This is a genomic window from Thalassotalea fusca, from assembly GCF_053485835.1.
In genome coordinates this window covers 1-50,455 of the sequence record NZ_JBQRUN010000022.1, presented here as the reverse complement: position 1 = coordinate 50,455, position 50,455 = coordinate 1, and the positions used below count along the sequence as shown (strand labels likewise).

General features: G+C 41.7%; 48 protein-coding genes and 4 tRNA genes. 16 read left to right on the top strand and 36 right to left on the bottom strand.

Features of this window, described 5'->3' with window-relative positions:
* Positions 1-547, top strand: a 547-nt coding sequence (locus tag ACSLUK_RS18185) for a tyrosine-type recombinase/integrase (RefSeq protein ID WP_448550215.1), incomplete at its 5' end; no start/stop codon positions are given.
* An 11-nt stretch (positions 548-558) separates the two neighbouring features.
* Here ACSLUK_RS18185 and ACSLUK_RS18180 read toward each other — a convergent pair.
* From ACSLUK_RS18180 to ACSLUK_RS18100, 17 genes are all read right to left on the bottom strand, one after another.
* Positions 559-646 (bottom strand) — tRNA-Ser (locus ACSLUK_RS18180).
* Between the two features lie 453 nt (positions 647-1,099).
* A complete protein-coding gene (nadA, locus tag ACSLUK_RS18175) occupies positions 1,100-2,140 on the bottom strand; it encodes a quinolinate synthase NadA (RefSeq protein WP_448550214.1) in 1,041 nt (346 codons plus the stop codon).
* Between the two features lie 659 nt (positions 2,141-2,799).
* A tRNA-Lys gene (locus ACSLUK_RS18170) sits at positions 2,800-2,875 on the bottom strand.
* Positions 2,876-2,901: 26 nt separating this feature from the next.
* Positions 2,902-2,977: transfer RNA gene (locus ACSLUK_RS18165), tRNA-Lys, on the bottom strand.
* 28 nt (positions 2,978-3,005) lie between these two features.
* A tRNA-Lys gene (locus tag ACSLUK_RS18160) sits at positions 3,006-3,081 on the bottom strand.
* 149 nt (positions 3,082-3,230) lie between these two features.
* On the bottom strand, positions 3,231-4,016 hold the full coding sequence (gene ybgF, locus ACSLUK_RS18155) for a tol-pal system protein YbgF (RefSeq protein WP_448550213.1): 786 nt from the start codon (positions 4,014-4,016) through the stop codon (positions 3,231-3,233).
* 12 nt (positions 4,017-4,028) lie between these two features.
* The gene (gene pal / locus ACSLUK_RS18150) at positions 4,029-4,571 is read right to left on the bottom strand and encodes a peptidoglycan-associated lipoprotein Pal (protein WP_448550212.1); all 543 of its coding nucleotides are present in this window, start codon (positions 4,569-4,571) and stop codon (positions 4,029-4,031) included.
* 40 nt (positions 4,572-4,611) lie between these two features.
* On the bottom strand, positions 4,612-5,958 hold the full coding sequence (gene tolB / locus ACSLUK_RS18145) for a Tol-Pal system beta propeller repeat protein TolB (protein WP_448550211.1): 1,347 nt from the start codon (positions 5,956-5,958) through the stop codon (positions 4,612-4,614).
* Positions 5,959-6,001: 43 nt separating this feature from the next.
* Complete coding sequence (gene tolA / locus ACSLUK_RS18140) at positions 6,002-6,901, bottom strand: cell envelope integrity protein TolA (RefSeq protein ID WP_448550210.1); 900 nt, start codon at positions 6,899-6,901, stop codon at positions 6,002-6,004.
* A 3-nt stretch (positions 6,902-6,904) separates the two neighbouring features.
* Positions 6,905-7,330: a protein TolR gene (gene tolR / locus ACSLUK_RS18135; protein WP_448550209.1), complete on the bottom strand. Its 426-nt coding sequence runs from the start codon at positions 7,328-7,330 to the stop codon at positions 6,905-6,907.
* A gap of 12 nt (positions 7,331-7,342) precedes the next feature.
* Positions 7,343-8,026: a protein TolQ gene (gene tolQ / locus ACSLUK_RS18130; protein WP_448550208.1), complete on the bottom strand. Its 684-nt coding sequence runs from the start codon at positions 8,024-8,026 to the stop codon at positions 7,343-7,345.
* Positions 8,016-8,426 carry a tol-pal system-associated acyl-CoA thioesterase gene (gene ybgC / locus ACSLUK_RS18125; RefSeq protein WP_448550207.1) on the bottom strand — a complete coding sequence of 137 codons (411 nt, stop codon included), beginning with the start codon at positions 8,424-8,426 and terminating at the stop codon, positions 8,016-8,018. Before ybgC ends, tolQ begins: the two co-directional genes overlap by 11 nt.
* A gap of 656 nt (positions 8,427-9,082) precedes the next feature.
* Complete coding sequence (ruvB, locus tag ACSLUK_RS18120; protein ID WP_448550206.1) at positions 9,083-10,090, bottom strand: Holliday junction branch migration DNA helicase RuvB; 1,008 nt, start codon at positions 10,088-10,090, stop codon at positions 9,083-9,085.
* Positions 10,091-10,141: 51 nt separating this feature from the next.
* Entirely contained in the window at positions 10,142-10,759 is a 618-nt protein-coding gene (gene ruvA / locus ACSLUK_RS18115) for a Holliday junction branch migration protein RuvA (RefSeq protein WP_448550205.1), read from the bottom strand.
* 108 nt (positions 10,760-10,867) lie between these two features.
* On the bottom strand, positions 10,868-11,398 hold the full coding sequence (gene ruvC, locus ACSLUK_RS18110) for a crossover junction endodeoxyribonuclease RuvC (protein WP_448550204.1): 531 nt from the start codon (positions 11,396-11,398) through the stop codon (positions 10,868-10,870).
* Positions 11,399-11,475: 77 nt separating this feature from the next.
* Positions 11,476-13,269 (bottom strand): aspartate--tRNA ligase, encoded by a 1,794-nt coding sequence (aspS, locus tag ACSLUK_RS18105; RefSeq protein ID WP_448550203.1) that lies wholly within the window; start codon positions 13,267-13,269, stop codon positions 11,476-11,478.
* Positions 13,270-13,392: 123 nt separating this feature from the next.
* On the bottom strand, positions 13,393-16,236 hold the full coding sequence (locus ACSLUK_RS18100; RefSeq protein WP_448550202.1) for a transporter substrate-binding domain-containing protein: 2,844 nt from the start codon (positions 16,234-16,236) through the stop codon (positions 13,393-13,395).
* A 100-nt stretch (positions 16,237-16,336) separates the two neighbouring features.
* On the opposite strand from ACSLUK_RS18100, the gene cmoA reads away from it, so the two are divergent.
* Positions 16,337-17,071: a carboxy-S-adenosyl-L-methionine synthase CmoA gene (gene cmoA, locus ACSLUK_RS18095; RefSeq protein WP_448550201.1), complete on the top strand. Its 735-nt coding sequence runs from the start codon at positions 16,337-16,339 to the stop codon at positions 17,069-17,071.
* Positions 17,068-18,033: a tRNA 5-methoxyuridine(34)/uridine 5-oxyacetic acid(34) synthase CmoB gene (cmoB, locus tag ACSLUK_RS18090; RefSeq protein WP_448550200.1), complete on the top strand. Its 966-nt coding sequence runs from the start codon at positions 17,068-17,070 to the stop codon at positions 18,031-18,033. Before cmoA ends, cmoB begins: the two co-directional genes overlap by 4 nt.
* Positions 18,034-18,138: 105 nt before the next feature.
* On the opposite strand, the gene ACSLUK_RS18085 is transcribed toward cmoB, so the two are convergent.
* Positions 18,139-18,894, bottom strand: coding sequence for a substrate-binding periplasmic protein (locus tag ACSLUK_RS18085; protein ID WP_448550199.1), 756 nt, complete (start codon positions 18,892-18,894; stop codon positions 18,139-18,141).
* 148 nt (positions 18,895-19,042) lie between these two features.
* On the opposite strand from ACSLUK_RS18085, the gene ACSLUK_RS18080 reads away from it, so the two are divergent.
* Positions 19,043-20,386: an anti-phage deoxyguanosine triphosphatase gene (locus tag ACSLUK_RS18080; RefSeq protein WP_448550198.1), complete on the top strand. Its 1,344-nt coding sequence runs from the start codon at positions 19,043-19,045 to the stop codon at positions 20,384-20,386.
* A gap of 32 nt (positions 20,387-20,418) precedes the next feature.
* Positions 20,419-21,474 carry a patatin-like phospholipase family protein gene (locus ACSLUK_RS18075; protein WP_448550197.1) on the top strand — a complete coding sequence of 352 codons (1,056 nt, stop codon included), beginning with the start codon at positions 20,419-20,421 and terminating at the stop codon, positions 21,472-21,474.
* An 11-nt stretch (positions 21,475-21,485) separates the two neighbouring features.
* Here the strand turns inward: ACSLUK_RS18075 and ACSLUK_RS18070 are convergent, their stop codons facing one another.
* The 5 genes from ACSLUK_RS18070 to ACSLUK_RS18050 all read right to left on the bottom strand — a co-directional run bounded on the left by ACSLUK_RS18070 (position 21,486) and on the right by ACSLUK_RS18050 (position 28,807).
* Positions 21,486-22,829: a sensor histidine kinase gene (locus ACSLUK_RS18070; RefSeq protein WP_448550196.1), complete on the bottom strand. Its 1,344-nt coding sequence runs from the start codon at positions 22,827-22,829 to the stop codon at positions 21,486-21,488.
* Positions 22,829-24,208 (bottom strand): sigma-54-dependent transcriptional regulator, encoded by a 1,380-nt coding sequence (locus ACSLUK_RS18065; RefSeq protein WP_448550195.1) that lies wholly within the window; start codon positions 24,206-24,208, stop codon positions 22,829-22,831. The genes ACSLUK_RS18070 and ACSLUK_RS18065 overlap by 1 nt, the downstream gene beginning before the upstream one ends.
* Positions 24,209-24,287: 79 nt before the next feature.
* Positions 24,288-26,774, bottom strand: a complete 2,487-nt coding sequence (locus ACSLUK_RS18060) for an ABC transporter permease (protein WP_448550194.1) — start codon at positions 26,772-26,774, stop codon at positions 24,288-24,290.
* Positions 26,775-26,806: 32 nt separating this feature from the next.
* A complete protein-coding gene (locus ACSLUK_RS18055) occupies positions 26,807-27,538 on the bottom strand; it encodes an ABC transporter ATP-binding protein (RefSeq protein WP_448550193.1) in 732 nt (243 codons plus the stop codon).
* Between the two features lie 9 nt (positions 27,539-27,547).
* Positions 27,548-28,807 carry an HlyD family secretion protein gene (locus ACSLUK_RS18050; protein ID WP_448550192.1) on the bottom strand — a complete coding sequence of 420 codons (1,260 nt, stop codon included), beginning with the start codon at positions 28,805-28,807 and terminating at the stop codon, positions 27,548-27,550.
* A 256-nt stretch (positions 28,808-29,063) separates the two neighbouring features.
* Here ACSLUK_RS18050 and ACSLUK_RS18045 point away from each other — a divergent pair, with 256 nt between their 5' ends.
* Positions 29,064-29,969, top strand: a complete 906-nt coding sequence (locus tag ACSLUK_RS18045; RefSeq protein WP_448550191.1) for a diguanylate cyclase — start codon at positions 29,064-29,066, stop codon at positions 29,967-29,969.
* On the opposite strand, the gene ACSLUK_RS18040 is transcribed toward ACSLUK_RS18045, so the two are convergent.
* The 5 genes from ACSLUK_RS18040 to ACSLUK_RS18020 all read right to left on the bottom strand — a co-directional run bounded on the left by ACSLUK_RS18040 (position 29,970) and on the right by ACSLUK_RS18020 (position 37,444).
* Complete coding sequence (locus tag ACSLUK_RS18040) at positions 29,970-30,533, bottom strand: flavodoxin family protein (protein WP_448550190.1); 564 nt, start codon at positions 30,531-30,533, stop codon at positions 29,970-29,972. It lies immediately after the preceding gene.
* Positions 30,534-30,584: 51 nt separating this feature from the next.
* Complete coding sequence (locus ACSLUK_RS18035) at positions 30,585-30,977, bottom strand: VOC family protein (RefSeq protein ID WP_448550189.1); 393 nt, start codon at positions 30,975-30,977, stop codon at positions 30,585-30,587.
* Positions 30,977-32,755: a serine/threonine-protein kinase gene (locus ACSLUK_RS18030; protein ID WP_448550216.1), complete on the bottom strand. Its 1,779-nt coding sequence runs from the start codon at positions 32,753-32,755 to the stop codon at positions 30,977-30,979. The genes ACSLUK_RS18035 and ACSLUK_RS18030 overlap by 1 nt, the downstream gene beginning before the upstream one ends.
* Before the next feature lie 368 nt (positions 32,756-33,123).
* Positions 33,124-36,249 carry an efflux RND transporter permease subunit gene (locus ACSLUK_RS18025; RefSeq protein ID WP_448550188.1) on the bottom strand — a complete coding sequence of 1,042 codons (3,126 nt, stop codon included), beginning with the start codon at positions 36,247-36,249 and terminating at the stop codon, positions 33,124-33,126.
* 13 nt (positions 36,250-36,262) lie between these two features.
* Complete coding sequence (locus ACSLUK_RS18020) at positions 36,263-37,444, bottom strand: efflux RND transporter periplasmic adaptor subunit (protein WP_448550187.1); 1,182 nt, start codon at positions 37,442-37,444, stop codon at positions 36,263-36,265.
* Between the two features lie 285 nt (positions 37,445-37,729).
* Between ACSLUK_RS18020 and rsmE the strand changes: the two genes are divergently transcribed.
* From rsmE to ACSLUK_RS17995, 5 genes are read left to right on the top strand one after another with little or no spacing between them, the layout of a single operon-like run.
* Positions 37,730-38,476, top strand: a complete 747-nt coding sequence (gene rsmE / locus ACSLUK_RS18015) for a 16S rRNA (uracil(1498)-N(3))-methyltransferase (protein ID WP_448550186.1) — start codon at positions 37,730-37,732, stop codon at positions 38,474-38,476.
* Positions 38,477-38,506: 30 nt separating this feature from the next.
* Positions 38,507-39,466, top strand: a complete 960-nt coding sequence (gene gshB, locus ACSLUK_RS18010) for a glutathione synthase (protein WP_448550185.1) — start codon at positions 38,507-38,509, stop codon at positions 39,464-39,466.
* Between the two features lie 8 nt (positions 39,467-39,474).
* The gene (locus ACSLUK_RS18005) at positions 39,475-40,029 is read left to right on the top strand and encodes a YqgE/AlgH family protein (RefSeq protein ID WP_448550184.1); all 555 of its coding nucleotides are present in this window, start codon (positions 39,475-39,477) and stop codon (positions 40,027-40,029) included.
* Positions 40,029-40,469 carry a Holliday junction resolvase RuvX gene (gene ruvX / locus ACSLUK_RS18000; protein ID WP_448550183.1) on the top strand — a complete coding sequence of 147 codons (441 nt, stop codon included), beginning with the start codon at positions 40,029-40,031 and terminating at the stop codon, positions 40,467-40,469. Before ACSLUK_RS18005 ends, ruvX begins: the two co-directional genes overlap by 1 nt.
* A gap of 15 nt (positions 40,470-40,484) precedes the next feature.
* Positions 40,485-41,420, top strand: coding sequence for an AEC family transporter (locus ACSLUK_RS17995; protein WP_448550182.1), 936 nt, complete (start codon positions 40,485-40,487; stop codon positions 41,418-41,420).
* Between the two features lie 70 nt (positions 41,421-41,490).
* On the opposite strand, the gene ACSLUK_RS17990 is transcribed toward ACSLUK_RS17995, so the two are convergent.
* Both ACSLUK_RS17990 and ACSLUK_RS17985 read right to left on the bottom strand, forming a co-directional pair.
* Complete coding sequence (locus ACSLUK_RS17990; RefSeq protein ID WP_448550181.1) at positions 41,491-42,618, bottom strand: PilT/PilU family type 4a pilus ATPase; 1,128 nt, start codon at positions 42,616-42,618, stop codon at positions 41,491-41,493.
* Between the two features lie 16 nt (positions 42,619-42,634).
* On the bottom strand, positions 42,635-43,678 hold the full coding sequence (locus ACSLUK_RS17985) for a type IV pilus twitching motility protein PilT (protein ID WP_448550180.1): 1,044 nt from the start codon (positions 43,676-43,678) through the stop codon (positions 42,635-42,637).
* A gap of 73 nt (positions 43,679-43,751) precedes the next feature.
* Between ACSLUK_RS17985 and ACSLUK_RS17980 the strand changes: the two genes are divergently transcribed.
* The 4 genes from ACSLUK_RS17980 (at position 43,752) to ACSLUK_RS17965 (ending at position 46,358) form a co-directional block, all read left to right on the top strand.
* Positions 43,752-44,426: a YggS family pyridoxal phosphate-dependent enzyme gene (locus ACSLUK_RS17980; protein WP_448550179.1), complete on the top strand. Its 675-nt coding sequence runs from the start codon at positions 43,752-43,754 to the stop codon at positions 44,424-44,426.
* A gap of 16 nt (positions 44,427-44,442) precedes the next feature.
* Positions 44,443-45,264, top strand: coding sequence for a pyrroline-5-carboxylate reductase (gene proC, locus ACSLUK_RS17975; protein ID WP_448550178.1), 822 nt, complete (start codon positions 44,443-44,445; stop codon positions 45,262-45,264).
* A 33-nt stretch (positions 45,265-45,297) separates the two neighbouring features.
* Positions 45,298-45,846, top strand: a complete 549-nt coding sequence (locus ACSLUK_RS17970; RefSeq protein ID WP_448550177.1) for a YggT family protein — start codon at positions 45,298-45,300, stop codon at positions 45,844-45,846.
* 65 nt (positions 45,847-45,911) lie between these two features.
* Complete coding sequence (locus tag ACSLUK_RS17965; protein ID WP_448550176.1) at positions 45,912-46,358, top strand: DUF4426 domain-containing protein; 447 nt, start codon at positions 45,912-45,914, stop codon at positions 46,356-46,358.
* Between the two features lie 95 nt (positions 46,359-46,453).
* Here ACSLUK_RS17965 and ACSLUK_RS17960 read toward each other — a convergent pair whose 3' ends face one another.
* On the bottom strand, positions 46,454-47,362 hold the full coding sequence (locus ACSLUK_RS17960) for an EamA family transporter (protein WP_448550175.1): 909 nt from the start codon (positions 47,360-47,362) through the stop codon (positions 46,454-46,456).
* Positions 47,363-47,475: 113 nt separating this feature from the next.
* Between ACSLUK_RS17960 and ACSLUK_RS17955 the strand changes: the two genes are divergently transcribed.
* A complete protein-coding gene (locus ACSLUK_RS17955; protein ID WP_448550174.1) occupies positions 47,476-48,066 on the top strand; it encodes an XTP/dITP diphosphatase in 591 nt (196 codons plus the stop codon).
* A gap of 68 nt (positions 48,067-48,134) precedes the next feature.
* On the opposite strand, the gene ACSLUK_RS17950 is transcribed toward ACSLUK_RS17955, so the two are convergent.
* From ACSLUK_RS17950 to ACSLUK_RS17930, 5 genes are read right to left on the bottom strand one after another with little or no spacing between them, the layout of a single operon-like run.
* The gene (locus ACSLUK_RS17950) at positions 48,135-48,491 is read right to left on the bottom strand and encodes a hypothetical protein (RefSeq protein WP_448550173.1); all 357 of its coding nucleotides are present in this window, start codon (positions 48,489-48,491) and stop codon (positions 48,135-48,137) included.
* Positions 48,492-48,549: 58 nt separating this feature from the next.
* A complete protein-coding gene (locus ACSLUK_RS17945; RefSeq protein WP_448550172.1) occupies positions 48,550-48,846 on the bottom strand; it encodes a putative quinol monooxygenase in 297 nt (98 codons plus the stop codon).
* Positions 48,847-48,900: 54 nt separating this feature from the next.
* A complete protein-coding gene (locus tag ACSLUK_RS17940; RefSeq protein ID WP_448550171.1) occupies positions 48,901-49,266 on the bottom strand; it encodes a MerR family transcriptional regulator in 366 nt (121 codons plus the stop codon).
* Between the two features lie 36 nt (positions 49,267-49,302).
* On the bottom strand, positions 49,303-49,566 hold the full coding sequence (locus tag ACSLUK_RS17935) for a hypothetical protein (RefSeq protein ID WP_448550170.1): 264 nt from the start codon (positions 49,564-49,566) through the stop codon (positions 49,303-49,305).
* Positions 49,567-49,594: 28 nt separating this feature from the next.
* Entirely contained in the window at positions 49,595-49,981 is a 387-nt protein-coding gene (locus ACSLUK_RS17930) for a DUF6559 family protein (protein ID WP_448550169.1), read from the bottom strand.
* Positions 49,982-50,455 lie beyond the last annotated feature (474 nt).

Below are 50,455 nucleotides of genomic sequence, written 5' to 3'. Positions count from 1 at the left end.
GGATATGAGGATATTGTCAACGCATGTAGTCACGCTTGGAATAGCTTTAGAAAAGACACAAAACGTGTCATCAAAATGTGTTCAAGGAAGTGGGCAGTGGTGGGCAATCTTTAATGCGGATTGGTATAAGAACTTGCCTAATCAAAAGGTAAAAGTGCTTGCAGAGGACAACAAAACAGTTGAAACAGATAACGTTAGGCTTGTATTTCTCAATAGCCTAACCAATGAACCACACTCCGATGTGAGTAACTACCGTTCTCGATTCTTTATGAGTCATTTGGCAAAAGCAGGAATAAGAGTACGTCCACCAAAACAAGCAAGACACACATTTGCGAGTCAATTACTTACTAAAGGTGTCAACATCAAATGGATCGCTAATCAGATGGGTCATAAAAGCATAAAAATGATTGAAGAGCATTACGGAAAGTACATGCCAAATGAAATGCCAGATATGGCTATGCAGGTTTCAAATATGCTGGGTTATGATTCAAAAAGATCCAATGCTGATCCAAGATTTGAAGAGATAGAACTAAACCCGCTAGATTAAAGGGCGGGAGATGGCGGTGACGGAGAGATTCGAACTCTCGATACGTTGCCGTATACACACTTTCCAGGCGTGCTCCTTCAGCCACTCGGACACGTCACCATTTTAAGAAACAAATTTTACTGATAAGTTTTTTCAGTGATTATCGGCACTGAGGTGAATTGGCTGAGCACGCCACGGCGTGGTATTTCCACTTGGCAGCCACTCGGACACGTCACCTTATTTAGATTTTGCTGAAGATTTTATTTTCTAGTGTTCTTCTCACTAGTGGTTAATTGGCTGAGCACGCCACGGCGTGGTATTTCCACTTGGCAGCCACTCGGACACGTCACCATTTTAAGAAACAAATTTTACTGATAAGTTTTTTCAGTGATTATCGGCACTGAGGTGATTTGGCTGAGCACGCCACGGCGTGGTATTTCCACTTGGCAGCCACTCGGACACGTCACCTAATTAATAGCTTTTTCACTTAAAAAAGCTGCGCTATGGTAGAAAAAAAGCCTTGCTATAGCAAGGCTTTCTTCAGATTAATTAGCAGTTTGCTCAAAAAGTAGCTTATCGCTTCATCGCTGCAGTAAAATCAAGCATTCTGTTTGTCGATTTAAGCGCGCCAATGCGCACTTCGTCGCTCACAAACACTTCTTTGCCTGTAGGATCAATCAACGCTTCTTCTATTGCTTTTAAGCCGTTCATCGCCATCCACGGGCAATGAGCGCAGCTTCTGCATGTTGCGCCTTCACCTGCTGTTGGAGCTTCAAAGAACTCTTTGTCAGGGCAAAGCTGTTGCATTTTATAGAAAATACCGCGATCTGTTGCAACAACGAATTTCTTATTTGGAAGTTCTTGTGCTGCTTTTATTAATTGGCTTGTTGAACCTACCGCATCAGCCAGCTCTACAATTTCAGCTGGTGACTCGGGATGCACGAGTATCGCCGCATCTGGATGTAGCGCTTTCATGTCTTTAAGTGCTTTCGTTTTAAATTCATCGTGAACAATACAAGCGCCCTGCCACATGATCATATCGGCACCGGTTTGCTTTTGAATGTAGTTGCCTAAATGACGATCTGGGCCCCATAGAATCTTTTCGCCCTGCTCGTCTAAATGCTCAACGATTTCAAGTGCACAAGATGAGGTTACTATCCAATCTGCACGCGCTTTAACCGCTGGAGACGTATTTGCATACACAACTACCGTTCTGTCAGGGTGTTGGTCACAAAACGCATTGAACTGATCAATTGGGCAGCCTAAATCCAATGAGCATGTTGCTTCAAGGGTTGGCATAACAACCGTCTTTTGTGGCGTTAATACTTTAGCCGTTTCGCCCATAAACTTAACACCAGCAATGATTAGGGTGTCTGCCTGATGTTGATTACCAAAGCGTGCCATTTCGAGAGAATCTGCTACACAACCGCCCGTTTCCTCAGCCAATGCTTGAATTTCAGGATCAGTGTAATAGTGCGCGATTAATACCGCATTTTTCTCAATCAGCAATTGTTTTATTCGTTCTTTGTATTCTTGCTTTTCATGCGCACTTAACTGTGCGGGTTTGGCAGGAAAATTAAACTCGAAATCTACAGCTAAATTACCTTGAGACATGTGACTCTCTCTACTACGACGGTGATTGTGGTCGCGATTATACGTGAAATTTAGTAGAAAGTGTAATATTGAAAATATGGGAGGCTAAGCTGTTAGTTTTTAACTAAATAAAGGCTTGTTTGCCCGTTTGCTGGATTAAGGCTTCGGTCATATTCGCATATTATTAGCTTGATTAAAAAGGCACTCACACTTCGACAGTTCGTTCCTCACGCTCAGTGCGAACGTTTTTGTTTGTGCTCGGAGCAATGGATGAAACCGACTTGTTAGCTTTAGAGCATTCCGTTCATTCTGAATGTGAGGTACGCACTTGCAGATTGATTGACCTTAACACTTCGACAGTTCGTTTCTCACGCTCAGTGCGAACGTTTTTTTTGTGCTGGATATAAAGATAAATACTATCGATTTCGCCAAAAGTGAAACTGGCGAGTGATGACACGTAATTTAGGTATAAACGTTAAAAGCCTTGGCTTAGATTTTTAAATAAGACACTTGAGAGCTTTAAAATTTGATAACTCGGGAATTTGAAGAAAGTGGTGGGTCGTGAAGGATTTGAACCTTTGACACGTAATTTAGGTATAAACGTTAAAAGCCTTGGCTTAGATTTTTAAATAAGAACCTTGAGAGCTTGAGAGCTTGATAACTCGGGAATTTGAAGAAAGTGGTGGGTCGTGAAGGATTTGAACCTTCGACAAATTGGTTAAAAGCCAACTGCTCTACCAACTGAGCTAACGACCCTTTATGCGATTTGTGTTTAAAGAAAGTGGTGGGTCGTGAAGGATTTGAACCTTCGACAAATTGGTTAAAAGCCAACTGCTCTACCAACTGAGCTAACGACCCTTATTCTTTAAACTATCAAATTGTAAAGTGGTGGGTCGTGAAGGATTTGAACCTTCGACAAATTGGTTAAAAGCCAACTGCTCTACCAACTGAGCTAACGACCCACTTTTGCTAATTGAGGTTAGTGCCTCAACGCGCCGCATATGATACTTATAATTTTTTCAGTTGCAACCACAAATTACAGTTTTTTTGCAATTCGCGTTTGTTTGCACAAAAACACAGCATTTAGTGCAAGTTATCGCCATAAAAACGACTAATTCAAGCTACTTAATCTAGGTCCCGCTAATTTAGCTGCGCTAGAATCTGGATATTCAGATATCACCTGCTGATAAAGCTGCTTAGCTCTAGCATTATTATTTTGCTCTTGCGCCACCATACCAAGCTTAAGCATAGCATCACTGCGTTTAGTTGACTCTTTAAAACGCGTAACGACCATTTCAAACTCTTTACCGGCCTGAGCATGTTCACCTTTATTAAATAAAAGTTGTCCTAGCCAGTAGTGCGCATTAGCGGCATAACCTGAGTTAGGATATTTGCCCAAAAAGTCTTTAAATGCAGGAATCGCTTGATCATACTGCTTGTCTTTAAGCACCATATTAACTGCACGATCATACGCATCGTTTTCAGTTAAATCCGAGCTGTAATTAACAGTAGGTGTCTGTCCAACCGTATTAGAGGCTATAGAAGAAGGTGGTGTTGCTTGTTGCGTTGCTTGCGAAACACGACGTTCTATTTCTTGATAAAGCTCGCGTTGTCGGTCAAGGATTTGCGTAAGCTGATGAGTATGTAGCTCAGTAACGCCACGTAACTCATTTACTTCGTCTTGAAGTTCGGTAAGTTGATTCTGTAGGTTTAACTGCGCCCTCTTCTGAGCTTCCAGCTGACGCTTCGTTTGTTCAAGTTGCTCACTTGCACTTAGTACAGAACCACCAGAATATGATTTCTGTGTAGAAATATCTATCACAGGTGCAGGCTCTGCTGCAGAGGCTTGAACAGCCACTGCAGCTAGCATGCTTAATAAAACTTTATTCAGTTTCATTACACCGCCTGATTAGTAAACTAATACTGCACGACGGTTTTTAGCGAACGCACTTTCTGTACGATCATTAACCATAGGCTTTTCTTCACCGTAGCTAACAACGCTTAACTGAGAAGAAGCAACACCTAATGTTTCCAAGTAAGTTGCAACAGCTTTCGCACGACGCTCGCCCAATGCAATGTTGTACTCTGGTGTACCACGTAAGTCAGTGTGACCTTCGATTAAAACTGTAACGTTTGGATTTTCGTTCAAGAATTTTGCATGAGCATCAAGAATAGCAGTGAATTCGCTATCTACAGATGACTTATCAAAACCAAAGTAAACGATGTGCTCAGAACGTAGACGTTCTAATTCTTGTTTACGCTTTTGCTCTTCTATTTCTTTTGCACGCTGAGCCGCATTAACTTGTACTGTATCTTCAGTAGTTGATGCCGTATTTTGTGCATTAGTATCTACTTGACTCTCAGCATCAGAATCAGAATTTGAACTACAAGCAGCCAATGCCATAATTGGCAATGCAACAGCAAGAGCTTTCACAGTTTTATTCAAGCGCATTTTATTTTCCTTATTGTTACAATTTCTTATTAAATCATGTTTATAAAAATGGTGACCATGCCGGTGATTTCACTTGACCATTCAAAGCAGGTAAACGTGCTTTAAATCGACCATCCACAGACACTAAACTTAGTACTTGTCGATTATTATGCAAAGTACTGTAAATAATCATCCCGCCATTTGGCGCAATACTCGGTGATTCGTCAAGCCTTGTTGAAGTTAAAACCTGGAACATGCCACCGCTTAACTCTTGTTTCGCCAAATGGTATTTGCCTCTTGTTCTGTTAACCATCACAAGTTGGCGACCATCAGGTGTTAACGAACCACCTAAATTCATTTCACCGTCGAAAGTAAGGCGTCTTACTTTACCATCGACTAAATTTACGCGATAAAGCTGCGCTTTACCACCCCGTTCTGAACTAAAAATCAAGGAATTACCGTCTGGAGACCAACTTGGTTCAGTGTCAATTGCTCTATGGCGCGTTACACGTCTTAATTTTCGCGTATTAATGTCCATGAGATAAATATCTGGATTACCGTCCTTTGACAGTACCATTGCCATCTGTCGTCCATCAGGAGACCACTTAGGCGCACTATTTATTCCCTTAAATGAACTAATAATTTCGCGTTTGCCTGTGTAAATGTCGATCACAAATATTTGTGCTTGGTGATTTTCAAACGTTACATAAGCTAGTTTATCGCCATTAGGATGCCAGTTTGGTGACATTAATGGCTCTTTTGAACTCAATAACACATGCTCGTTATAGCCATCGTAATCTGAAATAACAAGCTGGTATGGGTAGTCCCCTGAATCACGCACAATCACATAAGCAATTTTGGTTAAGAACGCGCCTCGTGTGCCAGTCAGCTTTTCATATACTACATCGCTGATTCGGTGCGCATAACGTCTAAATTGGTCCGCGCCAATCACTACAGTACTTTCATCTAAGATGTGATCTGAAGATTTAACCAATTGGCCACTACTCAACATCTGAGTTTGACCACCCGTAATTTGGCCACGCAATACATCAATGAGTTGATATTTAACTTCATAGCGACCAATAGAAACTTCTTTGATTTCACCGACAACGATGTCTTCTACACCTTCAGCTGCCCACGCTGCGTAATCAACGGTTGAATCATGAGACACAACTTGCGGAAAACGTAATTCATTAATAGGGCTAAATTTACCGCTACGTAATAAATCTTCGGCAATGATTTGAGAAATTCTGTCAGGAACGGGGCCAGTGCCAGTCCATTTAAACGGTAGCACCGCAATTGGACGTGCGCTATCAATACCTTCAGTGATAACAATTTCTAATGTCGCATGGGCCTTGCTAATTATGAGGCTGGCTGCGAGTGTTAATCCAAGTATAAAATTCTTCATATTAATAAGGTTGTTGCTCTCAATTAATTTCAATTCTTTTGATCTAAAATTCCGGTTCTACCGTTAAGCTGATATTACTCATTTCCTTAAAGACCTCTGGATCTTTTGAAACTGGTAATGTCCCCGCTTTGTATACAGCAGCTTCAGCCGCGTCGCAAACGGTGCGGTCTCCCTGCCCTTTGACAACATTGGTCACAAAACCAGAAGGTGCCAAACTAATTCGTAATTTACACGATTTACCTTCCATTGTGCTGCGATCGGTTATTAAGTTACGTTGAATCGTCTGAGTAATCAATGCTGTATATCGTTGAATTTCAGTCATCACTTGCTGGCGACGCGCTTGCTGTCTGCTTGCCATTTCTTCAGCCATTTGCTGCTCAAGTAACTTTTGTTGCTCCGCTCGCTCTCGTGCTTCTTGTTCTTTGCGTTTGCGCTCTGCTTCTTGCTTTTTACGAAGCTCTTCCGCTTTTTTAGCTGCTTGCTCTTCTTTTATACGCTTTGCTTTGGCATCAGCCGCGGCTTTATCGGCTGCTAGCTTTTCTTGCTCTTTGCGCTTGCGCTCTTTCTCAGCAGCATCCGCTTTCGCTTTGGCTTTTTTTGCAGCTGCGTCAGCGGCTTTCTTTTCGCTTTCTTTCTTCTTACGTTGCTTTTCTAGATCTTGAATTCGCTTCTCTTCCGCCGCTCTTTTCTCACGAGCACGTTTAGCGCGGTCTTCAAGTTCTTGCAAGCGTTTAGCTTCATCCGCTTTTTGCTTTTTAATGCGATTAACCTGCTCTGTAACCTTGCTTTTATCAATCGCTACCGCCTTAATAGGTTCTACCGTAGCAGGGACCGGCGTTGGCTTGGGAGGCGTTGCCGCAAAATCACCAAACAACAGCACTATAGCTAATACTGCATGTAAGGCAACACTGAGAGAAATGGCGACGGTATATTTGTGACTCACGTATTACTTCTCCAGCGAATCTGTCATTAAACCAACAGACGGCACACCTGCTTGTTTTTGCAATAGCACCATTAACTGGATTACCGCATCGTATGAAACTGCGCCATCGCCGTTAACCACTACAGGCGTATCGGGATTAACCTGCAAATGTGCAGCCACGAGCGTAGCAACTTCCTCAGCAGACATTGGCTCATTCTTGCCAGCTCCCACGGCTAAGTAGTAATTACCATTCGCGTCAACTGACGCAACTAGCGGCGGCTTACTGTCTTTACTTAAAGGCTCAGCATCCGCTTTAGGCAAATCAACTTTCACGCCTTGGGTAATTAGTGGTGCCGTTACCATGAAAATAATCAACAACACCAACATTACATCGATATACGGCACAACGTTTATTTCGGCGACTTTTTTTCTTCTAACACGATTGTACATAATCGTTCTCCGCTACGCTTGGCCTTCACTTGCAGTTTGTCGTTGCAAAATACTCGAAAACTCTTCCATAAAGTTGCCGTAGCTGTTTTCTAACTTTTCTACACTATGGCTAAAACGGTTAAATGCCATAACCGCAGGAATAGCAGCGAATAGTCCCATCGCGGTTGCCACCAATGCTTCTGCAATACCTGGTGCCACCATGGCCAAGGTAGCTTGCTCAACAGCGCCTAACGCGATGAAGGAATTCATAATCCCCCAAACCGTACCAAATAAGCCAATATATGGGCTGATTGACCCTACAGTTGCCATGAAAGGTAAATGTGTTTCCAGAGAATCGACTTCGCGAGATAATGCAACGCGCATTGCTCGGTGCGTGCCATCGACTACGGCTTGAGGTGAGCTAATATTGCTTTTTCTTAAACGTGCAAACTCTTTAAACCCTGCAACAAACAAACTTTCTATACCAGAAATTTGGTTACGCGCAGACACTTCATTGTAAAGGCGGCTTAAGTCAGCACCGCCCCAAAATTTGTCTTCAAACGTCTTTAATTGAGCACGCGCCTGTTGCAATACTTTTCGACGTTGGAAAATCATGGCCCAGCAAGCCACGGAAAATCCTAACAAAATAATCATTACCGACTTAACCAACAAGCTTGCTTGTAAAAACAATTCAAAAAAAGAAATTTCAGCTGACACGTTTTAATGCTCCAAGTAATTCATCAGGTATGGCACAAGGCTTTGCTCGCTCAAGATTAACAAAAACAACCAGAACGTCAGCTTGACAAAGTAGTTGCTCATTTTCGTTATATAAATACTGCTTAAATACAACACTTGCTCTTTTTAAGTCACTTATTTCTGTCACTACATTTAGCAAGTCATCTAGCTTTGCAGAGGCCAAGTACTCCATTTCAACCTTTCTGACCACAAAGCCGAGGTTTTGTTCTAAATAATAAGATTGATTTATGCCTAATTCGCGCAACCACTCAGTTCGTGCACGTTCGAAAAATTTTTGATAATTAGCAAAATACACGATCCCGCCTGCATCGGTATCTTCATAATATACGCGGAGAGGAAATGAATTTACTTTTTCAAACATTCAAAAATGACAACTTATTATTTAGTTCTTATAGCGCGCACTATAGTAATAGATTTACTCACCCTCAAACAAGCCCTTAGCCTATTTGTTTGTAATAAATTACAAATAATAGTTAATGACAAATAGTTAAAAGAAGAACAACAGCAAACACGACCCTCTCCAACCAACTTTCGCATTAGTTTTTCTAATGATAAAAATAAATTTTTTTCGTTTGTTAAAGGTATATCGTCTCGCTAAAATACACTTGTTTTCTGAGCTAGCGCACCGAACAACGCTCTTAACCCTTAAGCTTGTTCTTAGCCAGAATTCGTTAGTATTGATAGTTTTGCTGCTATCCATACTCTCTGACATGTTTCCTGGAATTGAATTTCCTTCTATCAACTTGAGATTTAAGTTGGCCCGCATCCCTTTATGCGGGCTTTTTTTTTGCCATTTTTCAAATTCGCCCGTAAAAAACAAAGATTAGCCGATAGAAAACTAACGCTAAATATCAACACTAGCCACTACATAAAATCGAAATGTCGATTAGTTTTATTAGTGAATAACCTAAACGCATAGGCCAATTAAATTCACGTATAGATTAATTAGAAAATTTTATTGCATAACTAGTCGGATTAGCACCAACTAGCCTGCATAATTATTTGTAAGAACGGATGTTAAGAGGTAGGTTTGACGATATTGAAGTGTTGATATGCCTTGTCGGTAACAATGCGACCCCGAGGAGTACGCTGTAAGAACCCCTGTTGAATCAAGAATGGCTCTAATACATCCTCAATCGTTTCACGCTCTTCACCGATAGCTGCGGCAACATTATCTAAACCGACAGGCCCGCCCATGAACTTTTCAATAATGGCTAGTAACAGTTTCCTATCCATAATATCAAAGCCTTCATTATCCACTTCTAACATTGCAAGTGCACTTGCAGCCGAATCTTGGCATACAACCCCAGCCGTTTTTACGTCGGCATAGTCTCGTACGCGACGTAACAACCGATTTGCGATTCGCGGAGTACCGCGAGAGCGACGTGCTACTTCGAAGGCACCTTCATTATCAATAGTAAGGTTAAGAAAGTGAGCGGAGCGATTGACAATATCCGTTAAGTCTTTGCTATTGTAAAACTCTAATCGCTGAACGATACCAAACCTATCTCTTAGCGGAGACGTTAGCGCCCCAGCTCGTGTAGTGGCACCGATAAGTGTAAACGGTGGTAAGTCTAATTTAATCGAACGAGCGGCAGGCCCTTCACCAATCATGATATCTAATTGATAGTCTTCCATGGCTGGATACAGTACTTCTTCGACCACAGGACTTAGTCGATGAATTTCATCGATAAACAATACGTCATTTTCTTCTAAGTTTGTCAGTAAAGCAGCTAAGTCCCCCGCTTTCTCTAATACGGGGCCTGAAGTAGTTCGTATATTAACGCCCATTTCATTGGCAACAATATTGGCAAGCGTGGTTTTTCCGAGTCCCGGTGGGCCAAAAATAAGTAGATGATCGAGTGGCTCGCTTCTCCGCTTAGCCGCTTCAATGAATATTTCCATTTGCGCTTTAACGTGATCTTGCCCCGTATAATCCTGCAAAAGCTTAGGACGAATGGCGCGATCTACATTATCATCTTCAAATGTAGCGGTAGGTTGAATGAGTCGATCTGCTTCTATCATTTTTACTTACTTCATATTAGTGCTATTTCAGCATATTTTCTGGAAAAGTGGTTATAACATGGCCTTTAATGCGTCACGAATCAAATCTTCGCTCGACATACCATCACTGTAAATTTGCTTAATAGCTTTATCAGCCTGACCTTGCGTATAACCCAGCGATATTAACGCATTTATCGCATCACCGCGACTATCAGTTACAATCGCTGACGCCACCAAACCATCAACGGGCATTTTATCCGTGAATGGGGTAAGCAATTCACTATTCCAGTCTTTAAGCTTATCGCGCATTTCTATCAATAAACGCTCAGCGGTTTTCTTACCAACACCTGGAATTTTAACAATGGTTGTCAAATCATCATGTGCTACACAACTCACAAACTGCTCTGCTGACATTCCCGACAATATTGCCAAGCCGAGTTTAGGGCCAACACCATTAACTTTAATGAGCAAGCGAAACAATTTTCGCTCTGTTTTGGTAGCAAAGCCATATAAAAGCTGAGCATCTTCACGTACAACGAAGTGCGTATAAATAGTAGCTTCTTCTTGTTCGTTAGGGAGTGCATAGATACTTGTCATTGGCATTGAGACTTCATAACCTACGCCCTGACATTCAATAACTATTTCCGGGGGAAGTTTTTCGATTAATGTACCTCGAAGACGACCAATCACTGTCTATTCACCTTTGAATTATAGAATATCCAGCAACCTTAACACTATATATTTATACAGTAAAGTTTTTGTGTTATTAGCAGGCTACAGAGAAGAAGAAAAAATGAATTACGAGCGTAAACGACCGCGCACGGTTTTGCTAACCTGCCCAGACATTTTGGTTAGAGAGTCATAACTGTGTGCATGACACAAGGCAACTGCTAGCGCATCGGCTGCATCAGCTTGTGGTGTTGCTGGTAATTTAAGAATTGAACGCACCATGTGTTGTACTTGCGCTTTGTCAGCTGCGCCAGTGCCAACCACAGATTGTTTGATTTGCCGTGCAGAATACTCCGCAATGCTAAGCCCTTTGTTTGTTGCCGCAACAATTGCAGCACCGCGAGCTTGACCTAATTTAAGCGCTGAATCAGGGTTTTTAGCCATAAAAACTTGCTCAATGGCAAACATATCCGGTTTAAATTGAATGATAATTTCAGATACACCTGCAAAGATAGTTTGAAGGCGTGTCGCTAAATCATCTCCTTGCGCAATTGCTTTGATGCAACCACTACCGAGATAATTAAAATGACGTCCTTGCTGTTCAATGACGCCATACCCTGTTAATCGTGAGCCGGGATCTATCCCCAGAATTATTGCCAAATTATGCTCTTTCTTTTTATTAAAAAAGGCGACAGTCACGAACCTAGCATGTTCGTGTTCTGTCGCCCTATCTAAGATTAGTCTTCTTGACTATCTTGTTGCTTTTCTTCTTGCTTAATGGTTTCAATACCTAATTCAACGAGTTGTGCTGGGTTAGCCTTACTAGGTGCATTAGTTAATGGACAAGCCGCCGTTGTTGTTTTAGGGAATGCCATTACATCACGGATCGAACTTGCACCCGTCATTAACATGACAAGTCTGTCCAAACCAAATGCTAAACCTGCATGCGGTGGCGCACCATATTGTAAGGCTTCAAGTAAGAAGCCAAATTTCTCTTGTGCTTCTTCATCACCAATACCTAAGATACGGAATACGGCTGACTGCATCGCCTGATCAAAGATACGAACTGAACCACCGCCTAATTCACAACCATTCAATACCATGTCGTATGCATTTGATAATGCGCCTACTGGGTTAGCCTCAAGCTCTTCTGGCGTTAAATTGGTTGGTGCTGTAAATGGATGATGCAATGCATGCATTCTGCCATCAATTTCTTCAAACATTGGAAAATCAACAACCCAAAGTGGCTTCCATTCGTCAGCAACAATACCTAAATCTTCACCTAGTTTTAAACGCAACGCGCCTAATGCTTCTGTTACAACCGTTTGATTATCTGAACCAAAGAATATGATATCGCCAGTTTCAGCGTTAACACGATCTAACAACGCTTTAACAGCATCTTCAGGCAAGAATTTCAAGATTGGCGATTGTAGCCCTTCCATACCTGCTGACAAGTCATTTACTTTCATCCAAGCTAAGCCTTTCGCACCGTAAATACCAACGAACTTAGTATATTCGTCGATATTCTTACGAGAGAACTTCGTTGCGCCCTCAGGCACACGGATCACAGCCACACGACCTTTTTCATCGTTTGCTGGCCCAGAGAATACTTTAAATTCTACATCTTTTAAGATATCTGCAACGTCTACAATCTCTAATGGATTTCGTAAATCAGGCTTATCTGAACCAAAACGAGTCATGGCTTCAGCGTATGGCATGCGAGGGAATTCACCCAAATCAACGTTGAGCAACTTGAGAAAAAGATCACGGATCATTTTCTCTGTTACTGCCATCACTTCGTCAGCGCTCATGAATGAAGTTTCAATATCGATTTGCGTGAATTCAGGTTGGCGATCAGCACGTAAATCTTCATCACGGAAACACTTAACGATTTGGTAATAACGCTCCATACCTGACATCATTAGCAATTGTTTAAACAACTGTGGAGATTGCGGCAAAGCGAAGAAATTACCTTTGTGTGTACGACTCGGCACTAAATAATCACGAGCACCTTCAGGTGTCGCCGCCGTTAAAATTGGCGTTTCGATATCAAGGAAACCTTGTTCTTCTAACGATTGACGAACTGCAGAAGTTACCTTAGCGCGAAAACGAATGCGTTCAGTCATTTCAGGGCGACGAAGGTCTAAATAACGATACTTTAAACGTTGCTCTTCTGAGTTATTTTGATGGTCATCTAATGTTAATGGTAATGGCGCCGCTTTGTTGATAATGGTTAGCTCTAAACCTAACACTTCGATGCCGCCTGTCGCCATATCTTTATTTACTTGGCCTTCAGGTCGAGCGCGTACTTTACCTTTCACCTGTACACAAAACTCATTTCTAAGCGTATTAGCTTTCTCAAGCACTTCTGGTAAATCAGGATCGTAAACAACTTGTACCAACCCTTCACGATCACGTAAATCGAGAAATATTACCGCCCCTAAATCACGACGGCGATTTACCCATCCACAAAGTGTTACTTCCTGACCAATGTGAGATTCGTTTACCTCACCACAATATAGAGTTCGCATAAAAAGTTGCCTTGAATGTTCGAATTTACTGCCGCGATTGTTCGCCAGCATTTATATAGGTGTAAAAATGCTGCACATTATAAAGCAATAGTGCTGAATGTCACCTGTATCAAAGCGATACTTTTATGAATAAAAGGTGTAATGGTTTTTTCCTTCCGCTTTTACCTGATACATGAGTGTATCAGCCACTTTAAGAAGGTCACTGTCTGTCTCACCGTCTTCCGGATAAATTGCAATACCAATACTACAACCAATGTTGGCAAACCCTGTCGACAATTCAAATGGCTGTTGCACTAAATTAAGAATTTTGTTGGCCACATAGGCCGCTTCATTCTTGTTGTGTAAACCCGTGAGCAAAATAACAAACTCGTCACCACCAAATCGCACAATGGTATCAGACACCCTAACACAGCTATCAAGGCGTGTGGCGACCAATTTTAACAATTCATCCCCCACGTCATGGCCAAATGTGTCATTGACCTGCTTGAACCCATCTAAATCAATAAACATCACCGCAATGAGCAACTCTTGTCGTTTATGAAAATTAATCGCAGTAGTTAGTCGGTCTTTTAGCAAGATACGATTAGCCAAGCCGGTCAACTCATCATGCGTTGCCATGTGTTTCATTTGTTCTTCAAGCGCTTTACGCGTTCTAATTTCAACCTGAAGGCGTCTGTTCCACACAATAATCACAGCGATAATGATTAACGTGATGGCAACCCCTTGCACCGCTACGCGTAGAACGACATTTTTGTCGAGACCAGTTTCTACATTAATCTCAAACCATTCTTCGTAAATTTGTTGTTTTTCAGTGGCAGAAATTGTGGCTAGCGCCTTGTTGATAATGCCTACCAACATTGTTCGGTCTTTTTTGGTGGCGAAACGATTTTGGTCGACGTTAAACTCATCAACTACCGACATACCAAGCGTTATTAAGCTCTCTTGCCTAACAATTTCTGATGCCGTCGCAATATTTTCAACCACGCCATCCACTAACCCTTGTTGCAACGCCTGCACTCCTTCCTGATAGTCATCTACCAGCATCAGCGCAATATTAGGGTGTTCTTTTTGAATTTGCCCTACCAGATAATAACCCTTAATGATGGCGAGCGACTTGCCATAAAAATCCGACAGTTTAAGCTGAGAGCCCAGTTGTCGTTGGTGAATAACCACCCATGGCATATCCCAATAAGAGTCAGAAAAAAGTAAGTATTTATCACGTTCTTCGGTTTGTGTCGCACTTGCCAAAATGTCTATTTCACCATTTACCAGTGCACTAAATTGCGCTTGCCAACTCCTAAAAGGCACATGCTCAAATGTTAACGGCACTCGTTGTTCAATGAGTTTAATCACGCTTGGGTTGATGCCGAGCACTTCACCATTGCTGTCAAAGTACTCCAAGGGTTTCCAATTAACGTTGGTGCCGATTTTTACATTAGAATGCATTTTCGCCCATGCCAGCTCTTCTTGAGTTAATGACACTAATGTACTTTGCTCTTGAAAGTATCCTTCCGACTTAAAGCTTAACCACTTTTCTTCCAATGCGAGTAATTTCTCTTTCGATATTTTGCTAAAGCCATAGCTGATAAGTTCGCCCAACTTCTCGTTACTGCTCGTTATTAGGCTTTGAACCGGTAGATTGAACACAGGTTTTGGTAGGACGTGGAAAGACGTACGCAGTCCCGACTGCATAAGACGATGATTCATGGATTCCATTTCAGCCACAATCGCTTTGACTTCAAGATTTTCAGCAGCATGAATTAATTCATCAAAATCACGAAACATTCGGATATTAATTTCTGGGTATTGTGTTTTTAGCGCATCAATATAAGGAGAGAAATAATAAACACCTATCGTTTCATTACGTAAATCATCTAGCGACGAAATATCCAACATACGATTTGAAACATAGGCTCTTGCTTTTACCCGATAGTTAATTTCACTGTAAGACACTTGCGGAATTACATTATCAATTTTTGGGTAAGCAACATAAACATCGGCAACTCCTTGTGCCAACGTTTGCTGTGCATCGACAATATTCGCCGTCACGAATTTGACTTTGATGCCCGATGCATCTGACCATAGGTGCCAAATATCAACAAACAATCCATAAGGCACCCCCGTAGCCGAGATCCCCATAAATGGCGCAAGGTCTGGATCGATGGCAGCTATGATAGTGTCCTTTCCTTTTTTCAACCCTAGCCACTTACGCTCAATTGTTACTCGTTCGTCAGACGATATTTTTGCAAAACCCTGCTCAACAAATTCCAATAATTGGGTATTGTTCTTTGCTAGGGCTGCTGCATATTCGCCCTCACGATAAAGAATCTTTTTATGTGCAGGAAATAAAGAAGACAACGCGTCATATTCACTAAAATTTTGCGACAACCTGTCGAGCGCAGTAAACGCCAATATCTCTCCTGCAAGCGCTGCGTGATATAAATCATGGCGGCTCGGATAAGTACGTATCCTAATATTAGGCAAGCGCTGTTGTAGTTGTGCCACATGGTTCGACCCTTTCACTACCCCTACAGTGTATGGTGCGAGTTGTTCTAGTGTGTTAATCCCAGTAAGATTTCGATGAATGAACAAGTAGCTGTTCTGAGGGAAAAATGTAGAAGTAAAATCAAACGTTTGTGCGCGCAAATCGGATTTCGCTAATCCCGCGTGTAGGTCAATATTACCTTCGCCAACCCGGCGCAGGGTTTCCTCCCATGGTAACGGAATAAAAGAGACCTGCACCTGCTGTTTTTCGGCCCATAAGCGCCACATATCAACCATTAGGCCAGCTGGTTCGTCTGCATTATTGATAAAATGATAAGGATAAGAAGTTTCGTTAATCGCAATGCTATACGATTGTTTTTCTGTGGCGTGGCTGTTGATCGCAAAAAGACAACCAGCAAAAAACAATGCGTAAAACACAGTGTTTTTTATTAACAGACGAGTAACCTCGTTAATTACATTCATAAATATAATTATTATAAACCGACGCCAAAAATTTCAATCACGAATCATTTACGCTAAAATACCGTCAACTTAACACACAATGTCACATGAATACCCATTAATGCAACCTTCTGATACTGATATTATATATTCCAGTAAACATAGTCAGGTCAAAGACTTCACCTTCGATGCACAAGTCGTTGAAGTTTTTCCCGACATGATTTCTCGATCTGTACCGGGCTATAACACAATTATAGATACCATCGGCCGCTTAAGTAGACACCATGTCAAAAACAATACAAATGTTTATGATTTAGGCTGTTCACTCGGCGCTGCAACATTAGCTATGCGACAAGCGATTACCGCAGACAAGTGCAAGATCATTGGTGTTGATAATTCTTCAGCCATGGTAGAACGCTGTAAAATGCACGTAACTGCGTTTAAGGGCAATACACCGGTAGAAATCATCGAAGGCAATATTCAAGACATTACGATTGAAAACGCTTCAATGGTTGTGCTCAACTTTACCTTACAGTTCATTCAACCGGATCAGCGCCAAGTATTATTACAAAAGATTGCTAACGGTCTAAACCCTGGCGGCATTTTAGTATTGTCTGAGAAAATCATACACCAAGATGCGCCGTTGAATGAGTTACTCATCGATTTACACCATGATTTTAAACGCGCCAATGGCTATAGTGATTTAGAAATAGCACAAAAAAGAACAGCGCTTGAGAATGTAATGCTTACTGATGAGCTACCCACACATTTAACGCGATTAAAAGATGTTGGTTTTTCACATGCAACACCTTGGTTTCAGTGTTTTAACTTTCTTTCTATTGTGGCAATTAAATGATTTCGTTTAACGAGTTTTACCAACAAATCGCACAAAACAGACTAGCACACTGGTTAGAAGTATTACCTAAGCAGCTTGCTGAATGGCAAAAAAATGAACTACATGGTGAGTTTAAGCACTGGGTGAAAACAATCGAGGCACTGCCTAAAACAACGCCTGGTCACATCGATTTGGCTGAGTCGGTAACTGCTGGCTCAAGCGCAGATATTAACCAAGGCGAAGCGAAACGAATCGAAAGCTTACTCAAAAAACTAAAACCATGGCGTAAAGGTCCATACCATATACACGATATTCATATCGACACTGAATGGCGTTCAGACTTCAAATGGGATCGACTTGTTCCTCACATTTCAGATCTTAAAGATCGATATGTATTAGATATCGGTTGTGGTAGTGGCTATCACTTATGGCGCATGCGTGGCCAAGGTGCAAAATTTGTTGTGGGGGTGGATCCAACACAATTGTTTTTGATGCAGTTTAGAGCCATTCAGCATTTTATTAGCGACACGGCTGTAAACATTCTTCCGCTTGGCGTGGAAGACTTACCAGAACTAGCTGCGTTTGACACTGTCTTTGCAATGGGTGTCCTGTACCATCGCAGATCACCTATCGATTTTCTGTATCAATTAAAGTCTCAACTAGCCAATGGCGGCGAGCTTGTTCTTGAAACACTCATCGTAGATGGTGATGAAAACACCGTACTTGTTCCTGGTGAGCGATATGCCAAAATGCGCAATGTATGGTTCTTACCGAGTGCCGACGCAATGTGTGCGTGGATGAGACGGTGTGGCTTCAAAAATGTTCGTCATGTGAATACCGACGTAACCGCACTAGACGAACAACGAAAAACTGAATGGATTGATACAGAATCACTGAAAGACTTCTTAGATCCAAATGATCCCGAAAAAACAATTGAAGGCTATCCTGCCCCAAAACGTGCGATTTTTGTTGCTAATAAATAGTTAGCATAGTTAGTGTGAAAATTGGTGTGAAATAGCACTTGGCATAATCAATACGCTCCTAGCAAATATTGATTGTGCCGTAATGCCAATTGGCGTAAACATCCGCTAGTGCAGGTACTTATCAATAATTTGCTGATAAGTGCCTTGCTCTTTCATTTTAGCAATGCCATCGTTAAACATATTAACCAATTTTGCATCACGAAAACCCGCGACATAATTACGCTCGTTAAAGATATAGTGAATTTTGAACGGCTTCTTGAGCCGAATATCATTGCTTTGACTGATTAAATATTTGAATATGCTTTCATCAAGCACGATAACTTCAGTCCGCCTCATAAATAACATTTCGACTTGCTTCGCCTGATCGGGCATTTCACGGTAGTCTATTGTATGGGAGATAACATCATTAAATTCCTCCCCCAAATATCGACTTGCGTTTTGAAAAGCAACCATACTTAAACGAGATAGATCTTTGACTGTTTTGATCACTGCTTCATTTTCAGCCAGTGTTACCGCGACATTTTGGTAAGTAACATAAGGTGACGAGGTTTTCATTGCTGGATGCTGATAATTAGCAGGCAATGTCATAACACCATCAACATTGAGCCGTTGGTATCCAGTAATCGCTCTACCAAGCGGCAGATGAACAAACTTAACCTTCTTGCCATGTAAACGAAACGCTTCACGAACTAAGTCGATTTGAATGCCTGATTTATTTTTTTCGATAATAAAAGGTGGTTTAGGTAAGCCAGCGACGAGTTCTATCGTGGTTTTGTCATCAGCTGAACTTGAAAAAGAAACACAGGTAAGCAGGAATAAGCCAATGATAAAATTAAGAAAACAAAAAAATCGTAATTTCAAACTCTTCACCAAGTTCAATGAGCCACAAACACATTGCACTCAATGACATAAATTAGTTATTGTGTTAGATAGCACTTTGCAGGATGCGAAGTATTCTAACATGTCTTTTTAGTGTAGATCATTATCAAAGTTTAGGGCGCCAGCAATTATGAATGAACAATGGTTAGCAAGACGTTATAAAAAAGTTGCTCAAAGGCTACAGGACCATAGAAGCCCATTTCAGCGTGACCGAGCACGAATTTTACACTCAGCAGCCTTTCGTCGGCTTCAATCGAAAACTCAAGTGATGGGCAGTGGACAAAGCGACTTTTATCGTACACGACTTACCCACTCACTCGAAGCGGCTCAAATTGGCTCAGGCATTTGTGCACAGCTAAGGCAAAAATACCGCGACATTCCAAGCCACTTGATCTTAGACGATGACACACTAATTGAGTCTATTTGTTTGGCGCACGACATCGGCCACCCACCGTTTGGTCACGGAGGCGAAATCGCCTTAAACTTTATGATGCGCAACTATGGTGGCTTTGAAGGAAATGGCCAAACCTTTAGAATTGTTTCAAAATTAGAGCCATTTAGCGAAGGTTACGGCATGAACCTATCGCGAAGAACCTTGTTAGGCTTAGTCAAATACCCACAAACATTAGATAACCTGCAAAATAGTGACAAGCCAGCAGTTCCTTCTTCGTTTCGTCAACTAAAAGCCTGTGAATGGCACCCTCCTAAAGGGATTTATAGTGACGACCTTGATGTATTACATTGGGTACTATCCCCATTGTGTGAAAGCGATCGGGTATCGTTTCAGTCGTTTACCGAAGATGCAAATAAGCATGCTAAAACAAAATTTAAGTCGTTTGATTGCTCAATAATGGAATTGGCTGACGATATCGCCTATGGCATTCACGATTTAGAAGACGCCATCGTTACCGGCGTTGTCAATCAAGCAGACTTTGACCAGAACGTGATTGTTGCACTACAGGCTTTAGACGATGATTGGATTGTTGAGTTGTCTCATTCGCTTTCCGATAAGTTGTTTAGCCAACAGCATCACCAACAAAAAGAAGCGATTGGTGCATTGGTTAACTACCTGATCACTGCAATTGAATTAGTTGATTTGAATGAAACTGCTAAGCTTTCGTTCGAAGAACCATTACTACGTTTTCAGGCAGTACATCCGCCAGTTGCAGCGGCGGTACTAAAAATATTTAAAAATTTCGTTTTACGTTTTGTAATTAAGCAAACGGCTATTCAGCAGTTGGAATATCGTGGGCAACAAATTGTGATGGAATTATTTGAAGCATTGGCCTCCGATCCATTAAGATTACTTCCTGCATCAACATCACAACGTTGGCAAGATGCGCAGTCACAAGGAAATAATGAATTTCGTGTGATAGCTGACTATGTGTCTGGCATGACGGACGACTACGCCACAAATTTATATCAAACATTATTTGTACCAAGTAGTCAGTTTAACTATCGAATGCACACATAGTTGCCATTAGACAAAGGTATACACAAGAACGAATGTTAGAAATTTATGCAGGTTCACAAGCGCTACGTACGATAAAAGAGCAAGGCTTACGCGCCGACTTGTTTGACGTTATGCTTGGCGCCAGTGGCGGCCCAAAATGGTTTACATTATTTGGCTTAGATAAATATTTATTTGGCGAATTTTTTAAAGACCGAACATCAGAATTAAATTTAATCGGTTCATCAGCTGGCGCTTTTCGCTTTGCTGCGCTCGCACAGCAGCAACCTGTTGAAGCAATTAGTAAATTGGCTAAGCACTATAGTGAAACGGTTTATTCTAAGAATGCTAATGCCAAAGAAGTAACCGAAAAAGCTGAAGAATTGCTGCAGCATGTTTATGGAAACGAAGGTATTACGCAACTACTAAATAACGACGTAATAAAGCCTCATTTCATCGTGGCAAAGTGTCATGGCTTAACGGCATCCGAAAACAAGCTCGGACAACTGTTAGGTTTAGCATCAAGTATGGCACTAAATAAATGCTCTCGACGTTTGCTGAACTGGCAGTACCAGCGATTTGTTTTTCACCACCCTAAGAGCCAACTTCAAATTAACCATACGGATGAATTTACCAGTCATTATGTGTCTTTAAGTCAAAGTAACCTTCATGATGCGTTATTAGCATCAGGTTCAATTCCTTTGGTAATGAAAGGCGTGAAAAACATCGCTGGCGCGCCAAATGGCATGTATCGAGACGGCGGCATTATCGACTACCATTTTGATTTTTCGTTTAACGGGCAACAAAAACTCACGCTGTATCCGCATTTTAATCATTTACCTAAACCCGGTTGGTTTGACAAGAACAGCCAACGCGTTGGTTCTGAGGTAAATTATGATAATGTCGTGATGTTGGTTCCTTCGGCTGAATTCATTGACTTACTCCCATTTAAGAAAATTCCGGATCGTACTGACTTTACCGAAATGACGCCCGAGCAAAGAATCCCCTATTGGCAAACTGTGTTACAAGAGACACACCGTTTGGCAGATGCATTTGCAGAAATAGTCGAAAAACAAGAAGTAAATAAGGTTAAACCCCTTCCTTTTTTATAGCCAACAGTGGGTTAAGAAATCGGTAGCGTCATTCGCGCTACCGCTCCCTGTTGACCGTCGTTGCGATTGCTCAAGGTTAACTCACCACCATGATTGGCGATAATTTGCCTGCTCAACGCCAGCCCAATACCACTCCCTTGCGATTTGGTGGTGTAGTAAGGCACGAATAAATTATCGCTATTGAAGATGCCTGTACCACAATCAATGATTTCAATAATTACCTGCTTTTTACTGTTAGTGCACACAATATCGACAGTATGACAACTTTCGCCGTCCATTGCTTCAAATGCATTTTTAATTAAGTTCACTAACACTTGTTGAATTTGAGACTTGTCGATGAAAACTTCAATTGGTGCAAAATGGTGGATGTTGATTTGTGCACTCTCATACAGTGACGCGACAGAATCCAACAGTGTGCTTAGGTTGACGAGCGATTTTTCAGGCGCTGGTAAGTGAGATAATTGCTGATAGCGCTCAATGAAGCCCTCTAGTGATTGTGAGCGTTCAACAATTACGTTTAAGCCGTCAACGAGATCTTCTCTCATTGTTACGGGCGCACTTTCTGTCGTCAACAAATGGGAGAGTGATTCCCCAATGGAAGATATTGGCGCTAGGGAGTTGTTGATTTCATGGCTCAACACACGAATTAGCTTTTGCCATGCTTGTCGTTCTTCTTCAAGTAGCAAGCGCTGAATATCGGTGATGAAGATGAGTTTGTTTCGCTGACCGTTATCAAAGTATTCATCGGTATATAAATAGACCTTCTTCTTCGATGTCGCCACTTCGAACTCAACCACGCGTTTTATATCTTTAGTGACTACCTCCTGCAGACCCAATTGATTAATTGGCATACCTTCAATTAAGCTAAACCTTTTGTTAAACAATTGCTCAGCAGCAGGGTTCATTAGCGTTAAATGATGATGTTTATCGACAGCAAGTATCGCCACATCAATTTGCGCGATCACTTTGTGAAGTAAGATTTGTTTTTCTTTTGAAATCAGGCGTTGTTGGTTAAGCGTTTCCGACAATGAATTAAGGAGCCCATTAAATTCCCCTAACGCGCCGTTTAACACCTGCGAATTCGCGCGCATCGAGTAATCCCCGTTAGCCATTGCTTCCATGAGATTAGTTGACGTTCTTAGCTGTGAAACGACTTTATGACGAATAAGAAACGCACCATATAAGATGGTAATTAGGGCGACCATCACGATAACAATCGTTGCATGTACAGAAACTGACGAATAGGCAAGCAAAAAGCACATGATAATAAACGGAATAGTACCGATTAATAACGCTATTTGTACCAGCCTATCTTCAAAAGTTACACGGCTACGATTGAGAAAGTGACGCATCATTACAATTTGTATTTTTCTAAACGACGGTAATAAGCGCTGCGACTTAAGCCAAGTGATTCAGCAATCTCAAGGCATTGCTTACCTAACCGCGTTAAACGATTTGAAATCACATGCTTTTCAATTTGTTCTAGCGTAGCAGTTTCAAAGTCAACGCCAAATTCTGGTTTGGTATGTTCTACACTGTTTAAGCCCAAATCTTGCGCTGTGATTACATTTCCTTGCGACAAAAATAATGCGCGTTCAATTAAGTGGCTGAGTTCTCGAATATTGCCAGGCCACGCATAGCGCTTCATGGCGTTTACCGCTTGCTCATCGAAGCTTTTTGGTGGAAGACGATATTTCTCAGCGTACTTTTTCACGAAGTAATCAGCCAATGGTACAATGTCTTCTTGTCGCTCACGTAGTGGTGGGATAGAGATTTCAATCGTATTTAGTCGATACAAGAGGTCCTGACGAAAACTGCCTTCTTGGATCATTTGCTCCAATGATGCATTAGTGGCAGAAACTAATCTCACATTTACACGTTGCGTTTTGCTCGAGCCAACTTTTTCAAAACTGCGCTCTTCTAGCACTCTAAGTAGCTTTGCCTGCTGCGATAGTGGGATGTTAGCAATTTCATCCAAAAACAGCGTGCCACCTTCCGCCAATTCGAAACGTCCAATGCGTTGTTCTTTGGCGTCGGTAAATGCACCTTTAACGTGACCAAACATTTCACTTTCAAATAAAGATTCAGTAATTGCGCCCATGTTCACACTAACCATTGATTCACTAGCGCGAAGTGAGCGGTCATGCAGGTAGTTGGCAAACATGCTCTTCCCGGTACCATTCTCCCCTGTTAAAAGCACATTCATGTCACTTTGCGCGATACGTGTCAGTGTATCTATAACCTGTTTCATTGCCGGTGATTTTGCGATTACACTTAACTCATCTACCGCTTTTTCACTTTTTAAGAGCGCATTTTCTTGTGACAATTTTTCGCCTTTGCGCTTAAGGCTTGATATCTCAATTTGTTTATCAATGACATTGAGTAGCCGTTCATTCCGCCAAGGTTTTTGAATAAAATCGACTGCACCTAGTTGCATGCTTTTTACTGCAATATCGACGCTACTGTAACCTGTCATCACAATAATAGGCAGTTGTTCATCTACAACTTTGAGCTGCTCTATCAATTCCAGACCTTCTTGCCCGGATGTAGTATCTTTTTGATAGTTCAAATCGACTAAAGCAGCTGAAAACTGTCGCCTCTCTACTATTTGCAGAGCTTCCATAGGAGAATGAACAGCTACTACCTCATAGCCAGCCGATTTAAGCAGTAATTTGAGTGCAGTGACAATACTAAGATCATCATCGACAAGTAAAAGTGAATGTTGTTGTTCCATATGTATTTTTAGTTATTATTTCAGTGCTGTTCCATCGATTGACTAGGCACGAAGTTCGTCAAACCTCGTGCCGCTACAACTAATTGTAATGAAGGGCGTAACTAGGCTCCATTACCACCATTTTCCGCGTTGGAATGTAAGTTGCTAATAAGACTATACTAATTATAAGAATAGGTACACCTAACATTCCCATCAAGTAGCTTGTCTGATCAATAATCATGGTATCGGCAATAAAATTGGCCAACCACGCTGACATAGCAACCCCGAGTGCTAAACCAATCGCGAGCTGTAAAATGGCTTGTTTAAAGAATAACTGCATCACCTCGGCGTCAGACGAACCTAATGCACGACGAACGCCGATTTCCTGAGCCCGCTGCAAAATATTATTTGATGCAACAGCAAATATGCCACTAGCCGCTAAAAACACCGCAACAACGCCACAAAAAACAAAGACCTTACTTACCGCCAGAATTAACATCATCGGCTGCTTAATTAAGCTATCGTAACTTTGTATTTGGTAAACCCCAACATCAGCATCGATATCAGCAGCAGCTTGTTGTAAGTTTCTCGATACATCCTCAAAGTTTCCTGAAAAATGAATTGCGACATACATCCATGAAAACCCTCTAGGATCCATTAAATGATAAGAATTATATGAAGCACTCGAAGCACTCATAGTTGAACCATGGTAGGTATCTGACACTACGCCAATAATTGTTTCCCATTCGGCTTGATCAGTGCGCCAAACACGTCGAATGCGTTGGCCAACGGCATCTCCATTAGGGAAAAATTCTCGTGCGATTGACTCATTAATAATGATGCTTCGTGCATCTTCTTGTGCGTCACGCTGGTCAAAATCACGCCCATGAAGGATTTTCATACCGATAGTATCCCATGCTCCCATAGAAACCACTTCGTTATTACTATAAGGATTTTCTGAATATACTTGCGCTGCGCGCCCTTCAATTTCAAAATGACTCGTCCCCTCACCAGTGCCGGGAAAACTACTCATGAAAGATACACCATGTACATTTGGAGACTGCTCCAACTGCTCTTTCAATTGGTAATAGTATTTTGAGCGATTCATTCGGTCTTGATACTCAAATTCTGTATCGCGTCTAAGCGGATATTTTTCCGTTGGCAGCTGAATCTGTGCTGTTAAACGATTTTGTGTTTGCACCCCGTAGTCTGCTTGCCCCGCACGATAACTGGTAGAAAGCAAAATTGTCGCCAATACCAATACTACACACGATAATGATATTTCTGAAATAACCAATAGTTTGCCAATATTGGCTGCATTTTTGCCTACAGCACCGCGGGTTCCGTCTCTTATAACGCTATTAAAGTCACCCGATAAAGCTCTCCAAGCCGGAAATAGGCCGGTACATGTAATCATCAGTAGCACAGCAATAATTAATAGACTGATGCCGTCAATGCCTAGCGAAACTTGCCACCAGAATGGACGCAGTCCATTAACAGCAAAACTTGTTTCAATTGCCTGATTTGATAATGAGACACCCCAACTCGCAAACAATACCGCTAGCAAGGCACCTACCGTACAAATAAAGAAGCTTTCTAGTAACATTTGAAATACCAATCGATTACGTGGTACCCCCAATGCAACACGGATAGCCACCTCTTTGAAGCGTTCGTTAACTCGTGCTAATAACAAATTACCTACGTTGATGCAGGCCAATGCCAGTATCAAAAACACGACGACTAACATAGCAATGAACAACGAGTAATATTGCGTAATAACTGCTTCTTTGTACGGCACAGCACGCAAATATTCCCCCTGTCCGTTTATTCGATAACCATAATTTTCAGGCAATGACGCGACGATTTCTTTGTTAAAACCAGCAATATATTGTTGCAATTGCGCTATCGAAGCACCATTTTTAAGCCGCGCAAACGCACGGTAGCCAGTATAGGTAGGCTCAATCGGCGCCACATGTAATTGCAGCGCAGGTCGCCATAATTGTGCTCTTGCAGGAAAAGCAAATCCCTCAGGCATAACGCCAATTACTTTTGTTGCCGTGGCGTCGAGCTTAACCATTGTACCCACGACATCTTGCGCACCTGCTAATACATTTTGCCATACGTCATAACTAATAACGGCTGTGGATTCTGCGCCTTCTAAATGATCATCAGGACTAAATCCGCGCCCTAAAATTGGCTGAACGCCTGCAAATTCAAATATGTTCCAACTGACAAAAGCTGCGTTGAGTTTTTTGGCACTGTTTAGGTTATCCGCACTTAAAAAAGTGATGTCCTCTGAATAGATACCAATCTCATCAATTAATCCTGAATTTTCATGAAGTTGATATAGGTGTAAAGGGTCAGCATTGCGCCGTTGCAAATGGTTGTAATCAAAAAAACCTTCAATAGCAACGATAGGCTGTGCGTTTTTTAGTTGTAGTGGACTAAACACTAAACTGCTTAACAAAGAATAGGTATACAGCGTCAAACCTAATCCTATGGCGACAATAAGAATGGTCACCGCGGTAAACATCGGCTTCTTCAGTAAGAGTCTTGCGGTATACTTTAAATCAAGAGCAATAGACATAATGATATCCTTAATAGCAATGGCTGATTCAATTACACAGCAATAGCTGATGGATTTTCGACTTGTTGATCTGACACGATTTTGCCATCGAACACTTCAATTATGCGCTCAGCTCTACTCGCAGAGCGCGGATCGTGCGTTACCATGCAAATAGTTGCCCCATTTGCATGCAACTTTTCTAATAGCGCCATCACACTTTGCGCATTCTTTGAGTCAAGATTTCCCGTTGGTTCGTCAGCTAAAATAATTGAGGGGCTGCCTGAAATAGCACGTGCTACCGCAACACGTTGTTGCTGGCCACCCGACAGTTGTGATGGAAAATGGTTAGCACGGTGCTCCATATCAACTTGTTGTAATGCTTCTTTTACCATTTGCTCACGTTGTGATTTGCTCAAATCACGTCGATAAGATAAAGGTAATTCAACATTCTCTGCGACAGTTAAGTCACTAATCAGGTTAAACGCTTGAAAGATAAAGCCTATTTCACTATTACGAATACGCGCTCGCTCGTCACGATCTAATGAAGAAACTTCATGTCCCGCAAGGTGATACTGTCCTTCTGTTGCATTATCAAGTAACCCCAAAAGCGATAGTAACGTCGATTTGCCGCAACCCGAGGGACCTGAAATAGAGATATACTCCCCTTTGTTGATGGAAAGGTTAATATTATCCAGCGCATGCGTTTCAACATCATCCGTATAAAAAACTTTCTTAATGGCGTTGAGTTTTACTAATTCCTGTTGTTTTTCCAATTGCGTATTCATGACTCTCTCCTAGTTCACTTGTATTTGTTCTTGGGATTCCCACGCAGCAACGTCAGATATGATAATCGATTGTCCTGCCGTTAATCCTTGTTTTATTTCGATAAAGTGGGTTGATTGTTGACCAAAGGCCACGAGTTGCTTATTCGCACTGTCCATGGTCTGATTCATTAGAAATACTTCGCCTGACGTATGTTTTTTGGCAAACATTGGCCGTTTTACATATAAGGTGTTAGTTAACTGAGCGATTTCGATAGTGCCATCAACGGTCAAATCGGGTCGGGATTCTTTGGGGGCGGGTTCGGTCAGCGCTACATCAACTTGTACAGACCCATTGACTACGGTTGGTTCTATTCGCTGCACAACGCCTTTAACTTTACTCATCTTCGTATCAACTGTGACTATTTGCCCAATTGCGACTTCACTTACCTGTTTCTCAGGAATACGTAGCTCCGCTATGAATTCTCCGCTACGCGCTAATCTAGCCAAGTTACTGCCTAAATTGACCTGTTGACCCAGTTCTAAAGGCATTTCTTGCACGATGCTATCCATGCTGGCTTTGACATGAAGGTTCTCAACCTGATCTTGTACGCGTTGTAAAATGCGTCTCATGCGATTCAATCTCGCTTGCGATGCCTGCTGTTGTGCTTGTATGCTTTCTTTGTTTTTGGCGAGGCGCTTAATTTCTAGTTGCCAACGCTCATTAAATTGTTCAACGTCAATTTTGATTTCTTCGTGCCTTATTTGGGAAACTGCGACTACGCCTTGTTCTAGCAGTTTCTGTTGAGCATTCAGCGTTAATAGTGCGCGCTCATAATTGAGTCGTTCATTTGTCACTCGAGTTTCTTGGTCAAGCAACTGAGATTCCAAAGTGACTTTTTCAGCATTGATTTGTGCTTCTAATTCTTCGAGTTGCCAACGCGTTTCTTCAAGCTCTTGTTCTAATAGCGGATTATTGAGCACCATAAGTAAGTCACCTTTACGTACTTGTGCACCAGCTTTAGCGTGAATTTGTTCAACGCGACCATTTACATTCGCCGCTACCCATCGTTCATCTTTGGGCGCTAATACACCCACGCCACGCACAGAAATGAGTAAGTCGCCTTGTTTCACCTCATCAACTAGTAAGCTCTCTCGGGAAACGCTCACCTTGCCAATGCCTGTTGTTGACTGCCAAATCACAATGCCTAACAGAAGGGTGCCTGTTAACACACTTGCCACTTTAATCCAGTGACGATTCTTATTTTTGGGTGTTTTGCGAACGATATCCATAATCTAAGTTCTTTTTGTTAAGATGACAGTGAAGAAGCAACCCTCGTGCCACACAAAATAAAACCTTAAATTACAATAAGTAATGGAGTATCTGGCGAAATTTCATCGAATCAAATCCCAAAAATGGGATCAATTAATACATGTGAAATTTCGATAATGGGATGGTAAAGCACGAGAAATGCCCACTCAAAGATTACTAATTCACATAAATGTCTGCTTAACTTTAAATGACCTAGTTTAAATAGCAGGAAGCCAGATGACCGATGACCGAGTTACAGGTAAAAGTAAGCCAACTGCAACGTTGACTGCTGAAGAAATATTCAGTGTCTTTCCTGATCTTATTTTTGTTTTGGATTCCAACTACATTATTTTGGAGTATCGCGCCGGAAACGTAAGCGATTTATATATACCACCACAAGAGTTTCTGGGTAAATCCATGTGTGAGTTATTGCCTGACGCACCGTCAAACGCAATTAAATCGTCCATTTTAAAGGTTAAGCAGAACCAAGAAATGGACATCACTGAATATCAACTCGATATAAACGGAGAGGAAAAATGGTTTGAAGCGAGAATAAGCCAATCAACAAAAGATAGGTTTATCATGCTGGTTCGCGATGAGACCCAATCGAAAGAAAGGCAAGCTCATGTACAATATCAAGCCACTCATGACAACTTAACCGGCCTATATAACAGAGCATTTGCACTTGATTATTTAGCACAACAACTTAAGGAGGCGTCAAGACAACCAAAAACACTCACGGTGTTCTTTATCGATCTTGATAACTTTAAAGAAGTTAATGATCTGTTTGGTCATGAATTTGGTGATGATGTGTTAATTTCTATCGCGAATACATTACAGGCGTCAGTAAGGGAGCAAGATTTGGTTAGCAGAATTGGCGGGGACGAGTTTATTATTGGCTTTTCAGGAAGCTCAACAAAAGAACAGTTGCTAGAAATAGCCGATAAACTCGATATAGCGCTAAATAGACTAACGACACAATTAAAATTATCGTTTCATCTATCTATTAGTATTGGTATTGCAAGTTGTGACCAAGGCGAATTAACCGCGTCAGAGCTAATTCGTCGCGCAGATTTAGCCATGTACCACAAAAAACGTCACGGCAAGCACGGCGCGACTTTTTATGACGACTCTATGCATTAGTTATGCATTAAACTTCACTGCCATTTGTGCGACACGTAGCCCTAGGTATTGTGCGGTTTTCAAATCTAATTCATCCAATTGCCCATCAATTGAATGCGCAATTAATCCAGATTGAGCACCCAATCGATTTAGGTTATCAGGATCACAATTCCCCGGAATATCTAGACTAATCCATAACATTCCATGTTGACTGGCAAAAACTTGCATGTACTGAATAGTGTTTAGCTGATCACCACTTAAATTCGATCCAATGGTAAAACCTGCTGCTAATTTATCTGCCCATGCCCTGTCGGCCCAAAGGTCTCCCGTAGCATCCGCTAGCGCTTTAAATTGCGCAGACACACTTCCCATAAATGTCGGGGAGCCAAAGATCAATGCATCTGCTCTGCCTAGCTCCGCAAGCACTTCAACATTAATGTACCTACCATCAACAATATCCTTGCCTTTAATTTCGATTAATTGGGCATCGACTCCATTTTGCGCCACAGCACCATCAGTAACAGCTTGCGCTAATTGTTTTGTTGTGCCAGTTACCGAATGAAAAACTACAACAACTCTTATCACAAGGTTCCCCAGATTAATTTAATGACATTATCTTTCTATAAAACGACCATTTTAGGCCGAAGATATACTATTACCTTTTTGATAGATGGCACAAACCGCACCAGCGGGATCTTTTATCACCACGTATTTGTCATTGCCCATCGATTTGAGCTTAGTAACTAACGCCCCACCACTTGCGGTAACTTGCTCAATCGCTTGTTCAATATCTTCCACCAAAAAATACGGTAACCAAGCTGGTGGTAAATCTTGATTCGGTCCTTTCGCATGACAGACGCCAGCTACAGGTTCTCCGCTAGCGGCGCATACCATAGCGTAATCAGCATAGTCGCCCATTGAGACTTCCTGCACCTGCCAGCCTATTACGTTTTGATAAAACTCGCTTACTTCTTTGGCATTCGCTATGGACAGATCAAGCCAAGCCATTTCACCTAGTTGGTTATTCATTATTTTTCTCCTGAAAGGCGTTTTGGATTTTTAGGGTAAAACTTGTCAGGTAATCGGTTGATGTGCTCAAAAAATCGCGTGTCTTTATAAGGCAATTTCATAAATCCCGATATACCCTGCCCTTTGATTGTAGGCAATAATCTCAGTAATTCCCCGAGTAATGTTTTAAATTCATGTTCTTTATCATGATTAAGTAGCATCAGGTAGCTGTGAATTTTTAAGTGCTTCGGAAGTACCTCAAATATGATACAGCCTGTATGATGAATTAAATTCAGCCTCGCTAAAACAGCCATAATACGGTCGGGCAAATGCAAATACTCGTCAGGATCTTTTCCATCTTCAAAATAAGAATGCAAACGAGTAATATCATCTACCTCCGGAACGTCACTCACTTCAAAAGGAATAAATTGATCCGGCCGTGCTACAAAGGGAACTTTAGTACTATCGCGCTCAACGTGAAGCGTTTTACGCGCATTGAACAGACAACTCTTGAACACACCTACGCGAAATATCCCCTGCGCCAATCGAACCATATTATTCACCGCACTTTGAAATGACGCCTTGAGCGACGCGTCAAACATGGTGAGGTTAGAATCAATATATACACCGTCTTTTTCCCAGCGAATGGCCAAACCACCAACCACCGGAAAATTTCCCAAACGGCTCACCGCAGCAACAAATGCTTTTTCAGTATCACCCATGCCCATCAAAAAGTTCTTGTAGTATTTTTCCAACTGCGCATCATCGACGTCATTTAAGTCATCGTCATCGCTTTCTTCCCTGAGAAACGACTTTCGCGAACCATAAACAACGGTATCAATTTCACCTTCTGTTCCACGTGACCATACAGGAATGAGCGGTTCAATCTTGTAATGCGTTGGCTCCTTAGCTAGCACCGTATTTTTAAGCAAAGATAGGTGTTTGAAAAAATAATCCCCTGCCTGATCTCGCTGTCGTTTGTCGTCACTGAGCATACCATCTAAGATATTGGCTAATAACTTAGGTAACCCTAGCGATGATGGAGGGATGATATTCTTACCGTAGCGGCATGACTGGCCAGACGCTAACGCATATAACGTCGCTGCCATGCCTTGCTCATCAAATCTTGGCGAAGACATTTCTCCATTGAGCTGTTCTGGCCCAATAAAATAGACATCGCCCAACCTCGCATTACTGTTTTGTAAGTCGCTGCTCATCAAATCCATAATGTTATTGGCTGTTGTGTGCCCGCGAATGTCTAACTGCGCGTTTACTGCGGATCCCCAATCAATAAGATAGATACGTCCCGTAATTTCATTAAACATGATATTTGACGGTTTAATATCGCCGTGAACGTAGGGCTTTCCTTTTTTGTGATTCGCAGGTTTTCGCAAATACAACAATAATTCAGCTAACTGGATGGCGATTTTGACAATGGTTTCCGGTGGGAGAGGCCCATTTTGCAGGGAATATTTTTCTAAGTCTACTCCCGGTGCACGTTGCATGTGCACGATAGATTGTCGCTTGATTTTATAATATTCAAATACCTTGGGAATGCGAGGATGCGATAATTCCCCTTGAATTTCGGCTTCTTCGGCTAATCTATCTTGAACATGCTGAGGCAAGTTAATACGGGAGAATTTAAATACAAGATGCTGACCATTTTCGTCTCGCGCGCCAAATACGAAGCCATAAGCGCCTTTACCAATCAACGCAATATCAACGTAACCAAGCAGCGACAATTGCTGTTTACACAACTCAACCCATTCTTTTAATTTCGTCGCATCTTTGTGACTCATTAGATAAATAGATTGCTCTTCGGCAATGTAAAAATGTTTTAATCTTTTTTCAGCCACTTAACTGCCCTACATAACATCATTGTGAGACGTTACACAATTTAAAAATCTGCGCCAAGAGAAAATTTGACTTTTTGTTTGGTGGTTGTCATTAAACTGTCACATAAAGCATTTACTCTAGCCTTACTTAATCAGGCAGTGCTCGTTGCTCGGTTAAGATACTCTCTAGATGATATAAGTTAGTTCCCTCAGCCTTGACGTATGTCAGGGCTTTTTTTTGTCTAAATGATCTTTAAAACAAAAAAAGAGGGTTAACGACATATCGTTAACCCTCCTACACCAAAACTACCGGAACAATTTACCTTCAGGCATTAACCATCAGTCACCTGTTCAGGATTATCCCCTTTAACTTTTTCACGCATGCGTTGAATAAGCATATAAAAATAAGGTACAAGCAAGGTGCCAAATATAGTTGCCGCCAGCATGCCTGATAGCACGGTAATACCCAACGAAACTCGACTACCAGCCCCAGCGCCACTAGCAAAAACTAATGGTAGAACACCAAGCACAAACGACAGAGCAGTCATTAGTACCGCCCTAAAGCGTAGCCGTGCGGCATTCAATGCGGCTTCTACAATTGGTACACCGTTTGCGCGTTCTTCCATAGCAAACTCAACAATGAGTATTGCTGTTTTGGTTGATAAACCAATTAGAAGGATCAAGCCAACTTGTGCATAAATATTGTTTTCCATACCAACCATATACAAGGTTAGCATGGCACCAAATAAGGCCAGCGGCACCGCTGCAATTACGGAAAACGGAATGGTCCAGCTTTCGTATTGGGCCACAAGAAATAAATACACAAAGACTATGGCTAGCGCGAACAAAATAGGCGCTAAATCACCCGCTTCAATTTCTTGTTTAGACTGCCCTGCCCATTCAAATACATAACCTTGTGGCAGATTAGCCGCTAACTCTTCCATAATGGCAATTGCATCACCCGAGGAGTAACCTGCGGCAGCCTGTCCCGTAATGCTCGCACTTCGATATAAATTAAAATGTGCAATACTTGTTGGGCCTAATATTGGTTCAAGCTTAGCCAACGTCGTCAACGGCACCATTTCATTGTCTTTGTTACGAACATAATAATGACGCAAATCAGATGGCTCTTTTCGATATTGTGCTTCGGCCTGAATAGTCACACGGTATGTACGACCAAATTGACTAAAATCATTAATGTAAAGTGAACCGAGTTGCGCCTGTAAGGTAACAAAAATATCGCTTAGAGCAACACCTTGCGCCTTTGCTTTATTTCGGTCAATCTCCAGAAAATACTGAGGAACGTTTGCGCGATAGGTACTAAACACACGATTTAATTCTGGACGCTGATTCGCCTCATAAATCAAACCATTCATAACCTGTGCTAATTCAGTTGGGCTACGACCTTCACTATCTTGTAACCTGAATTCAAACCCCGAACTATTACCTAAACCAGGTATTGGCGGTGGATTGAATAACATGATCTGCGCATCTGGCATCGACCATAACTGTCCCATCAAACGTGGAATTATCTGGTTCAAACTCAGTTCAGGTGCTTCACGTTCTTCCCAATCTTTCAAAATAACAATGCCTAAACCATTGTTAGAACCAGCGCCACCCAACAGCGAAAATCCAGACACGGTAATAACATCTGTAACAGCAGGATCACTCTTAATCAATGTCGTGATCTTTTCAAGTACCGCTTGTGTTCTATTTGAAGAAGCAGCATCAGGCAATTGAACATCCATGAATACATAGCCTTGGTCTTCTCCCGGCACAAATCCTGTAGGCACTGACTTAGTCAGCCACCCCGTAGCAGCGAACATGACAACCACCACAATTCCAACACGTGCTACACGTTTCACAATAAATGACACCGCAGAAGTGTACTTTCCTGTAGTGCTATTGATCCAACGCTCAAGCGGCGCAAGCCATGTGATCGGCTTCATGTTTTTCTCACTAAGTAACACCGTACACAATGCGGGGCTCAGCGTTAAAGCATTAAGCGATGAAATTAGTACCGCAAAAGAAATAGTCACGGAAAACTGCTTATATAACTCCCCCGTTATTCCCGGCATGAACGCTACAGGCACAAATACCGCTAAAAGTACTAACGTTGTTGCAATAATAGGCCCGGAAACTTGCTCCATCGCTTTGGCAACGGCCTGTTTAATCGGCAGCTTTTCTTCTTTGAGAATACGCTCAACATTTTCAATAACAACAATGGCGTCGTCGACCACGATACCAATTGCAAGTACCAGTCCAAACAAGGTAATGGTATTAATCGAGTACCCCATCAATACCATAAAAGCAAACGTACCAACGAGTGACACAGGAATTGCGACCGATGGAATAATAGTGGCACGCCAGTTTTGAAGAAATAAGAATACCACTAAGATAACCAAGCCTACTGCTTGCATTAGCGTCACTTTCACTTCTTCAATCGAGCGAACAATAAATTCAGTGGTATCAAACGGCACAGCATACTCTAAACCGTCAGGAAAACGTTCAGCTAATTCCTTCATCGCCGCTTTAACATCAGTTGCTACTTGAGTCGCATTGGCGTCAGTTAGCTGATAAATCACCAAGAATGCCGTCGGATTGCCATTTAATGTGGCTGTAACGCCGTAATCTTGCGAGCCCAGCTCGATACGTGCAATATCATTTAGGCGAATAAAATTGCCTGAAGATTGTGCGCGAATAACCGTTTGTCCAAATTCTTCCACCGTTTGCAAACGCCCTTGCGCCTGAATTGAGTATTCGAATTGTTGATTAGGCACACTTGGACTTGCACCAAACTTGCCCGCAGCAACTATTAAGTTTTGTTCCTGCAATGCTTGCTGAACTTCTGTAATCGTCACTCCAAGCGACGTCATACGATCTGGGTTTAACCACATCCGCATGCTATAGGTCATTTCCCCCATCACTTCTGCCGATGCCACACCATTGATACGGCCTAGTGGCTCAGCCAAGTTGTTAGTCGCGTAGTTACTCAGGAATAATTGATCAAGTTCCTCTTTTTCAGAATAGAGGTTAATTGCCATTAACATATTGCTGGCTTGTTTCTTAACATTAACCCCTTGTCTCGTCACTTCAGCAGGAAGTGAAGATTCAGCAATCGCTACACGGTTTTGAACATTGACCTGCGCCATGTCACCGTCAGTACCAACTGTAAAGTACACGGTAATCGTGGCTGCACCATTATTTGACGCAGTAGATTCGATGTACATCATGTTTTCAACCCCATTGATTTGTTCTTCAATAGGACGAATAACGGACTCTTCCACCACTTGTGCGCTGGCGCCCGGATATACCGCCGTAATTTGCACTTGCGGCGGAGTAATTTGTGGATACATATTGACGGGTAGCAACCCCATCGAAATCAAACCGGCCAGCGTAATGACGATTGAAATAACAAACGCAAACTTCGGTCGATTAATAAACGTTTTACTGATCATATGCAGCTGCCTATTAAGTATTTGGTGCGGAAATAGCCCCTGTTACAGGGTCAATGTTTTTAACTACCGGCTTAACTTCACCGCCTGCACGAACTTTTTGCAGTCCTTCAATGATGATTTGCTCGCCAACATTAACACCTGATTCAACTACCCACATCGCGTTAATTCGACGACCTAATTTAACTTGGCGCTGCACCACTTTGTTATCAGCCACTACCAGTACAAATTTACCTTGCTGGTTTTCTTGCACCGCAGCTTGTGGAATCAACGGAAGTTCACGTTTATCTTTGCTTTCAATAATTAACGTTACAAATAGACCCGGTAAGATAAGCTTGTTTGGGTTATCAAAAACTGCACGCATCTGAATTGTGCCCATACCCTGTTCAATTTTGGTATCGGCAAAGTCCAAACGCCCATTTAGTCCATATTCAGTGTTGTTGGGTAATAAGAGCTTTAAATCAATCGGTACTTGGCTTGGGTCTGTTATACCCGTATGTTTTTGCTGATAAGAAATAAAGTCTGCTTCTTTAACCTGAAAATTCACGTAGATAGGATCTATCGCAGTTAACGTTGCCAAAGGACCACTGTTTGGTCCGACAACATTGCCTACACTGTAATTTACACGACCAATTTGCCCTGAAAAAGGCGCTTTAATTTCAGTATACCCTAGGTTCAACTGCGCTTTTTCAAGTGCTGCCTGAGCAACTTTAACAGCGGCTTGGGCTTGCTGTTCATTGGAAAGAAGCTTGTCGAGATCTGCCTGTGATAGATAGCCATCTTTAAAAACATCTTGCCCCCGTTTTAAATCGCGTTCGGCGGTTTTAGCGGCAGCCTCGCGGCTCGATAAGTCAGCCTTGGCTGAATCCAATGATGCCTGATATACCGATGGGTCTATTTTAAGTAACAACTGCTGTTGTTGAACGACACTCCCCTCGTCGAACTCACGTTGTATAAGTTCACCTTCAACTCGTGCAACCAATGCGACCTCTTTTGAAGCTTCTGTACGTGCAACGAACTCTTGATAATTACCTACTTCATCAGAACTTACTTGATAAACTGATACCGCCGGTGCTGGCATTGCCTGTTGTTGCTGGTCAGGTTGTCCGCAAGCGGTAAGTAGCATCGTTAACATGACACTACTAATTGGTAGAGAGTAATTGATTGGCAGTCTACGACGAGATTTTTGTGATAGCATGAAGCACTCCTTGGATTGACATGCAATTTTTTATTAAAAACAAACGACTAAATGACACATCAATCGTTTATTTATTGCTTTACGTTCGATTAGCAATTCTTTTGGGCAGTTTACCCTACGTCAAATAGCCATACAGCGACGATTTGTTAACAATGTTATATAAAGTGTAACCTGAACAAGGTTTAATACCGTTTCTAAAGCCAAATTCCATAATTGATTATTGAAAAATACGAGTAACGCCCATATCTTCAAGAAACACAATGTCATACTATTATAAACAACAAAATGCGCAACCCCAGAATCTTCCAAGACAGTGAAATTTCTATTAATTCTACTATCGAATTGTCTGACGACGCGTTCGGACATATTGTTCGCGTATTGCGACTCAAAGATGGGGATTCCATTACGCTCTTTAATGGCCAGCTGAACGATGAGCACTATGGCGATTATCACGCAACGCTATGCAATGTCGCTAAAAAGAGCGCACAAGCCACGATAAATGCCTTTGAAGCCAAAGAAAATGAATCTCCGCTTAGTCTACATTTGGGTCAAGGGATTTCACGTGGAGACCGAATGGATTACACGCTACAAAAATCTGTAGAGCTCGGTGTTTCAGAAATTACACCGCTATTTACAGAGCGTTGCGGTGTTAAACTAACGGGCGATCGCCTACAAAAAAAGGTAGAACAATGGCAAAAAATTGTGATTTCTGCCTGTGAACAAAGTGGACGCGCGAAAATACCGACTGTCCACCAGCCTGTTACATTAACCGATTGGTTGAATAGCTGTCCGCAATCGTTAAAGCTAAATCTTCATCCACGCGCAGAGCATTCCATCATGTCGTTACCGCAAGAAAGCAAGGACATTGCGCTACTTGTTGGCCCTGAAGGTGGCTTAAGTGACGAAGAAATAGAATCTGCACACCAACGGTCTTTTATACCAGTACTCTTAGGTCCTAGGGTATTGCGCACTGAAACAGCAGCACTAACTGCAATTACTGCGCTACAATGTCGTTTCGGCGATTTAGGATAAATTATCAGCACAAGCACATAGGATATATACATGAGTTTAAAAATTGGCGTGGTCATGGACCCCATTTCACAAGTAAATATAAAGAAAGATTCATCAATGGCAATGATGTTGGAAGCCCAACGTCGTGGTTATCAACTCTATTACATAGAAATGAATGACTTATATTTGCAACAAGGGCAATGCCGCGCCAGTGTTAGACAAGTCAAAGTGTTTGACGACGCTGATCATTGGTATGAACTGGCAGACCAAGACGATATCGCGTTATCGACCCTCGATGCTGTGCTAATGCGCAAAGATCCTCCATTTGATACCGAATTTATTTACGCCACCTATATGCTTGAGCGTGCTGAACTCGAAGGCACATTAATTGTAAACAAGCCTCAAAGCTTACGTGATTGTAATGAAAAACTGTTTACTGCTTGGTTCCCTGAGCTTACGCCAAAAACACTAGTCACTCGCAGTCATCAAAAAATTCGTGAATTTCACCAAGACTTAAACGATGTCATAATTAAGCCATTAGACGGCATGGGTGGTTCATCAATTTTCCGCATTAAAGAGAATGATGCCAATATCGGTGTGATATTAGAAACACTGACTAATCATGAGCAACAGTACGCCATGGTGCAAGAATATATGCCTGCAATTAAAGACGGAGATAAGCGCATACTTATCGTAAATGGCGAACCTATGCCATACTGTTTAGCAAGGATTCCAGCTTCTGGCGAAACGCGTGGCAATTTGGCGGCCGGTGGTACAGGCGAAGCAAGACCGCTAAGTGCAAGTGATAAACTCATTGCAGAAACCATTGCGCCAGAGCTTAAGAAACGAGGCCTAATATTTGTTGGATTAGACGTAATTGGCGATAAAGTGACTGAAATTAATGTAACTAGTCCTACGTGTATTAGAGAAATTGAAGCGGCATATCCGATTAATATCAGTGGCAAATTGATGGATGCCATTGAAGAGTATGTCTCAACACATCGCAATTAGGTGGGAAAGTGGAAAGCTTAGAAAATCATTTACTGATCGCCATGCCCACGCTTGGCGATTCGTACTTTAATAAAACTGTCACTTACATTTGTGAGCATAACGATGATGGTGCGATGGGATTAATTATTAACCTTCCCGTGAACGTTACCCTGAATGAATTGCTTGCTCAAATTGATATTGAACGCGACGAATTGCCGGAATTAGGCCAGCAAGTATTAACAGGCGGCCCAGTGTCTCCTGATCGCGGCTTTGTTTTGCACAGTCCACAAAAAGGCTGGCGTAGCTCACTCGCCTTAAGTGACGAGTTTATGATCACGACGTCAAAAGACATCCTTATGGCCTTAGGCACTGAGGCTGCGCCTAAGCATTATATTGTCACGCTGGGATATGCCGGCTGGGGCCCCGGACAATTGGAGAAAGAGATTCAAGAAAACTCTTGGCTTACGATTGCTGCCGATAGCGAAATCTTGTTCAACACGCCTGTGGAACAGCGCTGGATAAAGGCAACCGAAAAATTGGGTTTTGATATTTCTCATTTATCCTCCGATATTGGACACGCGTAGTGACAAAAAACACACCTCAAGGGCAACGTACGGTTGTCGGCTTCGACTTTGGCAAAAAATATATCGGTGTTGCTGTAGGGCAGGAAATTACAGGTACTGCGACTCCGTTAGCATCAGTAAAAGCTAAAGATGGTATTCCTCAATGGCATGAAATCGAAAAATTTCTCAAAGAGTGGCAACCTCAACTTGTGGTAGTTGGCTTACCACTTAACATGGATGGTACCGAGCAGCCGCTAACTAAAGATGCTCGTAAATTTGGTAATCGAATTCACGGCCGCTTTGGTTTACCTGTTGAATTTCAGGATGAACGCTTAACAACCGCTGATGCGAAAGAACGGCTATTTGCATCAGGAGGCTATCGCAACCTGCAAAAAGATCATATTGATACCTTGTCAGCTTGTCTTATCATCGAAAGCTATTTTGAATCCCTTTACCAATAAGCCATCGCTTCCATTATGTCGATAGTACAAATAATTTTTCCATTAGTGGCGATATGCTTATTTGGTTTTATCACCGCCAAGCTCAAATGGCTAGATCGTGAACAGCTCTCAGGCATAAGTAAATTTGTTTTTTACTTTGTCATTCCTGTGTTTTTGTTTGAAAAAATGGCTACCGCCAATATTGCGGGTCAATTTGATGTTCGGTATTTTTTGGCGTTTTATTTACCGCTGATTGCCATGTTTATACTCGCGCTAGCGGCCAATTATTTGTTTCATAGTAAGTATAAAAAACAACTCGGTGCATCCGCAGTTTTCGCTTTGGGCGCAAGTTACTCTAATACCGTAATTGTAGGTCTACCAGTGTTATTAGCAGCACTTGGTGATCAAGTTGTCAGTATCGTCTTTTTGATCATTACTTTTCATAGTGCTTTGCTGTTTACGTTAACTAGCCTGTTATGTTTGCGCAACAACGCTAATGACCAAAGCTCGCTGATACACAAGCTAGGGCAACAAACCTTATACAATCCAATTGTACTCAGTATTTCATTAGGTTTGTTAAGTCACTTTTTACCAATTGAGCTGCCGAAATTAATGCTGGAAACACTCGCGTTATTCGGTCAACCCGCTATTCCATCAGCGCTATTTTTACTCGGCACTTCTCTCGCCTTTTACCGCGTCAGAGAAGAGAAGTTCTTTATCAGTTTTGCCACGTTTATTAAACTTATCATCTTCCCGTCACTTGTCTGGTTAACAACCCAATATGTTTTTATGTTGCCTGTCGATGTCAGCACGATACTTGTGGTACTAAGTGCTTGTCCTACTGGTGTGAATGCTTATTTGATCGCCAAGATTCAAGGCGTGCATGATGATACCGTGGCGGGAGCCGTAGTGGTGTCTACATTAGCCTGTATAGTAACCATTCCAACTTGGTTACATTTTATGGGACAATAATCCGCTAATCTAAGTTAAAAAAACCTGCATTAAGCAGGTTTTTTCGTTAAATGCAGTTCAATCAAGTCCGTTATACATCGTCCGGCTCTAGCCCATCAATGGTTACGCCAGACAGTGCTCCAGTGCCCCCTTGATCATTACTACGTAATTTAATCATCAAGCGTAAATCATTCGGCGAATCAGCATGATGTAGCGCATCTGCGTAATTTATCAGGCCACGTTGATATAGGTTAAACAATGCCTGATCAAATGTTTGCATGCCCTGCTCGGTTGATTTCTCCATCACCTCTTTAATGCTGCCAACGTCGCCTTTTTTAATTAGCTCTGCAATATAAGGTGAATTGAGCAATATCTCGATAGCCGCCACACGCCCATTACCATCTCGCGTTGGTATGAGTTGTTGTGCAACCACGCCACGCAAGTTAAGCGCTAAATCAAATAATAGCTTGCCATGTTGCTCTGCAGGTACTAAATGCATAATACGGTCAATTGCTTGGTTGGCGTTGTTAGCATGCAGTGTTGCAATACATAAGTGACCCGTTTCAGCAAAGCTCAATGCGTGTTCCATTATTTCTTGGCTACGAATCTCACCTATCAGGATAACGTCGGGCGCCTGACGTAATGAACTCTTAAGTGCCGCATCAAAAGATTCGGTATCTAAGCCAACCTCACGTTGGGTGATCATTGATTTGCCATGATCGTGTACAAATTCCACCGGATCCTCAATCGTGAGAATATGACCACGTGAATTTTTGTTACGATAACCAATCAATGCCGCCATTGACGTTGACTTACCCGTGCCCGTACCACCAACAAACAGAACGAGTCCACGCTTAGACATAACGACGTCTTTAAGTACAGACGGTAAGCCAAGGTCATCAGCGTCAGGGATGTCAGTCACGATGCGACGAATAACCATTCCTGCCATGTCGCGTTGCCAAAAAGCAGATACACGGAAACGCCCAATACCATCAATAGAAATCGCAAAATTACATTCTTTGTCTTTTTGAAACTCGTTTTGCTGCTTTTGGTTCATTGCGCCAAGTACTAACCCCAGAGAGTCTTCCGCGGTTAACACATGATCGTCAATAGGCTGCAACTCACCATTGATTTTGGCACTTACAGGCATCTTAGCCGAAACAAACATATCTGACGCCTGCTCACGCACCATTGTTTCGAGTAAACTGTTAAAATTCATAGTAATACCTTAGCTTTTAAAAGCTCTTAAACTGGTTCTTATCAGCCGCTTTTGCCATTGCATCTTGTTTTGAAATCAAGCCGCGGTTGACCAGGTTTTGTAAACATTGATCCATAGTCTGCATCCCATTCGACATACCAGTTTGGATAGCTGAATACATTTGCGCAATTTTATCTTCACGGATCAAGTTACGAATTGCTGGCACACCAATCATGATCTCATGGGCAGCAACACGACCACCACCAACTTTTTTAACCAGCGTCTGAGAAATAACGGCGCGTAATGATTCTGATAACATTGAGCGCACCATAGATTTTTCTTCTGCTGGAAATACATCGATAATACGGTCAATGGTTTTAGGTGCAGAGGTGGTATGCAAGGTACCAAATACTAAATGACCAGTTTCTGCTGCGGTCATTGCTAAACGAATGGTTTCAAGGTCACGCATCTCACCAACCAGAATAACGTCAGGGTCTTCACGAAGCGCCGATCTTAATGCCGCGTTAAAGCTGAGCGTATCGCGATGAACTTCCCGTTGGTTAATCAAACACATTTTGTTTTCGTGAACAAATTCTATTGGATCCTCAATCGTTAACACGTGATGATATTTGCTGCTATTAATATAATCCACCATAGCAGCCAAGGTTGTTGATTTACCTGAACCAGTTGGCCCAGTTACCAGTACCAAGCCACGAGGATTATCTGAAATATCTCTGAAAATGTCAGGACAACCCAAATCGTCCAAACTCAACACTTTGCTCGGAATAGTACGAAATACCGCAGCCGGCCCGCGATTCTGATTGAAAGCATTAACCCTGAAACGCGCTAGGTTGGGAACTTCAAATGAAAAGTCGACTTCCAAGTTTTCTTCATACTCTTTACGTTGACGATCATTCATAATGTCGTACACTAATGCGTTAACATCTTTAGCGTCGAACGCAGGTATGTTTAATTTTCTCACATCACCATCTACACGTATTGATGGCGGAGTACCAGTAGATAGATGTAAATCTGAGGCATTATTTTGCACACTAAATGCAAGTAGTTCGGTGATATCCATGAGAACCCCTATAGTTTGGTTTGATTCGGGCAACACCTGACAGTAATCCCGAAAAACAATTAACGATTAATTTATGAGTAGTATTAAAGATAATCTTGACGCAGTGGAACTGCAAATTTATAACGCGTGCCTGCAGGCAAATCGTGAACGATCGAGTGTGGAGCTGTTGGCAGTAAGTAAAACAAAGCCAATTGAGCTGATTGAACAAGCTTACCATTACGGGCAACGCGCTTTTGGTGAGAATTACGTGCAAGAAGTCAGCGACAAAGCCCAACAACTTGCACATCTGCAAGATATTGTTTGGCATTTTATTGGCCCAATTCAATCGAACAAAACACGGCAAATTGCACAGCATTGTCATTGGGTCCATAGTGTCGACAGAGCTAAAATCATAACACGGCTTAATGATCATCGATACTCACACGATACTCCGCTAAATGTTTGTTTACAAGTCAATATTAGTGAAGAAGCGAGTAAATCAGGTGCGACTGTTGAAGAAGTATACGAACTGGCAGAGCTTGTTGCACAAAGCAATTATTTGGTTTTGCGCGGACTCATGGCAATTCCAGAAAAAGACAATGCAGATGAAAGCTTTGCTAAGATGAACGCACTGTATAATTCATTAAAAGATCAATACAATAGCGTTGATACTTTATCAATGGGTATGTCAGGAGACTTAACCAGTGCCATTCGCCATGGCTCAACAATGGTGAGAATTGGAACGGCTATTTTTGGCCGTCGTGATTAACAATTTAGAGAATCTTATGAATTTTAAAGTTGCTTTTATAGGCGCAGGCAACATGAATAGCGCTGTTATCGCAGGTCTAGTTAACAAAGGCTTTAACCCACTAGACATTATCGTGTCGAACCCTTCTCCTGAGAAAAGAGAACACCTTGCCGAAATTCACGGGATCAAACACACGGCATCAAACATAGCGGCAGCAGAGTTTGCCGACGTTATTGTGCTCGGCGTTAAGCCTCACCTGATTTGTGACGTTTGCCAACAACTCGTGCAAGAAACCTCGCTAAGCAACAAGCTAATAGTCTCTGTTGCTGCGGGCACGACCCTTACTCAAATTCAAACTGCGCTTGGTGGTAAATTGCCAGTGGTGCGCACTATGCCTAATACGCCGTCGCAGCTTGGGCTAGGTGTAACAGGTTTATATGCTTCACCAGAGACTAGTGAACACCAAAAACAAATGACAGAACAGATAATGACTGCCGCTGGCATTATAAGTTGGCTAAATACAGAAGAAGAAATCGATCACATTATCGCAGTATCAGGCTCAGGCCCTGCCTATTTCTTTTTGTTTATGGAAGCGATGGAACAAAAGGCCATCGACTTAGGCTTTGGTGCCGAGCAAGCGAGAAAGCTAGTGCAACAAACAGCACTCGGCGCAGCCTCTATGGTGGTTGAAAATGACATCCCAATTAGCCAACTAAGAGAAAATGTCACCTCGAAAGGTGGCACTACGCAAGCAGCTCTCGATTCATTCAGAGCAGATGGTTTGCCACAAATTGTCACAAAAGCAATGGATTGTGCATTGCATCGCGCTAAAGAAATGGCGCAAAATAGCAACTCATAACGTGATTCACTCAATAACCGAGGTTTAAGTTTAATGGAAGCAATTAATTACTTGCTGAGATTTTTGTTCGATGCACTCTTAATGGTGCTAATTCTGCGCGTTTGGCTACAAATGGTTAAAGCGGATTTTTACAATCCACTGAGTCAATTTATCGTAAAAATAACCAACCCAATGGTTGTTCCCGTGCGTAGAATCATTCCTGGATTGGGCGGATTCGACTTAGGCACCATTTTGGTTGCCTATGTGATTGCAACGTTGAAGTTTGTTGTGATTCCTGTGATAAATGGCGGTCCAATTGATATTCCGTCTGCAATGTATTTCGGTTTAATCTTCGGCATAAAACAAGTTGGCTTTTTATTATTTATCATTATGTTGGTAATGGCACTGATGAGTTGGGTAGTTCAAGGCTACAACCCAACCTTGGTCATTTTCCATCAGTTAACGGAACCGTTTTTACGTCCAATTCGCGCAGTTATACCGAGTATTGGTGGATTAGACTTGTCCGTATTAGTCGCTTTCTTGGCGTTAAATGTAATCAACATCATCCTAAAAGGATTGATTCCATACTGGGGCATGATATAACGCACATCTAGGGCTATAATTAGCAATAATGTGTCATACCAAACAGTATGAAGCTTGGAGCCACCATGAATAAGTTAACAAAATACATCATAATGTTGTGCTGCCTGTGTTCGATGTTAGTTTTATCGACAGCCGTATCAGCAGAAAACATGAAAAAAATGGGTAAGATGAATATCCATTATATGGCTATTGGCGCGACATTTTTCACGCCAGAAATAGCCAAAGCCTACGGTATTGAAAGAAGTAAATACAATGGCTTAGTCAATATTTCGGTGCTCGACAACAGTAAAGAAGGTACACCCGCTAAAACGGTTTCCATAACAGGAACTGCGAGAAATTTAGCCGACCAAAAGAAAACATTGTCGTTTAAAGAGGTACGCGAAGGCGGTGCTATCTACTATCTAGCGGAAGTGGATTATCGCAATGAAGAAACTATTCGGTTTGATTTAACCATCACAGATGGTGAAGAAACGCATCGACTAGAGTTTTCGCAAAAATTCTACGTTGAGTAAAGCAATACAAACGATAATGTAAAAGCCGAACAATCTGTGTTCGGCTTTTTTATTTGCGTTGTTAAACGTTATTTCTTAATTTATGCGAATTGGTATTATTCTGCTGCTTCATTGGTTAGCGCAGTTTCACGTTTGTTTGATTTACGTTTAACGCTATTAATGACTAACCCGAGCATAACTAACGTACAGCCAAATATTTCGGTGTTGGTGAGTGACTCATTCAAAAAGTAAGTAGCGCTTAACATTCCAACCACAGGCACACCAAGCGTTAATGGCGCTACCTGCCCTGCACCGTAATTTTGTAATAGCTTACTCCACAAACTATAACCAATCATTGAAGCAGCGATTGCTAGATAAAGCAGCACAAATATCGACATGGCATTAAGTGAAGTTATTTGAGACCAAATCACGTCAGGGCCATCCACCCACCAACTCGCGATAAAAAACGGAATAAAAGCAGCCCATGCCGACCACACAACTAAACTCAAGTTAGCCTGATACCCTCGTTGATTAATCATTTTATTGACGACATTACCAACCGCCCAACTAACCGCCGCAGTGATGGTTAACACAAAACCGATTAGCGTCATATCACTGGCCTGCTCAGCAAGGCCTATAGACACTAGTCCAACGCTTGCAACGCCCAATGCCAGTATTTGCTGTTTGGAGATACCTTCTTTTAGTGCAAGCGCAGAGAAAACAATGGTAAACATGGCCTGCGATTGCAGCACTAAAGAAGCAAGCCCGGCAGGCATACCTTTTTCGATTGAGTAAAATAAAAAAGCAAATTGACCAAAACAGAGTGTAAGTGCGTAGGCAACTAACCAGACGATAGGAATACTGGGCCGTTTAACAATACACATACCAATTACAGCTACGAGAAAAAAGCGCCCTGCGCCCATAAAAAATGGCGTCATGTCATTCACGCCCCAGGAAATTACAACAAAGTTAAATCCCCAAATTGAAATGATGAGTAGTGCCAATAAATTATGATAAAGAGACATTAAGGCTCCTAAGAATACATATCGCCAGAAAGCAATAATAAAGCAGATTTTCACTTTACTTGATTTGCGTTATGATCGCTGCAATTTTTCGATAATTATTTGGAATATCTCATATGTCGACCATAGTGTTAGCAACAGGTAATCAAGGCAAAGTAAAAGAGCTTGCTGCATTGCTTGCCGACCACAACATTTCGATTCAACCACAAAGCGATTTTGATGTACCTGACGTTCCCGAAACAGGTACAACGTTTGTCGAAAACGCCATTATTAAAGCACGGCACGCGGCTAAAATTACGGGTTTACCGGCAATTGCTGACGATTCAGGGCTAGAAGTTGACGCACTCAACGGCGCCCCCGGTGTATATTCGGCACGCTATGCAGGAAGCAGTGCAAATGATCAAGACAACAACGCCAAATTACTTGAAGCATTGAAGGATGTGCCAGCACCACAACGTACTGCGCGCTTTCATTGTGTACTTGTGTACATGCGACATGCAGACGATCCAACCCCAATTATTTGTCATGGTGTCTGGGAAGGTCGTATTTTAACAGAAGCTAAAGGCGAGCAAGGCTTTGGTTACGATCCACTCTTTTGGGTTGAACAAGAACAAAAGTCATCGGCTCAATTACCACGCGAAGTTAAAAATGCGTTGAGTCACCGCGGTAAAGCACTCGTGCAACTTGTAGAACGACTGACGAGTTAGCAAGAATTAGATGAAACGGTAATCCCAGTGTTTTTCGCTTAACCTTTAATGCATTTGTAATTACTACACTAAACCAAAACCCCATTGAATAACATTGCGGGCATAAAAAACACGGCAGCATAAATGAAGGAGCCGGTAAACATTAAAGCAATACAACTAAATGCCGCTTGAATAGTGAATACCTTAGGCTGACTCATGGCGCTATATTTTATCCCTGAAATGCCAATATAGAACTCAGCTTTAACTTTACGGTAAACCGCGTCTAATCGAAGAAGCAGTGGCTTGTAATATAAAACCAAAAAACTTAAAACAAGTTCAATTCCGCCAAGATCCGCTAAAACAATTAATTCTGGCGCAAATGGCACTGCAATAGAAATAGCGACAACGAACAGTATTTTTTGGATCGTTTTTAGATTCTGCCACATAAAATAACCTTCCTTATATTTTAACGCCCGCCGCAACGGCGGGCTAAAATGGCTCAAGTTAAACGGAGACTACATCAGACTGGAAGTATTGGACAATTTCAGTCAGATCTAAATCTACATATTCTTTTGTGTGCTGCTCTAGGAAATGCTGCTTGAAAGCAGCTTCGTTTTCAAACCTTTCCCATAAAATGAAACGGTCTTTGTTCTCGGAACAGTGATGCAAGGTAAATAAACTGCAGCCCGGCTCCTTTAGTGTTTTTTCACACAATATTTTCAATGCTGACTCTGCTTCAGCAACCATTTCTGTATTTTTAACTTTTAACTCAGCCGTTATAAAATAGCCTTTTTCGAACATCTTAAATACTCCCTTAACGTAATGAAGGGAATATGTTACAAGTTAGAGTTAACTCTAGGTCAAGAGCTCATTCTCTTTTTCTTGGTAAGCCTCAACTTTATACTCAACAATATCTAGTTCATCTTGAAGCCGCTGGATATCCGATTTCAATTTATTGGCATGCTCTATGAGCATATTCTTTCTATCAGATATACTCGCATCTCCCTTTGATCTCAAGACAGAAAATCGTTTGATATCTTCTAGGCTCATTCCTGTTGACTTCAACCTTTGAATCCAAGTCAGCCAAATTAAATCAATTTCAGAATAAACTCTTCTTCCCGACACATTCCTCGATATGTTGGTTAGCAACCCTTCTTTTTCGTAATACCTTAAAGTATGAATCGACAAACCAGTGCGTTCTGAAATTTCTGAAATATACACTGAACTCTCCTATGTGCTTAAGGCCAAATACTTTTGTTAGCTATTTTTATCGCTATCTTGTAATTCGCTCATTCGAAACAACCTACCGAAGAATGCCGGTAAGCCCATTGTTTTTCTGATTCGCTCAGCCCAAAGAGCACCAACAACAAAGCCAGCTAATCCACACAAAGGTACAGCCAAATTATATAAATCACCAGCCTGCATACTTATGATAAAACCAATTATTACCCCAACTAATGTTGGTGATGCTGCGACAGCTAACCAAAGTAGTAACTGAACCATTAACGCTATAAACTTCATCTGTATCCTTAAACCGGAAGTAATATGGCTAACTACCGCCTAGTAAATCAAGCCCTATATCGGTAATTTCATTAACAAGATCAGATCTTGTTGATTGGCTTTGCTTTAGATTTATAAGTGATTCAAAGTTAAAGCGAGGCCAGCCTTCAAAACATTCGCTTGCCACTTTTAAACGCAATTCAGAATACGAAGAACTATACACCTTTGTTTGCGCTAAATTTTTATAGTCTGTAGGTGAACAGAACATTGCGTATGCATATTGAATATTCACATTATTTGAGAACACTTCTAAAAAAATATTTTCTACCTCTTTAGAAGAATAAAACTCTTTTTTACCGAACTTATTCAAAAGCTTCTCAGGTAATGAAGTAGCAATCGCTTTAATAGAGTTTTCATCTCGAAAAGTATCAAACATGTGGGTTGACTCCTTTTGTTAAAGCCTGAGTAATGTGTGAGCTAGTTTGACAATTTTATTGCAGTGTTTGCAACTAAAAATAACCAACTAAAGCGAATCACGACTAATGCTTTTGGTATGTTGCTTTTGCTGCTTTTTGAATGAACTAAAACTATTTAGTAATGAAGTAACAAATACTAATGCATAGATAAATACCATTAATCTATGTGAGAAAAGATTGATCACTACAGATTAACGAGACAAAGTCTCCCGATAGGAACAGAATTCATTTCATTAACTATGTTAACCATTCTAGGCTGTATGGTCGTATATGAATTTGGCATACGTCTGTGGAATGTGGTTAGGGGTGTAGTGGTCAAGTAAAATTGGCCACGGTTTTATAGTTTTCCCAGTATCTTTTTTCAGATTCGTTTGGAGTTAAGCCTCCGTTGTATTGATGCGGTCGCAATTGATTATAGTAACCCACAATATATC

Bases quoted from the DNA above. Each gene is read 5' to 3' on its own strand.
- gshB (WP_448550185.1), top strand. From the start codon at position 38,507: ATGAGTTTAAAAATTGGCGTGGTCATGGACCCCATTTCACAAGTAAAT.
- ACSLUK_RS17970 (WP_448550177.1), top strand. From the start codon at position 45,298: ATGGAAGCAATTAATTACTTGCTGAGATTTTTGTTCGATGCACTCTTA.
- cmoB (WP_448550200.1), top strand. From the start codon at position 17,068: ATGATTTCGTTTAACGAGTTTTACCAACAAATCGCACAAAACAGACTA.
- ACSLUK_RS18075 (WP_448550197.1), top strand. From the start codon at position 20,419: ATGTTAGAAATTTATGCAGGTTCACAAGCGCTACGTACGATAAAAGAG.
- ACSLUK_RS18070 (WP_448550196.1), bottom strand. From the start codon at position 22,829: ATGATGCGTCACTTTCTCAATCGTAGCCGTGTAACTTTTGAAGATAGG.
- ybgC (WP_448550207.1), bottom strand. From the start codon at position 8,426: ATGTTTGAAAAAGTAAATTCATTTCCTCTCCGCGTATATTATGAAGAT.
- ACSLUK_RS17965 (WP_448550176.1), top strand. From the start codon at position 45,912: ATGAATAAGTTAACAAAATACATCATAATGTTGTGCTGCCTGTGTTCG.
- ybgF (WP_448550213.1), bottom strand. From the start codon at position 4,016: ATGAAACTGAATAAAGTTTTATTAAGCATGCTAGCTGCAGTGGCTGTT.
- ACSLUK_RS18060 (WP_448550194.1), bottom strand. From the start codon at position 26,774: ATGTCTATTGCTCTTGATTTAAAGTATACCGCAAGACTCTTACTGAAG.
- ACSLUK_RS18055 (WP_448550193.1), bottom strand. From the start codon at position 27,538: ATGAATACGCAATTGGAAAAACAACAGGAATTAGTAAAACTCAACGCC.
- ACSLUK_RS17985 (WP_448550180.1), bottom strand. From the start codon at position 43,678: ATGGATATCACCGAACTACTTGCATTTAGTGTGCAAAATAATGCCTCA.
- rsmE (WP_448550186.1), top strand. From the start codon at position 37,730: ATGCGCAACCCCAGAATCTTCCAAGACAGTGAAATTTCTATTAATTCT.
- ACSLUK_RS18030 (WP_448550216.1), bottom strand. From the start codon at position 32,755: ATGAGTCACAAAGATGCGACGAAATTAAAAGAATGGGTTGAGTTGTGT.
- nadA (WP_448550214.1), bottom strand. From the start codon at position 2,140: ATGTCTCAAGGTAATTTAGCTGTAGATTTCGAGTTTAATTTTCCTGCC.
- ACSLUK_RS18100 (WP_448550202.1), bottom strand. From the start codon at position 16,236: ATGAATGTAATTAACGAGGTTACTCGTCTGTTAATAAAAAACACTGTG.
- ACSLUK_RS18035 (WP_448550189.1), bottom strand. From the start codon at position 30,977: ATGAATAACCAACTAGGTGAAATGGCTTGGCTTGATCTGTCCATAGCG.
- ruvB (WP_448550206.1), bottom strand. From the start codon at position 10,090: ATGATAGAAGCAGATCGACTCATTCAACCTACCGCTACATTTGAAGAT.
- ACSLUK_RS17995 (WP_448550182.1), top strand. From the start codon at position 40,485: ATGTCGATAGTACAAATAATTTTTCCATTAGTGGCGATATGCTTATTT.
- ACSLUK_RS17960 (WP_448550175.1), bottom strand. From the start codon at position 47,362: ATGTCTCTTTATCATAATTTATTGGCACTACTCATCATTTCAATTTGG.
- ACSLUK_RS18080 (WP_448550198.1), top strand. From the start codon at position 19,043: ATGAATGAACAATGGTTAGCAAGACGTTATAAAAAAGTTGCTCAAAGG.
- ACSLUK_RS17950 (WP_448550173.1), bottom strand. From the start codon at position 48,491: ATGTGGCAGAATCTAAAAACGATCCAAAAAATACTGTTCGTTGTCGCT.
- cmoA (WP_448550201.1), top strand. From the start codon at position 16,337: ATGCAACCTTCTGATACTGATATTATATATTCCAGTAAACATAGTCAG.
- ACSLUK_RS17945 (WP_448550172.1), bottom strand. From the start codon at position 48,846: ATGTTCGAAAAAGGCTATTTTATAACGGCTGAGTTAAAAGTTAAAAAT.
- ACSLUK_RS18050 (WP_448550192.1), bottom strand. From the start codon at position 28,807: ATGGATATCGTTCGCAAAACACCCAAAAATAAGAATCGTCACTGGATT.
- ACSLUK_RS17980 (WP_448550179.1), top strand. From the start codon at position 43,752: ATGAGTAGTATTAAAGATAATCTTGACGCAGTGGAACTGCAAATTTAT.
- ACSLUK_RS17990 (WP_448550181.1), bottom strand. From the start codon at position 42,618: ATGAATTTTAACAGTTTACTCGAAACAATGGTGCGTGAGCAGGCGTCA.
- tolR (WP_448550209.1), bottom strand. From the start codon at position 7,330: ATGTACAATCGTGTTAGAAGAAAAAAAGTCGCCGAAATAAACGTTGTG.
- ACSLUK_RS17930 (WP_448550169.1), bottom strand. From the start codon at position 49,981: ATGTTTGATACTTTTCGAGATGAAAACTCTATTAAAGCGATTGCTACT.
- ACSLUK_RS17955 (WP_448550174.1), top strand. From the start codon at position 47,476: ATGTCGACCATAGTGTTAGCAACAGGTAATCAAGGCAAAGTAAAAGAG.
- aspS (WP_448550203.1), bottom strand. From the start codon at position 13,269: ATGCGAACTCTATATTGTGGTGAGGTAAACGAATCTCACATTGGTCAG.
- tolB (WP_448550211.1), bottom strand. From the start codon at position 5,958: ATGAAGAATTTTATACTTGGATTAACACTCGCAGCCAGCCTCATAATT.
- ACSLUK_RS18025 (WP_448550188.1), bottom strand. From the start codon at position 36,249: ATGATCAGTAAAACGTTTATTAATCGACCGAAGTTTGCGTTTGTTATT.
- proC (WP_448550178.1), top strand. From the start codon at position 44,443: ATGAATTTTAAAGTTGCTTTTATAGGCGCAGGCAACATGAATAGCGCT.
- ACSLUK_RS17935 (WP_448550170.1), bottom strand. From the start codon at position 49,566: ATGAAGTTTATAGCGTTAATGGTTCAGTTACTACTTTGGTTAGCTGTC.
- ACSLUK_RS18020 (WP_448550187.1), bottom strand. From the start codon at position 37,444: ATGCTATCACAAAAATCTCGTCGTAGACTGCCAATCAATTACTCTCTA.
- ACSLUK_RS18045 (WP_448550191.1), top strand. From the start codon at position 29,064: ATGACCGATGACCGAGTTACAGGTAAAAGTAAGCCAACTGCAACGTTG.
- pal (WP_448550212.1), bottom strand. From the start codon at position 4,571: ATGCGCTTGAATAAAACTGTGAAAGCTCTTGCTGTTGCATTGCCAATT.
- ACSLUK_RS18065 (WP_448550195.1), bottom strand. From the start codon at position 24,208: ATGGAACAACAACATTCACTTTTACTTGTCGATGATGATCTTAGTATT.